This window comes from Paenibacillus ginsengarvi, assembly GCF_003626695.1.
Classification (GTDB): Bacteria; Bacillota; Bacilli; order Paenibacillales; family NBRC-103111; genus Paenibacillus_AB; species Paenibacillus_AB ginsengarvi.
Genome location: NZ_RBAH01000040.1, coordinates 1 through 56,813, shown reverse-complemented (window position 1 = coordinate 56,813; position 56,813 = coordinate 1). Strand labels below are relative to the sequence as shown.

At 55.6% G+C, this 56,813-nt stretch carries 50 protein-coding genes and 1 riboswitch; of the genes, 38 read left to right on the top strand and 12 right to left on the bottom strand.

Annotation, left to right across the window (positions count from 1 at the left end; all coding sequences use genetic code 11):
• Positions 1-251: 251 nt before the first annotated feature.
• Positions 252-2,069: an ABC transporter ATP-binding protein gene (locus D7M11_RS33520; RefSeq protein ID WP_120751636.1), complete on the bottom strand. Its 1,818-nt coding sequence runs from the start codon at positions 2,067-2,069 to the stop codon at positions 252-254.
• Positions 2,066-3,811, bottom strand: a complete 1,746-nt coding sequence (locus D7M11_RS33515; protein WP_120751635.1) for an ABC transporter ATP-binding protein — start codon at positions 3,809-3,811, stop codon at positions 2,066-2,068. Before D7M11_RS33515 ends, D7M11_RS33520 begins: the two co-directional genes overlap by 4 nt.
• 416 nt (positions 3,812-4,227) lie before the next feature.
• Here D7M11_RS33515 and D7M11_RS33510 point away from each other — a divergent pair, with 416 nt between their 5' ends.
• From D7M11_RS33510 to D7M11_RS33475, 8 genes are all read left to right on the top strand, one after another.
• The gene (locus tag D7M11_RS33510; RefSeq protein WP_240041426.1) at positions 4,228-5,949 is read left to right on the top strand and encodes an ABC transporter ATP-binding protein; all 1,722 of its coding nucleotides are present in this window, start codon (positions 4,228-4,230) and stop codon (positions 5,947-5,949) included.
• Positions 5,950-5,961: 12 nt separating this feature from the next.
• Positions 5,962-7,749 (top strand): ABC transporter ATP-binding protein, encoded by a 1,788-nt coding sequence (locus D7M11_RS33505; protein WP_120751633.1) that lies wholly within the window; start codon positions 5,962-5,964, stop codon positions 7,747-7,749.
• A 249-nt stretch (positions 7,750-7,998) separates the two neighbouring features.
• Positions 7,999-8,277, top strand: a complete 279-nt coding sequence (locus tag D7M11_RS33500; protein WP_120751632.1) for a DUF2277 domain-containing protein — start codon at positions 7,999-8,001, stop codon at positions 8,275-8,277.
• A gap of 155 nt (positions 8,278-8,432) precedes the next feature.
• On the top strand, positions 8,433-8,750 hold the full coding sequence (locus D7M11_RS33495; RefSeq protein ID WP_120751631.1) for an antibiotic biosynthesis monooxygenase: 318 nt from the start codon (positions 8,433-8,435) through the stop codon (positions 8,748-8,750).
• Between the two features lie 322 nt (positions 8,751-9,072).
• The gene (locus D7M11_RS33490; RefSeq protein WP_158606974.1) at positions 9,073-10,452 is read left to right on the top strand and encodes an extracellular solute-binding protein; all 1,380 of its coding nucleotides are present in this window, start codon (positions 9,073-9,075) and stop codon (positions 10,450-10,452) included.
• Between the two features lie 26 nt (positions 10,453-10,478).
• Positions 10,479-11,804 carry an ABC transporter substrate-binding protein gene (locus D7M11_RS33485; protein ID WP_120751629.1) on the top strand — a complete coding sequence of 442 codons (1,326 nt, stop codon included), beginning with the start codon at positions 10,479-10,481 and terminating at the stop codon, positions 11,802-11,804.
• A 193-nt stretch (positions 11,805-11,997) separates the two neighbouring features.
• The gene (locus tag D7M11_RS33480) at positions 11,998-12,978 is read left to right on the top strand and encodes a Gfo/Idh/MocA family protein (protein WP_120751628.1); all 981 of its coding nucleotides are present in this window, start codon (positions 11,998-12,000) and stop codon (positions 12,976-12,978) included.
• A 161-nt stretch (positions 12,979-13,139) separates the two neighbouring features.
• A complete protein-coding gene (locus D7M11_RS33475) occupies positions 13,140-14,753 on the top strand; it encodes a DUF5050 domain-containing protein (RefSeq protein ID WP_147433540.1) in 1,614 nt (537 codons plus the stop codon).
• Between the two features lie 124 nt (positions 14,754-14,877).
• Here D7M11_RS33475 and D7M11_RS33470 read toward each other — a convergent pair whose 3' ends face one another.
• Complete coding sequence (locus D7M11_RS33470; RefSeq protein ID WP_120751626.1) at positions 14,878-15,654, bottom strand: alkaline phosphatase family protein; 777 nt, start codon at positions 15,652-15,654, stop codon at positions 14,878-14,880.
• 267 nt (positions 15,655-15,921) lie between these two features.
• On the opposite strand from D7M11_RS33470, the gene D7M11_RS33465 reads away from it, so the two are divergent.
• The 10 genes from D7M11_RS33465 to D7M11_RS33420 all read left to right on the top strand — a co-directional run bounded on the left by D7M11_RS33465 (position 15,922) and on the right by D7M11_RS33420 (position 24,942).
• Complete coding sequence (locus D7M11_RS33465; RefSeq protein WP_120751625.1) at positions 15,922-16,368, top strand: hypothetical protein; 447 nt, start codon at positions 15,922-15,924, stop codon at positions 16,366-16,368.
• A 12-nt stretch (positions 16,369-16,380) separates the two neighbouring features.
• The gene (locus D7M11_RS33460) at positions 16,381-16,782 is read left to right on the top strand and encodes an HIT family protein (RefSeq protein WP_120751624.1); all 402 of its coding nucleotides are present in this window, start codon (positions 16,381-16,383) and stop codon (positions 16,780-16,782) included.
• Positions 16,783-16,788: 6 nt separating this feature from the next.
• Positions 16,789-17,919 carry a DUF4303 domain-containing protein gene (locus tag D7M11_RS33455; RefSeq protein WP_120751623.1) on the top strand — a complete coding sequence of 377 codons (1,131 nt, stop codon included), beginning with the start codon at positions 16,789-16,791 and terminating at the stop codon, positions 17,917-17,919.
• Between the two features lie 46 nt (positions 17,920-17,965).
• Positions 17,966-18,922 carry a GNAT family N-acetyltransferase gene (locus D7M11_RS33450; RefSeq protein ID WP_120751622.1) on the top strand — a complete coding sequence of 319 codons (957 nt, stop codon included), beginning with the start codon at positions 17,966-17,968 and terminating at the stop codon, positions 18,920-18,922.
• A 33-nt stretch (positions 18,923-18,955) separates the two neighbouring features.
• Positions 18,956-19,900 (top strand): 5,10-methylenetetrahydrofolate reductase, encoded by a 945-nt coding sequence (locus tag D7M11_RS33445; RefSeq protein ID WP_240041425.1) that lies wholly within the window; start codon positions 18,956-18,958, stop codon positions 19,898-19,900.
• Between the two features lie 162 nt (positions 19,901-20,062).
• Positions 20,063-20,491 carry a GNAT family N-acetyltransferase gene (locus tag D7M11_RS33440; protein ID WP_120751620.1) on the top strand — a complete coding sequence of 143 codons (429 nt, stop codon included), beginning with the start codon at positions 20,063-20,065 and terminating at the stop codon, positions 20,489-20,491.
• 96 nt (positions 20,492-20,587) lie between these two features.
• Positions 20,588-22,348, top strand: a complete 1,761-nt coding sequence (locus D7M11_RS33435; protein WP_158606973.1) for an extracellular solute-binding protein — start codon at positions 20,588-20,590, stop codon at positions 22,346-22,348.
• Between the two features lie 29 nt (positions 22,349-22,377).
• Entirely contained in the window at positions 22,378-23,352 is a 975-nt protein-coding gene (locus D7M11_RS33430; RefSeq protein WP_120751618.1) for a phosphotransferase enzyme family protein, read from the top strand.
• The gene (locus tag D7M11_RS33425) at positions 23,262-24,287 is read left to right on the top strand and encodes a GNAT family N-acetyltransferase (protein ID WP_120751617.1); all 1,026 of its coding nucleotides are present in this window, start codon (positions 23,262-23,264) and stop codon (positions 24,285-24,287) included. Before D7M11_RS33430 ends, D7M11_RS33425 begins: the two co-directional genes overlap by 91 nt.
• A 160-nt stretch (positions 24,288-24,447) precedes the next feature.
• Positions 24,448-24,942, top strand: coding sequence for a zinc ribbon domain-containing protein (locus tag D7M11_RS33420; RefSeq protein WP_158606972.1), 495 nt, complete (start codon positions 24,448-24,450; stop codon positions 24,940-24,942).
• A gap of 107 nt (positions 24,943-25,049) precedes the next feature.
• Here D7M11_RS33420 and D7M11_RS33415 read toward each other — a convergent pair whose 3' ends face one another.
• The gene (locus tag D7M11_RS33415; RefSeq protein WP_120751615.1) at positions 25,050-26,399 is read right to left on the bottom strand and encodes an ABC transporter substrate-binding protein; all 1,350 of its coding nucleotides are present in this window, start codon (positions 26,397-26,399) and stop codon (positions 25,050-25,052) included.
• Between the two features lie 236 nt (positions 26,400-26,635).
• Between D7M11_RS33415 and D7M11_RS33410 the strand changes: the two genes are divergently transcribed.
• From D7M11_RS33410 to D7M11_RS33400, 3 genes are all read left to right on the top strand, one after another.
• Positions 26,636-27,475 (top strand): AraC family transcriptional regulator, encoded by an 840-nt coding sequence (locus D7M11_RS33410; RefSeq protein ID WP_120751614.1) that lies wholly within the window; start codon positions 26,636-26,638, stop codon positions 27,473-27,475.
• 75 nt (positions 27,476-27,550) lie between these two features.
• Positions 27,551-28,405, top strand: a complete 855-nt coding sequence (locus D7M11_RS33405; RefSeq protein ID WP_158606971.1) for an FAD-dependent oxidoreductase — start codon at positions 27,551-27,553, stop codon at positions 28,403-28,405.
• Positions 28,386-30,254 (top strand): FAD-dependent oxidoreductase, encoded by a 1,869-nt coding sequence (locus D7M11_RS33400; RefSeq protein WP_158606970.1) that lies wholly within the window; start codon positions 28,386-28,388, stop codon positions 30,252-30,254. The genes D7M11_RS33405 and D7M11_RS33400 overlap by 20 nt, the downstream gene beginning before the upstream one ends.
• Before the next feature lie 367 nt (positions 30,255-30,621).
• On the opposite strand, the gene D7M11_RS33395 is transcribed toward D7M11_RS33400, so the two are convergent.
• Complete coding sequence (locus D7M11_RS33395) at positions 30,622-30,852, bottom strand: hypothetical protein (protein ID WP_120751611.1); 231 nt, start codon at positions 30,850-30,852, stop codon at positions 30,622-30,624.
• A 160-nt stretch (positions 30,853-31,012) separates the two neighbouring features.
• On the opposite strand from D7M11_RS33395, the gene lepB reads away from it, so the two are divergent.
• Positions 31,013-31,561: a signal peptidase I gene (lepB, locus tag D7M11_RS33390; RefSeq protein ID WP_120751610.1), complete on the top strand. Its 549-nt coding sequence runs from the start codon at positions 31,013-31,015 to the stop codon at positions 31,559-31,561.
• 76 nt (positions 31,562-31,637) lie between these two features.
• On the opposite strand, the gene D7M11_RS33385 is transcribed toward lepB, so the two are convergent.
• Positions 31,638-32,516 carry a helix-turn-helix domain-containing protein gene (locus D7M11_RS33385; protein WP_120751609.1) on the bottom strand — a complete coding sequence of 293 codons (879 nt, stop codon included), beginning with the start codon at positions 32,514-32,516 and terminating at the stop codon, positions 31,638-31,640.
• A 128-nt stretch (positions 32,517-32,644) separates the two neighbouring features.
• On the opposite strand from D7M11_RS33385, the gene D7M11_RS33380 reads away from it, so the two are divergent.
• From D7M11_RS33380 to D7M11_RS33350, 7 genes are all read left to right on the top strand, one after another.
• The gene (locus D7M11_RS33380; RefSeq protein ID WP_120751608.1) at positions 32,645-33,469 is read left to right on the top strand and encodes a phytanoyl-CoA dioxygenase family protein; all 825 of its coding nucleotides are present in this window, start codon (positions 32,645-32,647) and stop codon (positions 33,467-33,469) included.
• Positions 33,470-33,656: 187 nt separating this feature from the next.
• Positions 33,657-34,496 (top strand): alpha/beta hydrolase, encoded by an 840-nt coding sequence (locus D7M11_RS33375; protein WP_120751607.1) that lies wholly within the window; start codon positions 33,657-33,659, stop codon positions 34,494-34,496.
• 138 nt (positions 34,497-34,634) lie between these two features.
• A complete protein-coding gene (locus D7M11_RS33370) occupies positions 34,635-35,507 on the top strand; it encodes a 5'-3' exonuclease (protein WP_240041424.1) in 873 nt (290 codons plus the stop codon).
• A 102-nt stretch (positions 35,508-35,609) separates the two neighbouring features.
• Complete coding sequence (locus tag D7M11_RS33365; RefSeq protein ID WP_120751606.1) at positions 35,610-36,080, top strand: GNAT family N-acetyltransferase; 471 nt, start codon at positions 35,610-35,612, stop codon at positions 36,078-36,080.
• Between the two features lie 233 nt (positions 36,081-36,313).
• The gene (locus D7M11_RS33360) at positions 36,314-36,841 is read left to right on the top strand and encodes a phosphatase PAP2 family protein (protein WP_240041423.1); all 528 of its coding nucleotides are present in this window, start codon (positions 36,314-36,316) and stop codon (positions 36,839-36,841) included.
• 34 nt (positions 36,842-36,875) lie between these two features.
• Positions 36,876-38,042: an MGDG synthase family glycosyltransferase gene (locus D7M11_RS33355; protein WP_120751605.1), complete on the top strand. Its 1,167-nt coding sequence runs from the start codon at positions 36,876-36,878 to the stop codon at positions 38,040-38,042.
• A 2-nt stretch (positions 38,043-38,044) separates the two neighbouring features.
• A complete protein-coding gene (locus D7M11_RS33350) occupies positions 38,045-39,241 on the top strand; it encodes an MFS transporter (RefSeq protein WP_120751604.1) in 1,197 nt (398 codons plus the stop codon).
• Between the two features lie 175 nt (positions 39,242-39,416).
• Here D7M11_RS33350 and D7M11_RS33345 read toward each other — a convergent pair whose 3' ends face one another.
• Positions 39,417-39,728 (bottom strand): hypothetical protein, encoded by a 312-nt coding sequence (locus D7M11_RS33345; RefSeq protein WP_120751603.1) that lies wholly within the window; start codon positions 39,726-39,728, stop codon positions 39,417-39,419.
• A 236-nt stretch (positions 39,729-39,964) separates the two neighbouring features.
• On the opposite strand from D7M11_RS33345, the gene D7M11_RS33340 reads away from it, so the two are divergent.
• A complete protein-coding gene (locus D7M11_RS33340) occupies positions 39,965-40,414 on the top strand; it encodes a MarR family winged helix-turn-helix transcriptional regulator (RefSeq protein ID WP_240041422.1) in 450 nt (149 codons plus the stop codon).
• 109 nt (positions 40,415-40,523) lie between these two features.
• On the opposite strand, the gene D7M11_RS33335 is transcribed toward D7M11_RS33340, so the two are convergent.
• On the bottom strand, positions 40,524-40,823 hold the full coding sequence (locus D7M11_RS33335; RefSeq protein WP_120751602.1) for a DUF3055 domain-containing protein: 300 nt from the start codon (positions 40,821-40,823) through the stop codon (positions 40,524-40,526).
• A 299-nt stretch (positions 40,824-41,122) separates the two neighbouring features.
• Between D7M11_RS33335 and D7M11_RS33330 the strand changes: the two genes are divergently transcribed.
• Complete coding sequence (locus D7M11_RS33330; RefSeq protein ID WP_120751601.1) at positions 41,123-42,178, top strand: HRDC domain-containing protein; 1,056 nt, start codon at positions 41,123-41,125, stop codon at positions 42,176-42,178.
• A 99-nt stretch (positions 42,179-42,277) separates the two neighbouring features.
• On the opposite strand, the gene corA is transcribed toward D7M11_RS33330, so the two are convergent.
• The gene (corA, locus tag D7M11_RS33325) at positions 42,278-43,213 is read right to left on the bottom strand and encodes a magnesium/cobalt transporter CorA (RefSeq protein WP_120751600.1); all 936 of its coding nucleotides are present in this window, start codon (positions 43,211-43,213) and stop codon (positions 42,278-42,280) included.
• Positions 43,214-43,366: 153 nt separating this feature from the next.
• On the opposite strand from corA, the gene D7M11_RS33320 reads away from it, so the two are divergent.
• A complete protein-coding gene (locus D7M11_RS33320) occupies positions 43,367-43,561 on the top strand; it encodes a hypothetical protein (RefSeq protein WP_120751599.1) in 195 nt (64 codons plus the stop codon).
• A 326-nt stretch (positions 43,562-43,887) separates the two neighbouring features.
• Here the strand turns inward: D7M11_RS33320 and D7M11_RS33315 are convergent, their stop codons facing one another.
• Genes D7M11_RS33315 through D7M11_RS33305 form a run of 3 tightly spaced genes read right to left on the bottom strand, consistent with a single transcriptional unit; the run spans position 43,888 to position 47,672 of the window.
• Positions 43,888-45,000, bottom strand: coding sequence for a Ger(x)C family spore germination protein (locus tag D7M11_RS33315; protein WP_120751598.1), 1,113 nt, complete (start codon positions 44,998-45,000; stop codon positions 43,888-43,890).
• Positions 44,997-46,100, bottom strand: coding sequence for a GerAB/ArcD/ProY family transporter (locus tag D7M11_RS33310; protein ID WP_120751597.1), 1,104 nt, complete (start codon positions 46,098-46,100; stop codon positions 44,997-44,999). The genes D7M11_RS33315 and D7M11_RS33310 overlap by 4 nt, the downstream gene beginning before the upstream one ends.
• Positions 46,101-46,103: 3 nt before the next feature.
• Positions 46,104-47,672, bottom strand: coding sequence for a spore germination protein (locus tag D7M11_RS33305; RefSeq protein ID WP_120751596.1), 1,569 nt, complete (start codon positions 47,670-47,672; stop codon positions 46,104-46,106).
• 355 nt (positions 47,673-48,027) lie between these two features.
• Positions 48,028-48,153, top strand: a riboswitch (SAM riboswitch).
• 107 nt (positions 48,154-48,260) lie between these two features.
• Between D7M11_RS33305 and metA the strand changes: the two genes are divergently transcribed.
• The 6 genes from metA to mqnC all read left to right on the top strand — a co-directional run bounded on the left by metA (position 48,261) and on the right by mqnC (position 56,635).
• Entirely contained in the window at positions 48,261-49,229 is a 969-nt protein-coding gene (gene metA, locus D7M11_RS33300; protein WP_120751595.1) for a homoserine O-acetyltransferase MetA, read from the top strand.
• Between the two features lie 102 nt (positions 49,230-49,331).
• Entirely contained in the window at positions 49,332-50,492 is a 1,161-nt protein-coding gene (locus D7M11_RS33295) for an aminotransferase class I/II-fold pyridoxal phosphate-dependent enzyme (RefSeq protein ID WP_120751594.1), read from the top strand.
• A 303-nt stretch (positions 50,493-50,795) separates the two neighbouring features.
• The gene (locus tag D7M11_RS33290) at positions 50,796-52,184 is read left to right on the top strand and encodes an extracellular solute-binding protein (RefSeq protein ID WP_120751593.1); all 1,389 of its coding nucleotides are present in this window, start codon (positions 50,796-50,798) and stop codon (positions 52,182-52,184) included.
• A gap of 238 nt (positions 52,185-52,422) precedes the next feature.
• A complete protein-coding gene (locus D7M11_RS33285; RefSeq protein ID WP_120751592.1) occupies positions 52,423-53,415 on the top strand; it encodes a hydroxyacid dehydrogenase in 993 nt (330 codons plus the stop codon).
• A 241-nt stretch (positions 53,416-53,656) separates the two neighbouring features.
• Positions 53,657-55,270, top strand: coding sequence for a type 2 periplasmic-binding domain-containing protein (locus tag D7M11_RS33280; protein WP_120751591.1), 1,614 nt, complete (start codon positions 53,657-53,659; stop codon positions 55,268-55,270).
• A gap of 225 nt (positions 55,271-55,495) precedes the next feature.
• Entirely contained in the window at positions 55,496-56,635 is a 1,140-nt protein-coding gene (gene mqnC / locus D7M11_RS33275; protein ID WP_120751590.1) for a cyclic dehypoxanthinyl futalosine synthase, read from the top strand.
• The last annotated feature ends 178 nt before the right edge of the window (positions 56,636-56,813 follow it).

Sequence of the window (56,813 nt, the reverse complement as noted above, 5' to 3'; positions counted from 1 at the left end):
ATGTTGGAGTTGTCCTTTTTGGCGGATTCCCGGAAAAAGTTAATGTAAAATAAAGTAATGAAATGAATTTTTCCTCAATTCAGCACGACCTGACATAGTGTGATAGAGTCTTTGCAACGCTAGTGGCTTAAACATACTTTATTTTACCAAATCCGCTATTTTAAAGGGGGATAGCAGGCCCTAAAGACTGCTACTTGTAAATATCCGCACGTGGCAACATACGAATCACGCCATCGTAACTCTGCTCCGCCTTAGACGTGCAGGCGGCTTTCCGCTGCGGGCTCTCCCGCCTTAGCTTCCGTTTCCTCATCGCCGGAGGTCGCTTCCCCTTGCCACAGCAGCTGCATTTCCGTGCAGGTCGCGAGCAGCTCGTTCAGCGTTCCCTCGGCTTCGATCCGGCCGTCCTTCAGCACGATGATGTGATCGGCCCGCGCAAGCGCAGCGCGGCGGTGGGAGACGGCGATACAGGTGACATCCCGCTCGGTGAACAGCCGCTCCCAGACGAGCTTCTCCGTATGCACATCGAGCGCGCTGGATAAATCGTCGAACAACAGCAGATCGGCCTCCGTTTTCATCATGCGGGCGGTGGCGGCGCGTTGGATTTGGCCGCCGGACAGCATGACGCCCCTCGGGCCGACGAACGTATCGAGCCCTTTTTCCAGATCGTGCAGATCCTTCTCCATCACTGACAGCCGAACCGCGCGTTCGAGCGATGCCGGCGTTTCCCGGCTGCCGAGCACGATGTTGTCCCGCAGCGGGTCGCTGAACAGCCGCGGTACCTGGGGCGTATAAGCCGCTTTGGGCGGTATGAGGAAGGTCGCCGGATCGTCTACCGTCCTGCCGTTCCAGCAAATCGTTCCGCCCGACTTCGGCAGCAGTCCGAGCAGCGTCCGCACGAGCGTCGACTTCCCGGAACCGATTCGTCCGGTAATGACGAGAAATTTGCCCCGCTCGATGGAGAAGCTGATGTCCGCGATGCCGTTCTCCGAATCCGGGTACGTATACGAGAGGCGTTTCACCTCCAGACGGTGCAGCCGCTCTTCGTCCGTCTTCACGGGGATCGGCACTTCCGGCGGATCGTCGTACAGATGAATGTCGCGGTGCTCGATCACGCGGTCCTCCTCGCCTGGACGGAACAAGACGCGCATCCTGTCAAGCGCGACGCGCAGCCGTTTATGCTGGAACACCATGTAGCCGAACAGGGCGATGCTGTTCGCGAACATGCTCAGGTATGATGTGAACAGCGCGAAGTCCCCGACCGTGAATCGGCCGGCGCGCATCTCCGAAGCGCACATAAGCAGAATAAGTCCGGTGCAAATGTTCAGCACGTGCTGATTGAGCGACCGCATCCATTGCTTGAACAAATTGTCCTGAAGCGCGGCTTTTCTGCGGTCCTCGTTCAGCTTGACGAACCGTTTCAACACGTGATCCTCCGCCTGTCCGAGCTTGACCGCCTGAACGGCGCCGAACGTTTCGGCGATGAAGCCGGTAATGCGACCCGTCGCTTCGCGGTTGAGCCGGCTGTACAGCCTGGCCCGGTTGCCCGACAAATTGTTGAGCAGCGTCACGGCGATCAGCGGGACGATCGCGACCGCGGTCACCTGCCAGTTGACCGAGGCCATAATCGCCACGGCGACGACGGCGAATATAAGCCGCCCCCAGAAGTCGACCCACGATTCGACGTACTCGACCACTTCGTCCACGTCTTCGCGGAAGCGGGTCATCGCCTCTCCGGGCGATGCCGGCGTGTTGCGGCCGGGCCAGCGCATGATGCCCGCCAGCATGTTCGTGCGCAGTATCGCCTGCATGTGGTAAATGTACGTTACCCATTCGAAGAAGGCGACGAAAAAGACACCGACGCGCGTCAGTCGGACGAGCGCCACGAACGCCAGCGGGGCGGCGAGCCATAAGTAATTTTGCGAGCCGCCCGTCGCACGGTCGAAAAACCACTGCATCCCAAGGCCGATAAGAAGCGGAATCGAGTGGAACACACCCCACAGCAGGCCGTTGACAATAAATAACGTAGGACGGAAACGCACCATTTCCCTTATAAAACGGCCGACGGTCATGCGAGTTCCTCCTGTCTGTTCGTGCGAAGCAATTGGGCGTAACGGGAAGACGGGTCGCGCGCGAGCCGCTCTCTTTCCCCGAATTCGGCAATGCGCCCGTCATCCAGCACCATAATTTTGTCCACCCTCTCGAGCGTCGCCAGGCGATGGGCGATGATGATGCCCGTGCAGCGCTCCATCAGCTGATCGACGGCGGCATGAAGCGTGGATTCCGTAGCCGCATCGAGCCGGGACGACGGCTCGTCGAGAATGACCAGACTTGGCTTGGTCAGAAAGACGCGGGTCAGCGCAAACAGCTGCGCCTCTCCTGCGGAGAGCGAGGCGCCTCCGGCGGCGAGATGCGTATCCAGTCCTTGCGGCAGGCCGTCAACCCAAGGCTTCAGCCCGAGCCGTCCGATCGTCTCGGTTATGTCGCGGTCGGTCACGCCGGGATCGAACAGCGTCAGATTGTCCCGCAGCGTTCCGTCGAACAGCTGCACGTCCTGCGTCACCATGCCGACCCGGCGGTACAGCGCCTCGAGCCGCAGCTCGCGGATGTCGACGCCGCCGACCCGGATGACGCCGCCGCTCAAGTTGTACAGGCGCAGCAGCAGCCGGCTGATGCTCGATTTGCCGCTGCCGGTACGGCCGACGATGCCGAGCTGCTCGCCGGGCGCAAGCGCGAAATGAATATCGTGCAGCACTTGTTTATCCGGATTGTAGCTGAAGTGCACATGCTCGAACTGGACTCCGAGCGCCCCGTCCGGCAGTGTATCGCCGGCTCCCTCGGCAATTTCGCTCTCCCTGGACAAAATCTCCCGGCAGCGGCGCATGCCGGACTTGGCTTTCTGGAACTCCTGCATCTGGTTGCCGAGCTGCTCGATGGGATCGTTCAGCATTTGCGTATATTGAAAGATGAGGAACAGCGCCCCGAGCGTTACTTCGCCGCTCAAATAGTTGTAAACGCCGAGCATCAGCACGGCCGTCATTCCGAAGGTGAACAGGACGACCGTCGTGTTCCACGGAACGACGCGCATCATCCACGCCCTGCGCCCTCTTTGGAAGACGGTTCGCATCGCCCGTTGAAACCGGTTCATGACGTAAGGCACGGCACCGCTCGTCTGCACGTCCTCGATGCCCGCAATCCGCTCCTCGATAAGACCGTACATGCGGGCGCTCGCTTCCCGTTCCTTCTGCGAAGAGGAGACGCCCATATTGCGGATAACCGTCATCGCGCCGATGGAGAACAGCGTAAACACCGCCATGACTAGGGCGATCGGCCAGTTATAGGCGAACATGAAGCCGAGAATGCCGGTCAGCAAAATGAAGCTGCCGACGATCTGCACGATAAACATAGCGAAAAAGTTAGACATGCCGGTGACGTCGCCGTCGATCCGCTCGATCATTTCGCCCGGCGTCTTCAAATTGTGGAAGCGCATGTCGAGACGGAGGCAGTGCCCCATCAGGTCGGCGCGAAGCCGGTTCGTAGCCCGCCATGCCACGTCGTTGCCGAGATAGCTGAGCGCTACCGCAATCAGCTGGTTCAGGACGGAGACGACGAGGAACACTCCCGCCAGCCCAAGCAGACCGGAGACGGCTCCTTGCTCCGCCGCCGTATCGATGAACCGTTTCACGATTTGCGGATTAAGCAGCTGAAGCACGGTCGTGACGAGCAGCAGCAGCAGAAGCAGCAGCATCCGCCCTTTGACGGGCGCGATGTAGCGGAATAGCCAGGTGATCGATATCGATTTGTTTTGTTCCATAAGTTTCCCCTTTTCCAAACAAAAGCTTTGCCACAGGCGAAAAACTCCAGGCCGAAACGCCCGGAGTGTAAGTGCCGGATACAACCATCCCTGCGAGCAGCCGCGGCTCCCCGTTCTAGAGAGCGCTTCGCGCCAGGAAACCACTTTCGCCCGGTGGCGGCCCGGCGAACAGGTCGGACTCGGCTACCTATGCCGTACTTGTATCCCCATCATACACGAAAAGGCGTGCAAATGGAGGGAGAGATTGACTAAAACCAAACTTTGGAGAAGCCAAGAAGCGAACGTATGTGCTATAATGGAAAGGCGATTCCTGATTCTGGAATCGGGAACTGTTCGGCGAGGATTTATCCATGTGAAAATGTAACGGTTATACCTACGGGGAGAGGTGAACGTTTTTGGCTTTTGTAAGACGGTTAATGTGGTTTTTTCGAAGCCGGCGGGCCCATTACGGGCTTGCGATCGGCCTCATGACGGCCGTCAGTCTGCTCACGACGGTGCCGCCGAAGCTGATCGGCAATACGGTGGACCATATACGCAGCGGGGACCTGAGCGCTGCGGAATTAAGCTCGACCGTACTGCTGCTTGTCGGACTGGCGCTCCTCATGTACGTGATGGTGTATGTATGGATCACGACGCTGTTCGGCAATTCCGTGCTCGTCGAGAAGCTGCTGCGCGGCAAATTGCTCGCCCATTTGACGAAAATGACGTCCGCGTTTTTTCAGCGGAACAGCACCGGGCAATTGATGGCGCTTGCGACGAACGACATACTGGCTATCGGGAATACGGCCGGTTATGGCGTTATGACCCTTGTCAACACGCTCGTGGGGGCGTCCGTCGTGATCGTTACGATGATTGCATCGATCAGCTTCAAATTAATGCTGGCGGCGCTCGTGCCGCTGCCGTTTCTAGCCGTCGTCATCAGCAAGCTGGGCAAGAAGGTGCGGTCGCGGTTTATGGAGGCGCAGGCGTCGTTCGGCAAAATGAACGATCACGCGCTCGAAGCGATTTCCGGTATCCGCGTCATCCGCTCCTATGTGCAGGAGGAGCACGATTTGACCGCCTTCCGCGGCGTTACGACAGACGTGATGCATAAAAACAGGCGGGTAGCGCTCGTTAACGCGCTGTTCCAGCCGCTTATCTCGCTGATCGTCGGCGTCAGCTATTCGATCGGCATGGGCTACGGCTCCTATCTCGTATTTCAGCATGAAATTACGCTCGGGCAGCTCATTTCGTTCAACATATATCTCGGCATGCTCATCTGGCCGATGATTTCGTTCGGCGAGTTCATCAATGTGCTCCAGCGCGGGAGCGCTTCCTCGGATCGGCTAGATACCGCCCTCAGCGAGAAGGAGGACGTGCCGGATACGGATTCCCCCGTACAGGTGGACGTCCCGACCCGCATCGAAATGCGCAAGCTGAGCTTCTCCTATCCGGCCGCGACGCAGCCGAGCCTGAACGACATTTCGTTTACGCTGGAGCGTGGAGAGACGCTCGGCATCGTCGGACGCACGGGCAGCGGCAAAAGCACGCTGCTGAAACAGCTGCTCAGGCAGTATCCGGTGCAGCCGGATCGGCTTCTCATCGCGGATACGGGCGTAGAGCATATCACGCTGGAGCAGATGAAGCGGTGGGTCGCTTACGTGCCGCAGGAGCATCTGCTGCTGTCCAAATCGATCCGCGACAATATCGCCCTCGGCAAGCCGGATGCGACGGATGAGGAGATCGCCGCGGCGGTGGAGATGGCGTTTTTCACGGACGATATCGCCCAAATGCCGGAAGGGTTCGGCACGATTATCGGCGAGAAGGGCGTCATGCTGTCCGGCGGACAGAAGCAGCGTCTTGCGATCGCCCGGGCGCTGCTGGTTGACTCGGAAATCTTGCTGCTCGACGACTGCTTATCCGCCGTCGACGCCAGGACGGAAAGCCGGATTTTGCACCATATTCGCCGCCAGCGCGCAGGCAGGACGACGCTGATCGCCACGCACCGCCTGTCCGCCGTTAGCCATGCGAACTGGATCATCGTGCTGGACGAGGGGCGGATCGTGGAGGAAGGCACGCATGACGAGCTGATGCTGCACGGCGGCTGGTACAAGGAGCAGTGGGAGCGCCAGCAGATGGAAGCGAGCCTGGAACAATGAAAGGAGCCTGTTATGTCCAAGCCATCAACGACGAGAAGACTTCTCGCGTATGCGCTAGCGTATAAATTCAAAATCATCGGCGCGCTGCTAATTCTGGTCTGCGCGGTCGTCGCCGAGCTGGGCGGGCCGTACATTACGAAAACGATCATCGACCGGCATCTGTCCGCGGATGCGGGCGATCTGGGCGCCGTGCTCGGGCTTATCGCGCTTTACATGGCGCTGCTTGCGGTCGCCGGGCTCGGCAACTTCACGCAGTCGTACATGCTGCAATCGACGGCGCTGCGGATTATTCAGAACATCCGGATGGACCTCATGCGGCATATTCACCGCATTCCGCTGCGCTACTTCGACAATACGCCGATCGGGCAGGTCGTGTCCCGGATCGCCAACGATACGGAAGCGGTGCGAGACTTGTTCATGAGCTTTATGGCGACCTTTGTCGTCAGCTTCGTACAGCTTACGGGCATCTTCGTCGCCTTGTTCATTCTTGACGTCCGGCTTGCGCTGTTCTGCCTGCTGCTGCCGCCGCTGTTCGCGCTCATCATGGTCGTTCATCTGAAATATTCGAAGGGCTATATCTCCATCATGCGCGCCCGCCTCAGCGACATGAACGCGATGATTAACGAGTCGATCGCCGTCATGCCGATCATTCAGGCGTTCCGCCGGGAGAAGAAGACGATCCAGGAGTTCGAGGTGCTGAACGAGGATCGGTATGTGAATCAGGTCAAGCAGTTTCGCGTGTTTTCGCTCTCCTCCCGCAACATTGTCGGAACGATCGGCAGTCTTGTGACGGCGGCGGTCGTCTGGTATTTCGGCCGCGAGTCGCTGCAATCGGCGATTTCGTTCGGCGTTTTTTACGCCTTCATCGATTATTTGGGCCGTATTTTCCAGCCGATCATCGGCATTTTCGATCAGCTTACGAATGCGCAGCGCGCTTTCGTATCCGCCGATAAGGTGTTCGCGATTATGGATATCGACGGCGCGGAAGTAGAGAAGGTGGACGGGGCGCGCCGGCCGGAAGGAAAGGTGAAGTTCGATAACGTCACGTTCGCGTACAAGGAAGGGGAGCCGGTGCTGAAGCGGATTTCGTTCGAAGCCCGCAAAGGGGAGACGGTGGCGCTTGTCGGGCATACCGGATCGGGCAAAAGCTCGATCATGAACCTGCTGCTCGGCTTTTACGAGCCGCACGAGGGCGCTATCACCATCGACGGCCGCGATATTTCGGCGATGTCCAAGCAGGCGCTACGTAAGCATATGGGCATCGTGCTGCAGGACCCTTATCTGTTTGCAGGCGACATCAAATTCAATGTGAGTCTGTATAACCCGAACATCTCGCTGGAGCAGGTGAAGCAGGCGCTGAAGGACGTCGGGGCGGCGCCGTTCGTCGAGCAATTGCCGGGCGGCTATGACGAGCCGGTGATCGAACGGGGGAGCACACTGTCATCCGGTCAGCGGCAGCTCATTTCCTTCGCCAGGGCGCTTGCGTTTGATCCATCGATTCTGATTTTGGACGAGGCGACGGCGAACATCGACAGCGAGACGGAAGGACTCATCCAGCGAGCGCTCAAGGTTGTCAGTGAAGGGCGGACAACGCTGGTCATCGCGCACAGGCTGTCCACGATTCGTGGGGCCGATCAGATACTCGTGCTGCATCGCGGCGAGATCGTCGAACGGGGCAATCACGAGGAGCTGATGGCGCTCGAAGGTCGGTATTACAAAATGTACCGGCTGCAAACGGGAGAGCGGGCTTCCTCCGATACGCAAGTGGGCGGCGCGGCATTCGGCGCCGTACAACCGTAAAGCAGGTTGCGTTAAGGTAGCATGATTTGGGGGTGGAGGGTAGCGGAACTTTTTGTTCCGCTATGGGCCGGTCCGGCAGTGGGATGCACCGCTTAGCGGAAGTTTCGGTTCCGTTAAGCTCGGTCCTCAGTGTTCGCCACCCCGCATACAAAAGCTACCGCTAAAACACGAATGCACTTCGTCGAAAGACTTCGATCCGAAGCTTTTGGTATAATATAAACCAAGAAAGCAAGGAAAGGAGAATCGCGAATGTGCCGAAACATTAAAACGCTGTTCAACTTCGATCCGCCCGTGACGGATGACGAAATTCAAGCGGCAGCGCTCCAGTTCGTACGCAAGCTGTCGGGCTTCAATACACCGTCCAAGGCGAACGAGGCGGTATTTCACCAGGCGGTTCGGGACGTGACCGAGGTAGCCCGGACGATGCTCGGATCTCTCGTAACGAATGCGGAGCCCCGCAGCCGGGAAGTAGAGATCGAGCGTGCCCGTGCCCGTAATTTGAAGCGGTTCGGCGGAACGACGAAATAAACCGGAGCCCGTTCGAACCGTTGCACCCGCCTTAACAGGGCGGGTATTTTGCATTCCTTCTTTAATTCTGCTTAACCGGTTTATTTGACAATGATAATCATTATCATTATCATATATAATGGAGGTTGATAGGATTTGGAGAGGAGCTGTGCGTATTGTTCGTTCAGATGAGGAAAACGATCGTTACCGAAGGAAACGCCGAGCAGGTCGTCAACCGTTTTAGCGGAGAAGGCATTATCGAGAAGCAGGAAGGCTTTGTCGATCTGACCGTTATGGTGAAAAAGGGACGGAGCGGCGATGAAGAAGTAATCGTACTGATCCGCTGGGAATCGGAAGAGCATTGGAAAAACTGGGAGAAAAGCGAGGCGCATATTGCCGGTCATCGGGCGAGCCGCGGCAAGCCGAAGCCAGAGTATGTCGTCAGCTCGGAAGGCGGACTGTACGATGTGAAAGCGGTCAAGAAGAAAGCCTGATTCATCGAAAAGCGCGTAGCGGAGGGAGCTTCGAAGGCATTTAGACATGCCTGAGGTGCTCTCTTTTTTGTTGTCATTTAACTGGTTCATAAAATTATTGATAATATGACAATTGACTCATTAAAATAAAGTTGACGATCCGGTTTTGGTCCATTAATATGAGGATTATAGGAATGGTTTGGCGTTGTTTTCGATACTGATTCATAATATTATTTAATTTTAAAAATCAGTAATGGAAAGAGCGCCGAAGGGAGGGCGAATCGCCATACACTCATGGTAAGATGGAAAGAAACCGCCTAAGCGGAGCATGGAGAAAAAAACGATGAGAAGAAGACCAACGAAAGAGCAATTTCATCGCCAATTGGAGCAAATGGTCAGCACGTTGCGAAATGAAATTATAGAGGGCGGCTTTAAGCCGGGCGATAATCTGCCTTCGGAGAAGGCTTTGGTGACAAGATTCGGCATGAGCAACAATTCCATTCGCGCCGGACTGGAGCAGCTTGTAGAGGAAGGCTGGATCGAGAAGGTTGCGCGAGTGGGCAACCGCGTCGCGGCTACCCGCCCTCCTGTGAAACTGAGGCTGGTTTGTCATCAGCTGGCGTTCCGCAATTTGGAGCTGGCCCGGCTGCTTGAAGGTTTTCATCGCAAGTACCCCTGGATTTCGGTGCAAACGGTGTTGCAAGAAGGGACTGCGTCGATCGACCCGGCATACGGAGGATTCGCCGGCGATGTACTGATGCTCGAAAATTATCAGCTGCAAAGTTTATCCGAAAATGCTTCGTTTGATCTGCTGGAGCCACTGGCGGAGAAGCCCGACTTGTACCCGCATATTTCCCGGCTGTTCACCATTCGCGGACATTTGCTTATGCAGCCGCTCATCTTTTCGCCGATCATGCTCTGCTACAACAAGGATCATTTTCGCGAGAACGGCATGTTGGAGCCTGACGGCAGTTGGACGTGGGACGATCTGATGACCGCAGCCGAGAAGCTGTCGGACGGCAAAGGCCGGTACGGCTTCTGCTTCCACGTGCCGTCGCAAAACCGCTGGCCCGTCTTTTTGCTGCAAAGCGGGGAACGGTTCGAATGGGAAGGCGGACAGCTGCGAGATCTTCGCGGCACGAAGCTGCTCCGCAGCATGGAGATCAGCAAGCGCATCATTCATAACCGCAAGGCGTTTCCCTTGTTTTTGTCGGAAAGTCATGAGGACATCGACCGGATGTTCCTCGAAGGCAAAGTTTCCATGACGCTCAGCAGCTATATGGGCATGAACGGCTGGAGACAGTCGGACATCGAGTTCGATATTTCGCCCGTTCCCACAATTGAAGAAATGCGAACGCTCGTCATTTCGCTCGGTATCGGGATTGGCCGTCACAGCGTGCACAAAGAGGAGGCGCTGCTGTTCATCGACTATTTGACGTCAGGCGATGCGCAAAGCGTCATTCGCGATCGTACGTTCAGCCTTCCGAGCCTGGGCACGGCGTACATGGACGCTAGCCTCGCAAGCAGCAGCTCGGGGCATCGTCCGTCCAGATATTTGATGTTCCGCGAAATTATGTCCTCCTTGCGGTCTCACGGCGATTTGAACATTTCGTACAATTCGCTTCGGAAGCTCGAGAAGGAGCTGAAAGCATACTGGGCCGATTTGCTGGATGAAGAGGAACTGTGTGAAAGACTCGGCAAACAGTTAACGGTTATAACCTAAATATATGGATTCGGGGGTTGATCGGAATGAAGAACAAGATCAAGCTGATAACCGCAGCCACGGCGATGGTGCTGGCGGCGACGGCGTGTTCCGGAGGAACGAAAGACGCGGGAACGCAAACGGCCGGCGATGCAGGAAGCAAGGCGCCTGAGAAGAAGGAGCCGGTGGAGCTCGTATTTTACTCGCAAGTGGCCGACTACGACGCAACCTTTATGGATACGTTCGGCAATATGATTCAGAAAAAATTCCCCCACATCACGGTCAAACATCTCCCGGCGGGCGCGAACAAGGTAGCGGACGTCGTCGCCTCCGGGCAAACGATCGACGTCCTGTTTATGTCGATCGGGCAGGCGGACACGCTGACGACATACGGCTACCAATACGACATCTCCGACATGATCAAGACGAAGAAGTACGATTTGAGCAAGCTGGAGCCGTCCACCGTAGAGCTGCAAAAAGGGTTTGCCAGCGGCGGCATGTATGGCCTTCCGGTATTTACGAACACGCTTGGCCTGTTCTACAACAAAAACTTGTTCGACAAGTTCGGCGTCGAATATCCGAAAGACGGGCTGACCTGGGATCAGCTGAAGGATATGGCGAAGCGTCTGTCGCGGTCCGAGGGCGGCATCGACTACAAAGGGCTCGTGATGTCGTCGTCCGCCAATATCGTGCTGAACCAATACTCGGCGGCGTATCTCGACGCGGCTACGAAAAAGTCGGTATTTACGTCCGAGCAGTTCGGCAAGGCGTTTAATCTTCTGACGAGCGTGGCGCAGATTCCGGGCAACGGTCTGAACGCGCAGACGTGGAGTCTTGCCGCCCAGCAAAAAATGTTTTTCCAGGACCAGTCGGCCGCGATGCTGCTTCACTTTGTCGTTCTCGCGCTCTCGACGCTCAAGGATCAGTTTAATTGGGATATCGCTACATTCCCGCAGCTGGCCGATAAGCCCGGCGTCGGTCCGCAATCGTATCCGACCTATTTCTACGTTACGAAGACGAGCAAGCACAAAGAAGACGCTTTTGATGTAATCGCTTACATGACATCGGAGGAATTCCAAAACAATCTGGCCCGCAAAGGCATGCTGCCGATCCTGAAAGACCGGGTGGCGGGTATGAGCCAGTTCGGCCAGGAAGTGCCTCTGCTCAAAAACAAAAACGTCAAGGCGCTGCTCCCGGAAAAGTTCGCCCCGTCCGCGCTGACGAAGGTGGAAATCGTAAGAGGACAAAGCCCGGGACATACTGCGTTTTTCGATGCTTACCAGAACGTCGTGCTCGGTACGAAGGATACGAATACGGCGCTTCGCGAGGCGGGCGAGAAGCTCGATAAAAGTCTGGCCGATTTGCTGAAATAACCCGTCCGGCTTGCATATGATTCGGCTTGTTGCCGTGTGGGACAAAAACGAAGCTGCCACCCGCCTATTCCGTTTCGTTCGACGAGCTGCAGGTAACCGCGGCGCAGGAAAGATGGGTTAGGTACCAATGCGTGAGCGCCGGCCCGAAAAGTCCGGCGTTCGTTTTTTTGGCTAAAGAGAGAGGGAGAGAAGCATGCAAACATACAAAGCGGCTGTCATCGGTGCCGGTATCATTGCCAAAATTCATATGAGGACGCTTCACGAAAACGAGTATACGAAGCTGGCTGCGGTCGCGGATATCGACGAAGAGCGGGCGCGAGAGCTCGGGGAGGCGTACGGAGCGAAGCCTTACGAGGATTACCGCCGCATGGTCAGCGAGGAGCGCCCGGATATCGTCGTCATTACGCTGCCGCATTTTCTGCACAAGGAGGCGGCGATCTGGTGCGCCGAACAGGGCTGTCACGTGCTGCTGGAAAAGCCGATGGCGATGGACGCGGCGGAATGCGCCGACATTAATGCGGCGGGAGAACGCTGCGGCGTCGTTATTTTCGTCGGGCATATGCAGCATTATTTCCCGGCGGTTGTGAAGGCGAAGCAGATCGTCGAATCGGGGAGCCTCGGCAAGCTTGTTATGATTAACGACCGGAGGCATCATTTTTACTATCCTGAGGAACGTCCGGCCTGGTTTCTGGATCGGGCCCGATCCGGCGGAGGCGTCGTCCGCAATCTCGGCAGCCATTCGATCGATAAAATCCAGTGGCTTACGGGCAGCCCGGTGACGAAAGTAAAGGCGGATGTCTCCTACTACGGCGATCGCGGAGACGTTGAGGGCAGCGGCCTGCTGTACCTCCAGACCGCCTCCGGCGTACCGGCCGTCGTCTCGTTATGCGGCTACCGGAATGTGTCGGTCAACGAGACGGAGCTGCTGTTTACCGGCGGCCAGCTCAAGCTGGACGGGCAGCAATCGCTGTGGATCGGCGGAGCCGGGCGCGGCTACGAGCCGGTGGAGCTCGGCGAGCTGCCCGAGCCGTTCGCCGCTCAGTGGAGCGACATGCTGCTCGCCGTTTGCGGCGGCAGCGGCCGGCTCGCCTCCGGAGTTTACGGGCAATCCGTCGCCGCCGCCGTGGATGCGGCGTACCGTTCGCATGAGACGGGCTGCGAGCAGCTTGTTTGACCGATGGGACCCTTGCAGGGTCCCATTTTTCGTTTGCCAAAAAACGGCTTACAGGAATACCGAACAAGCCCGCCCCATAAAATGTTGGGATCATTTTGAACTTTCGCCAAAAATAAGCGTCTATAAGAGAAGTGTTACCTAAGGAGAGGGGACGTTAGTTGGTGAGAAGAAAATGGGCGGGCTGCGCGGCCGCACTTGCTGTAATCTTCAGTTTGCTTGCTCCGGCTGTGGAGGGCAGGGCTGCCTCGACGGGAGTTCGGGTGAGCTTACCGGATTTTCAAGTATCGCTGAACGGGCATGCGGTGGATCAAACGTATCGCGAATATCCGCTGCTCGTTTACAAGGATATTACTTATTTCCCGATGACGTGGAGCGACTCGCGGCTGCTCGGGCTGGAGGCTGCATGGACGCCGGAGAGCGGTCTTCGCATCGCTCAGGGCCCGGTAAGCTCTCCGTACGTATCCTACCAAGCCGATCGTCGCAATGCGGCTTCGTACAACGCGGAAATCTCGGGTTCAGCGATTACGATTAACGGCAAGTCGATCGATAATTCGAAGGAACCGTATCCGCTGTTGAGCTTCCGGGATGTCACTTACTTTCCGCTAACCTGGCGGTTTGCGCATGACGAATTCGACTGGGAATACCGCTATGATGACGCCAGGGGATTGGACATTCGCTCCCGCAACCCGCAAATTCTGATTCCGGACCTGCCTACATACGCAAGCGACAACGAGGTTGCCTTGTATAAAGGGTATTATTACTTTGCCGAAACGGCGGCGAGTACGAATCAGGTGTACCGGACACCCCTTAAGAATCCGTCCGAAAAAGAACTTGTTTATTCGTACGAGTTTCTTGCCGGAAACGATTTTCCGAGGAAAACGATCCATTTCCGAATTCTCGATAACGAGCTTTGGTTTTCCTATTTTTTAGGCTCCAATCTAATGGGGTCGAATACGTATGTAAAAGTGAACGAGGACGGGAAAGGCGAGAAGAAATTCAAATTTCACGGCTATACCGATTTCAAAAAAACGCCTTACGGCACCTTGATCATCGCGCTCGGTCCCAATTCTCCCGGAGGCAATAACTTGTCACTTGCAGCGCCGGGGCAAAACGATGAGCGCGGGAAAACCGTAGGAGATTCGCATATGTATTACAGCCGGTATGTAAGTACCGGCAATTCCGGCTACATCGTTGACGGCATCGGCACCGGCGATTCCGCTGAGGTAGTCGGAGACGATATTTATATAAGGGCAACCAAAGTCGCGCCGGATGGCTACAGTGACTTGAACCAAATTTACAAAATCGATTTGCAGACGAACGAAACGGAGAAAATCGTCAACGCGGGAGTGAGCCGCTTCCGGATTTTGGGCGAGAAGCTGTATTACGTCAAGGATACGGACAATGCCTTATACTCGTCTGCTCTGAACGGAACAGGGGAGCGCAAGCTATCCGAAAACGCGGTATCCTGGTTCGACGGAATAGACGATAAGGTGTATTACACAACAAGCGCTGGCGACGGGAAATACCGGCTGTACCGGATAAATCCGGACGGGGATGATACGCTGGTATTGCAGAGTAGTCTTGACGGCGTTCAGGTTTTGAATGGGAAAATGGTGTGCCGGCTCGATGAGAAAGAGGAGTACAGAACAATGGTGCTGGACGGCTCCGGCCGCCTGGTGCTGGCGATGGCAGACCCGATCTCGCGCCTGCTTGCGTCCGACGATGCGATTGTATTCACGACTTCGGGTGACCCCGACGTCAAAGTGATCCGCTAACGACTCCTCCCCCGGTCGTCACGGCTGGTCCTGACGGTCGGTTTTGGATAAGAGTTGATGTGTGTAAGCAATAGGACCCTTGCGGGTCCTATTTTGCTTCAGTCTTCGGGGTATGCTTATCCATTCACACGAGGCTGCGCCCTTCCCAATCCGAATTGCTCTGCACGCCAAGAAGCTTCGCGATCGTCGGAGCGATGTCGATAATATTGGCGGCTGGAATAACCTTGCCTGCCTCCAGCGACGGACCCTGCATAAGCAGCGGAATCGTCATATCCTCCGGCATATTCGTGCCGTGGCTGCGGTTATGTCCGCCATGGTCGGATGTGACGATGACCGTATACGACTCCGGAATATGCCGCGCCGCCTTCTCGATGCAAGCCCAGGAATCGTACACGGACCGGATATACGGCTCCGACATCCAGCCGTGCTTATGGCCCACTTCATCGACTAGACCCAGATACAGGAAAGTGAAGTCGGGAAGCTTGTCGTTGATGTATTCGATCGCCCGATCGGTCAGCACGCGGTTCGTTTCCTCGTACGTGTAAGCGCCGCCGGAAATAAAGCAGCTGTGAGCGAGCGAACCGGGGCGGGATAAGTCCCGAAGCTCCTCCCAGTTGTAAAAGAAGCCGCTTACTTTGCCGCCCGCCTTAAGCTGCTCGAAGAGCCCTGCGATCGGACGCACCTGCGGAGCGTATAGGTTTTGCAGGATGCCGTGGCGTTCCGGCGGGACGCTGTGAAACAGCGACATGTGGCATGGCAGCGTAACGCTGGGCATCACCGTTTGCGCGTCCAGCGTGTAGCTTCCCTTCGCTTTCATTTCCTCGATGAAAGAATGCCCGGATATCTCCAGACTATCGGGACGCATCCCGTCGACGAGAATCAATAGTACCTTTTCGCTCACTGGAATCACTCCTGTTTTTGAATGCACTATTAAAATACAATCAAACGCAAAAATTCACATATAAATACAAACTCAATATAAGGTTTGACCTTTGCGGCTGTCAACTATATTTTTCACGCGTTTTTTTCTTTGGTATCGATAAACGTTTTTCTTATCGAAAATTTCCGGTCCGGTCTTTTACCTACATATGGTAAAATGTATAAAACATTGATGACACCGGACGAGGTGGAACGACATTCAATCACAGCCTATAAGGAGAAATGAAGGATGCAGCCTATTTCGCCGGAAGAAGCACGGTCTTACGGTATGGAAACGAAGCACGACCGGATGGATAACGGGGAGCTAAGGTTCAGGCTCGGTTGCTCGGCGGACGGAAGCTCCTACTGCCGCACTGTCGCCTCGGAAAGCGGCGCCTGGCAAAACAGCCATTACCATAAAGGCGTGTCGGAGCTGTACGTCGTGCAATCGGGCTGGATCGCCTACGCCGAGCTGAATGAAGGCGAGTTCAAGCTGGAGCTGCTGCGGCCCGGGGAGAGCGTAACGTTTCGTCCGCTCGTTCACCATAATCTGTATTTGTCGCCAGGCTCGGTCATTCATACGATTAAATACGGCACCGCGTACGAGAACGATTGGTTTCCTTCGCCCGAGCTTAACGAGAGGACGAAGCATTTGGCGCCGGAGGCTCTTTTTGCGATTGGGTCGGCGGCGCGATAGGGGGTAGCCTCGATGAACGAATGTCCTTTTTGCCATATAAAAGAAGCGGACGGGCAGCGTATTGTTTTCGAGAACGAATATTGCCTGTTTCTCCAGAAAGAGAGCGAGCAGCTCGTTCTGGAAGGATGCGGACTTATCGTGCCGAAGGCGCATAAGGAAAATGTGTTCGAGCTGTCCCGTGAGGAATGGAACGCCACCTATGACGTTCTACAGCAGGTCAAGGAGCTTCTGGACAACGGCCATTCGCCCGACGGTTATACGCTTGGCTGGAATGTGGGCCGCGTATCGAATCAAGAAATAAGCCACGCGCATTTCCATGTTATCCCGCGTTTCCGGGACGAGCCTTATGCAGGCAAAGGACTCAGGTATTGGATCAAGCAGAAGGAAAATATGCGGCCGGGCAGGAAGGAATGAACAAGAATGTACACGTATTACTCCAAGCTGGGACGAATGATCGAGGGAAAAACGCCGCTGAGTCAAGAGGGATATTATGTCCTTAGCGAAGAAAACTGCGTTACCTATAGCTCGGTAAAGCCGGAGTCGGCGGAACTGATAACGGTGGATCGATTCACGGAGGCGCTGGTTCAGGGATGCAAATCCATTATACATTCATTTGCAAACGGCCCTGATAACAAAGAAGTATACGTGTTTAACTTGAATGCGGACGAACATAGTAGCATTTTCATCTACATGAACACAATCCCGCGATTCGAGGAAACACTGGCCGGATACCGGAGCCGGTATGGAGAAAAGTATAACGACTTTGGTGAAATAAACAGTCTGAAATACAACCAAGGCGACTTCGACTTTCAATTTTGGCCGGAGGGGGAGCCGGGGCGAATCGTCGAAGCTTTCGAGACCATTGCTTATGGCGCCGATGACGCCGATGACGCCGAACAAGCGGACTTCGATGAGGAGGAGGATAAGCCGGTTTTCGCATTCGAGGCTGGCGTTATCCGAGACGGCTACTATGCGATCGCGCTGAAGGCGGTGCGTCTTCTGATCGAGGAGAATGCCTTTGCCCCTCTGAATAAAACGGAAAATTTCATCGTATTTGCATCTACGGGGAACGATTATTTGGATTATGGTACGGTCATGCGCAAAACGATTGCACCCGAGTTATTATACGGTGTGTTTCCCGATCTTAGGGAAAAAGACAGGCAATTTGAGCAAGAGTTGGATCAAATCCGCCATCTGCCCATCAGCGACTATTTGAACCATTGGATTCCAGCGGTCCATAGCTCATACACCTCGGTTTCGCCTTACCTGTACGACAAGTCCGAATACGATATATTCCTCCAGTTGGAGCGCTTCGGGAATGAACTGGCCCAGGAATGTTTGAATCGACTGGAGCAATTGGATTACGGGCGGGAGTTATCGCGGGAGGAATCGGACCTTCTGTACTACTATGCGGAGGCGCTGCATTTTTCGGGAGAGCTTACGAGAGAACAAAAGGAGCAATGTCTCGAATTGGCTCGGATGATGGGGCAAGCCGAGGATGATTTGGCGGACATCAGTAAGGAGATGGCGGAGATCGCGAGTAAGTCGTAATACTGTCATATTCAGCTTTTCTAAAGTGAAATGAGGTGCATGCTTTGTGCCGTTCATCATACGCAGCTACACCGACGGGGATCGGGAACGAGTGATCCAGCTATCCCAGTCCGTATATGCGGGTAAAACCGGCTCGTTCTCGCTAGTCGAACAGATCGACGGGAAGCGGATACTGGCGAAGGTTGTGGCGGCCGATGCCGAAACGGGCCATATCGCCGGATATGCGCTGTTGTCCGAACAGGTTGCGCCGATGATCCGTTTGCGGCTGGAGCTTAATATGGAAGAGCCATACACGGAAGCCGCTTTGGCTCACGAGTTGTACGACAACATCGAGCAAGAGGTTGGCAGATTAGCTCCTTACGCGGTCGAAGCGAGAGTATTTGCTTCCGATCCGATAGCGATTCGATTTTTCGAGCAAAAAGGCTTTGTTTGCAATCATCGGATGGAACAGCAGAAGCTGTATGTTCCCGAGGCCAATATCGAACCGTTCGCCCACACCGAGAAGGAACTGCAGCGCGATGGAATCTGGATCGGGACATTGTCGGAAGAGCGGGCGTTGAGACCGGATTGCACGGAGGAGCTGGAGAGGCTCGTACTGGAGACGTATCCGGATTTTCCGAACGAGCTGCCGACCCGTTTCCGAACGCCGAATACGGACGCCTCCTGGCTGCACCGAACGGATTTGTTAGCGGAAGCTTTTTTTATCGCGAGGCACGGAACGCGTTATGTCGGCTACTCGCAGCTTGAGCCGGGTCCGGAAGGCTCTTCGCTAGCCCAGGGGTACACGGCGGTGAGCCAGGCGTATACCAAGCGCGGCATCGCGACAGCATTGAAAATTCGCGGTATCCAATTTGCCGCACGGCAAGGCTGCGATACCATCTACACATCAAACCGTTCGAATAACGGACCGATGGGCCGGGTGAACGCCAAGCTCGGCTGGAGGGTGTTCGAAAGCGAGATGCGGATGCAGCGAATCGTGAGTTCCGGCTGCGACTCGGAATAAGCATGCAATCATTTCATGAGGAGGACGAGGACTTTGCACACACTCCATCAAAAAATAACCGACAGGCAGCCGGGCATCGTCACGTATGGAATGACGCCGCCGAAAATAACGAATACGCCGGACAAGCTTGCGGAAATCGCGCAAAAGCAAGTCGAAAGATTGAAAGGGCTGCCCCTAGACGCCCTGCTGTTATACGACATCCAGGAAGAAGCCGATCGGGTGGAGCAGGAGCGGCCTTTTCCGTTTTTGTCCGCGGTCGATCCGAACTTGTATGGCAACACGTATTTGAAGCAGTTGGACGTGCCGAAGATCATTTACCGGTGTGCGGGCAAATATTCGGAGGCGGAGCTTTCCGCTTGGATCAAGGATGGCCCGGGCGAGGAGAAGTATGCGGTATACGTTGGCGCGTCGTCCGGCAAGCAGGCGGTCCGGCTGAGATTGTCCGAAGCTTACGAGTTAAGCAGGCGACTGAACAAGCTTTTGACGTATGGGGGCGTCGTGATCCCGGAGAGACATGCGAAGCATGGGGACGAGCATTTGCGCATTGTGAGCAAGAAAAACGACGGCTGCGCCTTTTTCGTTTCGCAGGCTACCTACCACCTGGAAGCGACCAAAAATTTGTTATCCGACTATTACTACTACTGCCGGGACAAACAGCTCGAAATGGTTCCGATCTTGTTTAACTTCGCTCCTTGCGGCTCGGTGAAAACGCTGGAGTTTATGAAATGGCTCGGGATCAGCGTCCCGAAATGGCTGGAAAACGAATTGGTACATTCCCACGACATTTTGGACAAATCGGTCCAGCTGTCCCGCGCGATTTATGAGGAACTGCTCGATTTCGGGCTGGACAAAGGCATTCCGGTCGGATGCAGCGTCGAAAGCGTCTCTACCCGTAAGGTCGAGATCGAGGCGTCCGTCGAACTGCTGAAACAATTGAAGGCGGCTACGGAAGTCCGGTTGAAGGCCGCTGGTGAATAGTACAGGAGCTGCCGGTCGGCGGCTCTTTGTCGTTGTAAATAACGAAACGGATGTTTCGCTAGTTCAATTAAAACGGAACTTGCAATGGAAGCGCACATGCGAGGAATGGTAAGGTTAAGAGAGGAACTGCGGAAAGCTACTACCGCGTTGGAGGCGATTGCGATGACACATATTCAGATGGGGAACCGGGAAGAACGAGAGTACGTGCGGAGAAAGCTTATTGAATTTAACGCCCGGCATGTGCCTGACGATCTGAGGTCGGTGTACGAGGAAATCGACCTGATGATCAAGGATGACGAAGGCAACGTGATCGGCGGGCTGTTGGGCGAGCTATGCTGGAATTGGATCGAGGTGCACATTCTTTGGGTTGATCAGGCTTACAGAGGCTCCAGGCACGGGAGTAAGCTCTTGAAGCGGATCGAGGAAATTGCCCGAGACAAGCATTGTACGTTTATTAAGCTGAATACGTTCAGCTTCCAGGCTCCCGAATTTTATTTGAAGCACGGCTACCGGGAAGTGGCTGTATTCGAAGACGCCCCGCGAGGGTTTAAGCATTACTATTTTCGCAAAGACTTGAGCGCGGGCAAATAAAAATCGAGCAACGTTAGTGCGACGAATTTGCGAAACGGCCTTCGTCTTTATAGATGAAGTCGATAAGGATGGGGTGGATCGCAGGTGGACGAACAAGTGGTAAAAAGGGCCGCGGATGGCGATACCGAGGCGTTTCGGCAAGTCGTAGAGCATTATAGCAACGCGGTGTACGGAGCAGCCTACGGGATGATCGGCGATTTTCACACGGCGCAGGATTTGACGCAGGAAGTGTTTTGGCGTTCGTTCAAGTCGCTTCCCCAATTGAAGGAGACAGCGGCTGTTGGCGGCTGGTTGTATCAAATCACCCGCAACGTATGCCTGGATCATCTTCGCAAGCTTCGGCGGCAGCCAGTGCCGCTTCAGGAAACAGCGGCGATTGCGGACAGCCGCTATGAGGAAGCCTATCGCAGCCAGCAGATCCACTCCGACGTGCGCGATGCGTTACAGACGCTGGAGGAAGAGAATCGTACGGCCATTGTGCTTCAAATGTACGGTTACAGCATGGAGGAAATCGGGTCTTTTCTAGGGCTTTCCATAAAAGCTGTAGATAGCCGCTTGAGAAGAATCAGAGTCCGCTTAAAGCGCGAGCTAATGGACGCAATGGATAAGGCTGTAAGCCGAAATCGTCTCGATGCGCCTGTTTTTGCGAAAAAGGTGGTTGGCGCCTTCCTGTTTCCCAAAATGCTGCGTTTCCCGAACCCGCAAATATCCGACGAATTGATGGAACAAGTGAAACGGCGGTTTGAAGCGGGCCATCCTGGCATGACGCTCCATATTCACACCGTACGCAATTACCATGACAAGCTGAGAAAGTATATGGCGGACGGCGAAGCGCCCGATCTGATCCTGATGAACAGCGCCCGCGGCATCGAGTACGACCGGCTGGGCTATTTGGCGGATTTACGGCCTTATATGCAGCGGGATGGAGTTGCTGCCGAGCATTTTGTAAAGCCGTTTGCGGATTTGTTGACCGTGGATAACAAAGTAATCGGTGTTCCGCTCGCCGGGGCAACGATGGCCGTTTTTTTCAACAAAGCGTGGTTTGATCGGGCCGCTCTGCCATACCCGGAGGCGGAATGGACTTGGGAGACGTTCGCGGAAACGGCGCAGACGCTTATGGCGTCGCAAGGTGACCCGAAGATGTGGAAATATGGAGCGTCCATTTATTATCACACGAACATATTGGAACCGATTGTTCTTAGCAAGGGAGGAAGGTTCATATCCCCGGACGGGACGAGGTTGAAAGGGTATTTGGATAGCCCGCAAACGATAGCTGCCTTACAGTGGGTCGCCGAGCTCATTCATATCAAGAAGGCGGCGGCCCCGATGGCGGACTACGGCTTCCGGCGGCTGTTCCGGGAAGGAAAAATCGGGATGATTGTCGACTACATCGATGCGCTGCACGGCATTGCGAACATGGAGGAGCCTTTCGGCTGCGCGCCGATGCCGAAGTTTGCGGAAGGAATCCGCGTTAACGTCGCTGGCGCCGGAGGGATCGGCATCTCTTCACGGGCTGCTTTTCCGGAGTACGCCTGGTCCTTCTTGAAGCAAATGCTGCTCGAGCGCAGCGAACTGTCCGAGCAACATGCCGCCGCCGAAATCGCCGGAACCCGCGCGTTGATCCAACAATTGGGACAAACGGACGATCCGATCCGCAAAGTATTCGTAAACGAATTACAGTATGCGGTCCCGAGTGCCGGGGCGACGAACGTATTCTGGAACAGTTATTTTTCGGGTGCGGTCAATGAACGGCTTCTCGCTATCGTGAAGAACAATGAGGATGTTGAAGAAACCTTACAATGGGCGGCCGAGACAATCGACAGCAATCTCGATAGCCTAAGCCGGCTTCGTGCCTAATTTGAAGCGAAGGGCGTGAGCACATCCACATGTTCCCGGTAACACATTCCGTTTTGTCGCAGCGCGCGCTTGCAGCCGATGTAGTCCCTTCTTATGTGAGCGCTCCGGCCGAATGCAGGCTACTCGTCAAAGGGATGAACGATACGTATCTCGTCCTGGCTGAAAGAAAGCGGTTCATCCTGCGGGTGTATCGTCACGGTCATCGCACACTCGCTGATATTCGGCATGAAATCGACTTGCTGCAGCATGTATATGAAGGCGGAGGCAAGGTTGCGGTCCCCATTGTGCGTCGAGACGGTGATTACTTGACGGAGCTATCGGCGCCGGAAGGCACCCGTTACGCGGCAATGTTTACGTATGCCCCCGGCGCTTCCCGACCTCTTACGCAAGAAATGGCTGCGTTGTACGGCAAGGCCGCAGCTGAACTTCATCGGGCGATGGAGATGTTCCGCTCTGAGCACGAGCGGTACCGGATCGATACGCGGTACTTGTTAGACGATGGGACGCCCTCGATCATTCCTCTGCTCACCCATCGCGACGAAGATCGGGCATTTGTCCAACGGCTGTGGCGCTTTCTGCGCGAGAGACTGGATACGATGTCGCCTTCCTTGAAGCAGGGGCTGTGCCACGGCGATCTGAACGGAGGCAACTGTCATATCGATGACGAAGGCCAAGTCACCTTTTTCGACTTCGATTGCGAGGGGCTTGGCTGGCAAGCTTACGATCTGGCCGTGTTCAACTGGTCCGTGAGGGATAGGCCGGACAGAGAACTCGCATTGAAGCTGTGGCAAACCTATTTGGACGCCTACGGACGCGAAATGCACATAGGCGAAGCTGACTATGCCGCCATCCCTTATTTTGTAGCCGCCCGGCAGTTGTGGCTGGTAGGGCTTCATTGCCGGCATGCCGACGAATGGACATACGGCTATTTGACCGACGCCTATTTCGACCGAAGGCTGAAACTGCTGCGGGATTTGGTTCGGGAACAAGGCTGGCCGGTATAAAAAGGAGAGAACGAACTATTACCTATACGATTCGCAATTATATCCAGGAAGACGCCGAACAAATCGGCGCTTTCGCCAAGCTGCTTGAACTGGCGTACCGCTACAATCGCGATTTCGAGCCCGCCAACATCTTTTGCGCGGTTAACGGAGAGGGCCGGATCGGCGCCGTCGGCCATCTGGAGCCGTCCGAATCGTTCGCTTTCATTGCGTCGGACGCGAAGCCCGCCGATTACGTGTACAGGCTGAGCCTTGACACGGCTTTTAACGACGAAGTTCCTGTCCCCGCAGATGTCGAAAGCCGTCTGATCGATCGGCTGCTCGAGCGGGCCCGCGAGATGAAAGCGCCGTATCCCGGCAAGCGGCTTCGCGTGTGCCGCTATTTTCGGGCGGATGATGTGGAGGATATCGATCTGTACTTGTCCAAAGGGTTCCTACACTATGACAGCCACCATATTATGCGGCGCGATCTGAACGAGCCGATCCCGGAGTACGCGCTTCCGGAAGGCGTCCGAGTTCGGCACTGGACGATGGATACGCCCGAGGAGCAGCTCCAGTACCAGCGAGCGGAGTCCCTGGCCGGAGAGGGCGATCCCCGCCATGAGGCATGGACGCTCAACCGGCTGAGATGGTACAAGGCGGGCCCGGAGTGGGATACGTTCACCGCCTTTGCGGACGGGCAGCCGATCGGAAGCGTCATGACATGGGGAATCTCGCCAAGCAGAAGCGCGACCGAAAATATATTCGTCGTACCGGCCTGGAGACGGCAGCGGATCGCCAGCCATTTGATCGCCCATGCGATGCGCTTTGTGCAAGCGCGCGGGAAGTCGGAGGTAACGCTTGGCGTATACGGGGACAACAAGCGGGCGATTGCTTTGTACAAAAGCATGGGCTACAAACTGATCTACATCAACATGGGCTACGGGTTCGACGTGTGACGAAAATACAACAACCGGCAAGGCTGTCCATGGCAGTCTTGTTTCTCTTTTTCCCCGTAGTCAATCAATTCTATTTCTGGTAGACTTGTAGTTACAGTATTCGATAAGGTACGACGTGAATATACATATTCCATTACCGATCAAGATGGAGGGAAAGACAATGAGTTTTTTTGGGAAAATGAAAGAAGGGGCAGCCAAAGCGGCGGAGAAGGCAAAAGAAACGGTCGAAGTCACCCGGCTTAACGCCCAGATCAGCTCGAAGCGGAAAGAAATCGAGAAATTGCAGATCAGCATCGGGGAATCGGTGTACCAGGCTTTTTTGGCGAGCGATCTTTCCGGCTCGGAAGAGACGGTCGTCGCACTGTGCGCGCAAATTACCGAACGGCACCAGGAGATTGCGGTCATCGAGCTGAAAATTCGGGAAATCAAAAACGAGAAAACGTGCGTATGCGGCGCCGAGCTGGCGGCCGATACGAAGTTCTGCCCGTCATGCGGCCATAAATTCGAAATTCCAGCTCCGAAGGCTGAGCTGGCGGAAGGGGACGAGGCGCCGGCTCTCGAAGAGGCGGCAGAAACGAAGCTTTGCTCCAAATGCGAAGCGAAGCTTGAGCCGGGAGACCGCTTCTGCGGATCGTGCGGCACGTCTGTTGCTTAACCGAAATGAAGGGAATGGAAAGTGAAGTCTCGCCCGGTTTTGGCGAAGGCTTCGGCATAACAACGTTTAACGCCCGCAGGCCGATCGGCTCGCGGGCGTTTTTTGCGTTATTTGCTTTTCGCTTCGGATATAGCTTTGTTGATTTTTTCTTCCGCCTGCCTTAGCATCGTGTTCACATCGGTTCCACTGCCGATCATGGCGCCGAATTCTTTGTCGAGGATCGACCCGGCGTTGACTAGCGGAGCCATTTTGACGTTTAACGCAGGGGCCGTTGCGAACTTGTTGTGGAACAGCGCTTTGAAGTTTTTGCCCTTCGCCTTGCTTTCTTCTCCCAGCGTAGCGCTTATTTTCTCATTCGTCAGGATCGTCGGGCGGCCTTCCTTGCTGGCGGCGAGTTGAACCTCGTCGGTGAGCAGCCCGGTGACGGCGAGAAACGCCTGCTCGGCTTTTTTGTTCACATTGCTCACGAAATAATAAATCGTGTTCGCCTGGAACCCGATTCCCGGCTTGTCGGAGAACGTCGGGGCGGAGACGATGTCCCAGTTGAAGTCTTTCTCGTTCTCGAACCGCCCGTACCCGGACATCGGCGCGATCACCATGGCGATGTTTTTGTCTTTATAGAAGGAGTTCAGCTCGTTGTCGCCGTTGAACGTTCCGGCCGGCTTGTTGTCCACGATATCGTAGAAGCTTTTGTACAGTTGGAACAGCTTCTGGTACTCCGGGCTGTTCACCGACGCTTTATCGCTTTTCGCGTCGATCAGGGACAACGACAGCTGATTTTCCACAATCATATTGCTGGTGAACAGCCCCATGCCGCGATAACTGATACCATCGACCTTCCGGGTCATTTGCGTGGCCAGCTTGGCTGTTTCGTCCCATGTCATTCCGTCCTTCGGATAGGCGACCCCGAATTTATCGAATATATCCTTGTTGTAGAACAGGACGACCGAATTCGTATATTTCGGAAGCCCGTAGAGCGCGCCGTTTTCCGAAGCGTTTCGGAGCGACTCGATCGTCGAGCTGTCGATGCGGGACAGATCGTATTTATGTTTTTTGACGAGGTCCGTCAGATCGTATTGGAGCTGGAACGGAATGACGTTGCTGTTCATGCCGGCGATCGAGGTAATCACGATGTCCGGCGCGTTTCCGCTCATCACCATATTGTCCAGCTTCGCCTGCGTTCCCGAGATCATATAGTTCAGCTTGTAGTTCGGATACTTCGCCTTGATCGGTGCTTCCATCGTGCGCTGGAATTCTTCTTGGGTAATGGAGGCGACAATGGAGTAGATGGTCAGCTCCGCGGCCTCGTTTTGCATTTTTGACTGAACCGGCTGTTCGTTCGGTGCCGGTTTGGCGGTGCCGGAAGAGCCGCCGGCGCATGCCGGCAGGAGCGATAAACATAAGGCTGCGGCGATCCACGGCACCCGTCCGGCCGATTTACTTTTTGTCCGATTCATCCGTTCATTCCCCCTGTATATGGATGCTGGTATACTGAAAAGGTAACCCCTTACCCCTCGGCACCTCTAATTATTGTGAAAGCGGTACCATAAGTAAATAGAGAAAAAAAAGAAAACATGGAATTTTGTTTGCCCCGATACGGATCGAACATAAATCCATATACGCCGTTTTATTTTCCATTCTAACGGTATCGCGGGGCATCTATAATAACGTTACGGAACAGGAGAGATCGATCATGGACAATGCCTTTTTCTCTCGATTTCATCCGCGGGTTATCGGCGTGCTGCGGCGTGACCGCGAGTTTTGGCTGTCCCAGTCGAAGGATGGGCGCACGGCGTCGTACGAGTCGACATCGCTTAGAAATTTCATGTTCGTCACCTGCGGTGCCGGAACGGTAACCGTAAACGGCGCCCTTCATCCGTTATCCGTCGGTTCCGTGTTTTATTTTCCATATCGCAGCAAATGTCAGGTCGCTTACACGTCGGAGCAGCCGATGCAGTTTTATTCCGTGCATTACGATTACAAGCTGATCGAATGGGACGGCAGCTCCGTCACTTGTCTCGATCCTCAGGAAAACAGCCTTCCGCTGCCGATCGTCACGCAGGTAAGCGAGATCGAGAGCTTTGCTGTGCAGATGAAACGGCTTTACGATCTATGGCAGCAAAAGGACGCGGACTACGAGTGGCAGGCGAGGCTGTTATTTCTCGGCATCGTCGACGAGGTGCGCAAGCTGTACGCGCAAAAAAACGAAGGCGATCTCGTTCGCCGGGCGATCGTCAAAACGATGGATTACATCAAGCATCACTACGCCGAGCCGCTGGAGCGGGAAGAGCTGGCGGAGGTCGCCGCGCTGTCGATGAGCTATTTTTCCGTTATGTTCAAAAAAGTAGCCGGCTGCACCCCGACGCAGTACATTACGAAAATCCGGCTCGACAAGGCGCGGCAGCTTCTGCAAACGAGCAGTCTGACCGTGTCGGAAGTGGCCCGGGAAGTAGGCTTTCAAGATCCGCTTTATTTCGCCAGAGTATTCGCAAGCCATACGGGTATGCCGCCGCGGGAGTATCGCAAAGCGTAACGGCCGCAGGCGCGGTACGGCTTTGGAACGGGCCGGCTATCCGAGCGTGCGGATCGGCATAAGGAGGTTATACCGTTGCAGTTGAATCGCACGGAATGTTCTATACTCATAGTCGGCGCTACATTTGCCGGTCTCGGGGCGGCGCTCGCCGCACTGGAGGAAAACCGCGATGTCGTTGTCGTCGAACGGACCGCTCTGGTCGGGCGGGAATTTATCGAGGCGTTTCGTCCCGGCTCGGAGTGGACGCCGCCGGTTACGAAGCTTGGGCAGTTGTTTCGGGAAGCGCTGATGCAGCGGGGGCTGATGGAGGAAGCCGGGCCGGCCCATCTTCCGGCGCTCCATCCGCTGCTCTGCTCGCTTGTGAAGGAGAACGGGCTGAAAGTCCGGTTTTTGACGGAAATCGTGGATGTGACAAGGCGCGGCGACCAGTACGAGGTAACGCTTCATGACGCTTCCGGCTGCGGCACGCTGGCCGCTGACACGATCGTGGATACGACGTCGCAGCGGCTCACATCGCCGGGGCAACCGGCCGTACCCGGGCGGAAATGGATTCGTGCATACCTGTACAATACCGATATCCGGGATGCGGTGTTGCCGGAGCAGATCGACGAGATGATGACGGTATGCAGGGGCCGTTACCGCTCCGAGGTCATCCTGCGAGTGGAGGCCGCCCCGGAGGACGGTTGGACCGAAGTGCGGCGGCGGTTGTTCGCCTATTGGCAGGCGCGGCCGGAGCGCTGGAAGCCTTGGACGATCGCCGCCGTGGCGGGAGAGTTCGAGTCGGATGTTCCTCCAGGGCCCCACGTACAAAACGACGGTCTGATCTGGCTTCCCTCGGAAGCGTATGCGAATCCGCTGAATGCGCTCGATCAGGGCTACGACTATTATAAGAAGGCGGTGGGACAACGCGATGCTGCCACTATCGAGTAAACAGGTTCCTCATAGTGTTTCGTCCGGGGCGGCGGACCGCTATGATGTTATCGTCGTCGGCCTCGGCACGGCAGGCGCCATAGCTGCGATCGCGGCGGCCAGGAAAGGGCTGAGCGTGCTCGGCATCGACCGGCATACGAGCATGGGCGGAGCCGGTACGGCCGGAGGCGTAGTCGGTTATTATTTCGGCACGCGGGGCGGACTGTACGAGGAGATCGACGCGAAGGTCCCGGCGACGGAGAAGGACGTATTCACCCCTGCGTTCGGCGTTAATGTCGAAGGCAAGCAATACGTATTCGAGCGGGAGGCGGCGCTGGCCGGAGTCGATATTCGCTACGAAACGACGGTGCTCGGCGTGAAGCTGGAAGGCCGGACGGTCACCGGTCTGGAAGTCTTCTCGGCCCGGCGGGGGCGGTACGCCGTCGCAAGCGGCGTCGTGATCGACTGCACGGGCAATGCGGACATTTGCCGGCTCGCCGGCTGCGAGCTGCGCGGCGGCCGCGAGTTCGACGGCCAGCCCCAGCCGTTCTCGAACGCTTTGTTCGGATTCGATAAAGACCGGGTCCGCGCCTTCTATACCGATTCGGGATACGTATTCCCGGAAAATCCGGACAGCATGTCGGCGGCGATCGTCAATTCCGCGCTGCTCTCCACGCATTTGAAGGAACAATATAACGAGGAGAATCGGTTCATGCGGATCGCACCGCAGCTCGGGGTGCGCGAGAGCCAGTTCATCGTCGGCGAGGACAACGTGACGCTTGACCGGTTTTTACAAGAGGGTTATTCCCGCGAACCGCTCTTCATGGCGTATTCCAATCTCGATAACCACAGCAAGGACGTCGCCTTCGAAAGCGGGCTGCAGCGGGACTGGACGGTGGCGGCAAGCTTGTGGGGGCTGAAGTTCACTGTGCCGATTCCGCTCGGGGCGCTCATCCCGCGGGGCTATGACGGACTTCTAGCTGCGGGGCGCTGTCTCGCGGTCGATCACGATATGGCCTCGTGCGTACGGATGAAACGGGATATGCAAAAATGCGGGGAGGCCGCGGCCTATGCCGCTTACCTCGCCGTAACGAAGAAGGTCCGGCTGAAGGAGGTGCCGTATGCGGAGCTATCGCAACTGCTTCGCGAATCCGGCTGCCTGTCGGAGCGGGACGAGGTGTATTTCGAGCACAGAGTGGCCCACGGGGAGCAGCAGAGCGGACCGATTCGCTGGATGAGCGATATCCGCGAAATCCGCGAAGCACTGTCCGGCACGAAGCCGGGCGTGGCGATCTGGTCCGCGAAGTTGCTGGGCGAAGCGATCCGTCCGAAGCTGCTCGGGTGGATGGACCGAAGCGAGCCGGAGCATTTGCGCAAGCACAGCGCGATGGCGCTGGCGCTGATGGGGGCTGCGGAAGCCGCGCCCGTGCTGAGGGAAATGGCGCGGGAGCGGGACCCGTTCGTGCCGCTCACGAGCCTCAAGTATAATCAGGCGCGCGGCTATGCGGCGGTTTATTTGCTCGGCAGGCTGGCGGACCGGGAGGCGATTCCCGAGCTGATCGCGCTGCTGCGGACGCGGGAAGGCTTTTCGTTTATCGACGCCAATCGAGAATTTTTGTCCGACGAGACCGATCTGCGCTTCCAGTACGTCTCTTATGCGCTTATGGCGTTAGCCGCGATCGGCGACCGCCACGAGGATGCGCGGCCCGTGATCGCCGAGGCATTCGAGCAGTATAGGCAACAGCTAGACGGCTCTCTGGTCATTTCGTTCAAAGGCAGCTCGGAAATCCGCAACGTGATGGACGATAAAATCCGGCTGCTTATCGGCAAGACGCTTCAGCGTTGGGGGACTCCCGTTTTGAAGTCCTGATGGGCACGGCTCTGCGTTAGCGATGGGAGTTTATCCGTCGCCTGCGCAGAGTTTTTTTCTGCTGTGGTACCGGCTGTGCTTGGAGTATGATTGCTGGCGGGCGCCGGAAAGTAAGAGTCTTTCGAGCGCGTTATATCGGCCGGAATAGGGAGTGGCTTGGAGATAGCAGCTTGTAGGGGCTTTTATTTGGTGCCGAAATCCTGCTGCGAGGTTATTGTGCCGGGAATAAGAGTCTCCAGAACACTCTATTTCTTCAGAAAGACTGCTTTTGACAAAATAGAAGTCCCGAAAGACCGCTATCGCTATGACTCTGTAGCCCTTCGCGTGCAGCAGCATGCCCAAACCCGCCCAAGCTGACGCAGCAGCTTCAGCGTTTTCTGGGCCTAAGCGTGATGATGCCCTCAGCATCGTTATCGTCACCGGTTGGCCGGATCAGGCGGCCTACGTCCGGCGGATGCTGGATTTCGGCGTAGTTGCGTTCAATATCGGCGCGGATCGATTCGAGCAGATGCAGGGCATAGCTTCTATCGTCGTCGCCGGGAATCCGGCGGAGCAGCTCTTCAAGCCGCTTCATTCGCGTTTCCGTAACGAATCTCATAGTCTCGGTCTCCTTACTTGGCAGCTGATCCTATACCATTCGGGGGGCCCCGGCCATTTGGCGCCGCTGCACCCGAGCATTTCCAGCAGTTCGTAGATTTGAACTGAAGCCGGAAATTAGGTACGATAGCTAAAAAGGCGGTAGCGGAGGGATCAAACGCATGAAAATAGGAAGAGAGATTTGGAGCTGGGTCCGGTCGATCGGCATTGCCTTCGTTTTTTCACTATTGATCGGCGTCTTCGTGTTTCAACCTTTTAAGGTGGAAGGGCATTCGATGGACCCGACGCTGCACGACCGGCAGCGGATGTATGTGTCCAAGCTGTCTCATACGCTTTCCTATTTACCGTCGTACGGAGATATCGTCGTCATCGACAGCCGCGTCGGCCGCGCGCGGTCGGTTGTGGACGACCTGCTGGATAACCCGCTCGTCAGCCTGTTCTCGGGCGATCAAGGCCGCATTTTTTATGTGAAAAGAGTGATCGGCAAGCCTGGCGACCTGATCGAAATCAAGGACGGCCAGCTGTACCGGAACGGGGAACAGCTAAACGAGCCGTACATCAAGGAAGAGATGAATATGACGGCAGCCCGCGGCTGGAACGTGCCGGACGGCCATCTATTCGTCATGGGAGACAACCGGAACAACAGCAGAGACAGCCGGGATATCGGATTTGTTCCGCTCGATCACGTGCTCGGAGAGAAGCTGTTCTAAATGCGTTTGGCTGAAAAAAGGATGCGAAAACGTACAAGCTACCTCAAAATGCCGCTATATGCGGCATTTTGCCGTTCTACGGCTCGTCCGCGTTTGCGCCGTGCTGGCGGAACTGCCCCGGCGTCAGCCCGGTTTCTTTTTTGAACTGATGGCTCAAGTAGTGGACGCTCGTATACCCGAGCTTCTCGGCAAGCGACTCGGGCTTCTCCCCCCGCAGCAGCCCTTGCTTCGTTTGCCGGATTCGCTCCGCGATTAAATACGCCTTCGGATTTTTGCCGAGCTCCCGGCGAAAAACGTCGGTGAAGTAGCTCGGGTTGTAGCCGCACAGACGGGCAAGCTCCGATACGGTCCAGCTTCGGCCCGGCTGCTCGCGCATGGCGTCGAGCGCGGGCGCGATCCGGCTTTTTTCCGCCTCCTGCGGACTTTGGTCCGTGAGCTGCCGGATGATCGAGCCGAGCAGCTCCATGAGCAGCGCCCGGAGCATAACCGGGAAGCCGGGACGCTCCTGGCGGTACTCGTTCACGATCCGCATCAGCAAAGGCTCTTGGCCGTGCGCCGTAAAGCGGTGCGGAACGGATACCTCGCCATACCCGGGCAAGCTGATCGCGTATGCGGCGGCTGGCAGGGAAACGTCCAGGACCCGGTAATCGCGAATACGGGGAGCGGGATGGATCGGAACCGGGGAACCCGCATTCCACGAGAAATGCAAGCTGAAGTAGTCGGTCCCGGCCTCTGCGGACAGCAGATGGGGACAGTCCGGGCCATAAAACAGAAAATCGCCCGCGGCAGCCTCGAATCGTTCGGAGCCGAGCAGCAGCGCCGCATGGCCGGAGGCGACATAATACATCTGATAGTCCGGTATAAGCCGCGGTCCCCACTGGGCTTTGTAATCCGTCGCCGCCCTGCTCGCAAAATTGACGGTTGGAGTCATCTCGTGCCAATCCCCGATCAACAAATAGCCAGCCTCCCGCCCGATCTGGAAAAAATGCAATAAAGTCGTGGAACAAATGCAAATACTCGCCGCTTCCGATGCCTTAAGCTTAAAGCGTAAACGATTCCATGTAAAGAAGGGGCGGGAAGCCGATGCTTAGCGAGGGGCAGATCAAGGAGTTCGATACGAACGGTTTTTTAAAGGGCGGGGTTGTGCTCGGAGAAGACGAGGTGGAGACGCTCCGCGAAGAGCTGGAGAAGGTGATGGACGGCAGGTCGGTGAAGCGGCCGGTGCTGAATCGCAATATGCGCGAGTCGGAGTCGAAGCTGTACGACAATATGAAGATGAGCGTGGACGAGAAGGTCGTACAGGTCGTCAACATATGGATGGCGAGCGACGCATTTTACCGTCATGCTTGCCACTCGGTCATAACCGAGGAGATCGCCCAACTGTGCCGGACCGATACGCTGCGGATTTGGCATGATCAGGTGCAGTACAAACCCCCGCTGTCCGGAGGGCCGACCGGCTGGCATCAGGATCATCCGCTCTGGCCGATCATTCAACCCGCCGAGCTTGTGAGCGCGTGGGTAGCGCTCGACGACGCGGTAATCGAGAACGGCTGCATGTGGATGGTGCCCGGCAGTCACAAATGGGGCAATCAGATGAAAAATATGGCGACCACGCCGGAGTTCAAGCCGTATGCGAAAGATCCCGGACAGCTTCCGGAAGGCGCGGCCGTAGAAGCCGTTCCGTTCGAGATCAAGAAAGGGCAGGTCGGCTATCATCACTGTTTGACGTGGCACGGCAGTCCGCACAACCGCTCGACGATGAAGCGCAGGGCGATCGCCGTCCACTACATGCCGGGTTATACGCGGTATGAGCCTGCCGGCGGCCATGTCATGAACGACTATGTAGAAGTCGGCCCCGGCGATATTTTGGCGGGCGAGCATTTTCCCGTCGTTTATCGCAAAGTTTGATTGTTACCGGTCACGAAAGACGAAGCGCTGCCTCAGAGGGGGAGAACTTCGTCTTTTTTTCGGCGGATGCAAACATTTTCCGTCAAAATCGCGCCTCGAAACGCTTGCATACGAACAAATATTCCGTTAAGTTGGTAGTAGTGGTTCAAATCTATTATTTGGCAATCCGGGAAGGTGAGAGAGAGTCATGCAGCAAGTGGTAACGGAATACAAGGACGTGGCGTACGGTCCGCACGAGCGTAATGTACTGGACGCTTACTTAGTCGGAAGCGAGGAAGCGCCCGCTCCGGCCGTAATCTTTTTTCACGGGGGCGGTTACGTAGGCGGAGACAAAGGCGGGGTTGTCAGCACGAAGCTGATGCAGGAATGCCTAGCAGCGGGTATCTCCGTCCTGTCGGCCAATTACCGGTTCATACAGAAACATCCGTTCCCGGCCCCGATGGAGGACGGTACCCGGGCGATCCAGTTCGTCCGGCACATGGCGGCGCAGTGGCATATCGATCCGGCGCGGATCGCGTCGAGCGGATCGTCCGCAGGCGGGCATATAGCCTTGTGGAACGCCCTGCAAGGCAGTTTGGCTAAGCTTGACAGCCAAGACCCTGTGGAGCGCGAGTCGAGCGAGGTGACCGCTTTTGTCGGCTTCGGCACCCAGGTGTCCAAAGACCAGCGGTTTTACGAGGGGATCTACGAAGGGCCGCATATTCAGCCGAATCTGGCTATGTTCTACGGCGTCGATTCCGTCGAGGAGCTGTACCGGCCAGAGGGACTGAAGCTGATGGAGCGGGCATCGGCGATTACGTACATGTCGGACAAAGCGCCGCCGCTGCTTATGCAGTACGAATTCGAGCTCGATCTGCCGCGTATTCCGGCGGAAGCGCCGGTCAGCGAAGTGATCCATCATCCGATGCATGCTTATGTGCTCAAGCAAAGGTATGATGCGCTAGGCAAAACGTTCGTCTTGCGGCATAAAGCCGATCCGCTTCGCCCGGGCGAGCTGGCGCGTTTCGTGCTGGACAGCTTCAAGTAGCGCATAGCTTATCCGGTCTTGTAAAGGAATTATATTTCATACATACGTGCAAGCTGTGGAATGTTTATCCGCAGCTTGCGCAACTATGTTATAATGTCAAAGCGATACTATGCTGGAAGACAGAAGGAGATTTGCGAGATGAGCGACCGCCGCACCGTTCTGCTAGTAGACGGCATGGCGCTATTATTCCGCGCCTATTATGCCAGCGCCTATAGCGGATATATCAAAAGAACAAGCGCCGGCCTGCCTACAAATGCAGTGCACGGCTTCGTCAAATATTTGCTCGATGCCGTCAACCGGTTTAAGCCAACGCACGTCGTATGCTGTTGGGATATGGGGAGCACGACGTTCCGCACTGAGATGTACGGGGACTACAAAGGGAACCGCGAGGCCCCTCCGGAAGATTTGATCCCCCAGTTCGACCTGGTCAAGGTAGTTGTCGACAGCTTCGGGGTGCCGAACGTTGGACTACGAGGTTACGAGGCGGATGATTGCATGGGCACGCTGGCCGAGCGTTATGCGTCCGAACAGGCACATGTATTCGTGCTGACCGGCGATCACGACCTGCTCCAGATCGTTGCTCAGCGGGTTCATGTCGTCATTATGAAGAAGGGCGCCTCCAATTACGCCGTCTACGACGAAGCGGGATTGCTTGAGGAGCGGGGGCTGACGCCGCGGCAGGTGATTGAACTGAAAGGGCTGACCGGCGATACGAGCGACAACTATCCCGGCGTCAAAGGGATCGGGGAGAAAACGGCGATGAAGCTGCTGAGCGAATTCGGCGACATCGACGGCATTTTGGCCGCGCTGGACTCGGTATCCGCAAGCGTGCGCAAGAAGATCGAGGCTTCGCTCGATATGCTGCACCTGTCCCGCGATCTGGCTACGATCCGCTGCGACGTTCCGATCGAATGCCCGCTGGACGGCTGTGTCTGGTCGCCGGATTTCCACCGGCTGCGCGAGAAGTTCGAGGAGCTGGAGTTCAAGGGACTGGCGCAGCAGATCGGCTGATGCTCCCGCGGCCCACAATCGCCGGCTCCGGCTGCAAGCCGCGGGGCGCGCTGCACAACTTTTTTACCGAAAACTACATAACCAGATGCTGGAGGGTTAACTATGCCGGATATGCTCGTGAAACTGTATGAATTGCCTGAAAAAACGACGATTATCAACAAGCTGGCCGAGGAAGGAATCGTCATCCGCCGCGGACTGGCGCCGGAGAAGCATATTGTGAAGGAATGGGTAAGCGGCACGTTCAGTAAGCACTGGGAGAGCGAAGTAGACGTGGCGTTTTCCCGTTCCCCGGTTTCGTGTTTTATCGCAACCCAGGACGGCAAAATCGTCGGCTTCGGCTGTTATGAAGCTACTTGCAAAAACTATTTCGGCCCGACCGGCGTCGATCCAGCCATGCGGGGCAAGGGGGTTGGCAAAGCGCTGCTGCTTGCCTGCATGCACGGCTTGTACGACGAAGGCTACGCCTATGCGATTATCGGCGGCGCGGGTCCGACGGAATTTTACAACAAAACGGTCGGCGCGATTCCGATCGAGGGCTCGGTGCCGGGCGTATACAAGGGCATGCTGAAATAGGACTAGCGAAAGCAGCGCCTTTGCTGCCAAACGGCCTGTGACAAGAAGGGGAAAATGCCCCTTCTTTTTTTGCGTACAGATGTCCTTCTGTCCGGGGGAACGTTCATGCCCGACTTAGGACGTGGAACAAAACCGACTAATAGACTGGTTTCCATCCCTACCGGTTTCCGCTATGATAAAGATATAGATACAGACACAGACAGAGCAGTTATTTGCAGGAAGGAGGCCTAGTAGTGGCCAAACGATTGTATCCGTACTTGCGGGAATGGGACAGCCGGTTGTTTCGCTGGTGCAACCGCTCGATCCGTCATGCCGCGTTGGACCGCATGTTCGGATGGCTGACGCATCTGGGGGGAGCCCTATTCACGATCTCCTTCGTACTGGCGACCGTCCTGTTCGCCTCGGAGCCGTGGAGAAGCGTCGGCTGGAAAAGCCTTGTTTCGCTGGCCGTCAGCCATGCCGCTGTAGCCATTATCAAAAGAAAAGTGGACCGGACCCGGCCGTATATGGCGCTAAGCGAGGTGATCACCGGCCCGAAGCCGCTAAAAGATCCTTCCTTTCCGTCCGGTCATACGACCGCTGTTTTTTCGATTTTCGTACCGTTTGCCCTTGCCTCGGTTTGGCTGTCTCTGCTCGTCATTCCGATGGCGGCTACGGTAGGCATGTCGCGCATGTACCTCGGGCTTCATTATCCTTCGGATTGCTTGGCCGGCTGCCTGATCGGCACCGGCGTATCGATAGTAGCCGCCGCCGTCCTATGAGGGGAATGGCGATAACGGCGAGGAGGAGCGGACGATGCGGCAACGAAACGGAGCGATTGTCATCTTGTGCGCCGGTTACGGCGACGGGCATGTGCAAGTATCGAGAACGCTGAAGCGCAAGTTCGGCGAGCTTGGCTTCGGCAATGTGCGGATCGTCGATCTGTTCCGCGAGGCGCATCCGGCGATGGACGCATTCTCGAAGTTTTTGTACGCCCGGAGCCCGGCTTGGTCGGAGCTTGGTCTCGATTACTACGGCTGGAGCTATTACCTCACCCGCGATATGAAGACGGGCGGCATGATGTCCAAATGGCTCGGCACGTTCGGCCTGCATAAATTGACGGAGGTGCTGGACGGGGACCGCCCGCTTGCGCTCATCAGCACGTTTCCGTTCAGCGGCGTGTTCGAGCATGTCCGCCGGAGCGGCATTGCGGTTCCGACGTTTACCGTCATAACCGACTTTACACTGCATAACCGGTGGCTGAGCTCGACCCCGGACCACTTCTTCGCCGCAACCGAGGATTTGAAGCGGGCGATGATGGAGCGGGGCGTTCCCGGGAGGCGCATTACGGTGACCGGCATCCCGATTCGCGATGCGTTCTATGAGACTGGAGAGGCGGCCGAGAAACCGACGAGCAGCGGCGGCAATGTGCTGATTATGGCCGGCGCGTTCGGGGTGCTGCGCGATATCCGTTCGATGGCGGCGCGGGTGCTCGAGCTTGGCGAAGCGAGCGTTACGATTGTTTGCGGCCGCAACGAGCCGCTAAAACGCGAGTTGGAAGCATGGTTCGGCGCTGAACGGCGAGTCGCCGTTTACGGGTATGTCGAGCGGGTCGACGAGCTGATGCGATACGCCTCGTGCATGATTACGAAGGCGGGGGGCGTTACATTGGCCGAGGCGATTCAGATCGGTATTCCCACGCTCATCTACAAGCCGTTTTCCGGGCAGGAGAAGGAGAATGCCATCTATCTCGAGCAGCAAGGCTTTGCCCGCATAACGTACAATATGAATCAGCTCGCGGACCAGGTCAACCTTATGCTGGAGCGCGGCCGGATGGGGTGGCCGCGGACGAACATCCGGCCGCCGGGAAAAGCTGCGGGCGACATTGCCGACCGCGTCATACGCTCGATCGGCGCATCGATTGCCGAGCCCGTTCCCGCCGGCGCTTCATTCGATCCCCATTCAGGCTGGAGGCCCAAGTAAACATGACATCATCCGCCCGCTCTATATGGACGCCTCATTTCAAACGTCTGTCGGTCATGCTGTTTGCGATCGAATTTGTCCGCAGCGCTCTTCTGATTTCGTTTTTGCCCGCTTATGCGGCCGGTCATCTCGGCATCTCGCTTGCGGCTGTCGGCTTGGCCGTGTCGATTCATTATTTGGCCGATACAGGCGTCAAGGTGGCGGCCGGTTATTTGTTGGACCGGTTTTCGTCCCGTCTCATGCTTCATCTGGCGTTTGCCGCCTCGCTAGCCGGGCTGTGGGCCGTCTTCTTCGCCGGGACGCCCTGGCTGCTTGTTGCCGGCGCGGTGCTGCTCGGTATCGGAGCTTCCCCGGTATGGCTCATCTGCCTCAGCTCGATTCGGGAGCAGCAGCGCGGCTCGCAGATGGGCGTCATTTATACCATATGGCTGACCAGTCTCGGGGCCGGGCCGATCGCGCTGGGCTTTGTGCTGGACCGGGGGTACACCATATCGTTTATACTGCTGCTGGCGCTGCTGGCGATCGGCTGGGGGATTGCGTTCCTTACCCGCTTCGAGACGGGCCAGCCGCTCGCTTCGATGCCGCTGAAGCAGCAGCTGGCGCAGCTAAAGGGCAGGCTTGTGTTAATGAAACCCCTCGTTCCCGGCATGATCGTGCAAACGGCGGCCGCCGGTTTGCTCGTGCCCGTGCTGCCGACGTTTGCGACGAACCGGCTCGGTCTGGACTATTCCGGTTATTCGCTCGTTCTGATCGTAGGCGGTATCGTCACAGCAGCCGGACTGATCCCGATGGGGCGGCTATCCGACCGATGGGGGCACAGACGGTTTCTCGTCGCCGGATTTTTCGGTCTCGCCGCCGCGCTCGTGATGCTGCTCTCCTCCTCGGGTTTGCCGTCCGCGATGCTGCTGGCGTCGATGCTTGGCTTGTCGTACGCGGTCGTGCTGCCGTCGTGGAACGCCGTCTTGTCCTCCTTCGTGCCCAGCGAGCAGAAAGGTACTGGCTGGGGCGTTCTGTCCAGCATCGAAGGAATCGGCGTTATGGTCGGCCCTGCGGTCGGCGGCTGGGTCGCCGGACAGTTCAACGAAACGGTGACGGTTGGGGTAAGCGCCGGCTTGCTCGCTATCATCGCCATCTTTTATTTGCTCGTTCCGAAGCGCAGGCTGCTGCCCGGCCAGGCGGACGAAAGCGGAGCCGCCTGAGTCGGCCATAGGGTCGGAAAGATCGGCTTAGCGAGGCGATCGCGCCTGCTGGTACTAGCCGCATCTATAGATAGCGGAACGATTTTTCCGCTATTGCGGGGGCTGTTCACCAAAAGGACCGTCAGGCTACTCCCTGGCGGTCTTGTTTTGTTGCGGATGGGACGCGAGCCGCTTATCAGTCGACCGGATACTCGTCGCCGGCTTCGTCGTGCGTATCATGCTCGCCCGGATAGCCGCCGCGGTCGAGCCCCTCGTGCAGGTCGCGGTTTTCGTAGGCGAAGGCGCTCGTCGATCGCTGATCGGCGCGCCACGGCGAGCTTTTGCCCAGTGTTTCGCGTTCCAGGTCGGCGCCGTACGGGCCTTCCGGAAATTCCTCGGCTGTCAGATCGTTGCGCTGCGACTCCACGGTTGCGAGATCGGTATACTCGCTCCGCTCCTCCTGCAAAAAGCCTTCCTTCGTTTCAAGTTCATTCTCGTGTCCGGACATGCGTTCATCCTCCTTGGAAGCCTATCTTAATTCCATTGTTCCTCGGGGACGGCTTTTTTATTAGTAAGCTCGTATCGCAATACGCCTAGGATAGGGTATACTATTAATAGTTAATAATTATTTACAGTTCAAATATTTTAATTATGTGAGTTCTTTGTTCAAAAGCGTTTGCTTTTTTTCGGGCGGAATGATTAAATGTAAAAGATTAATGGGCGTGAACGATAGAGGTGTATGCGATGCTGAACGAGAAGAAGAAACAATTGTCCGAGCTGTATGCGACCCACATTACCCGGTTCGTGAGCGGCTTTACGAAAATACTCGCTACTTACGATTTGACCGACTCGCAATATTGGCTGCTGCAAATTGTCGAGAAGGAAGGACGCAAAACCTGCTCGAGCTTAGCGGAAACGATGGACATTACGCTGTCGGCCGTAACGAATCTGTCCAACAAGCTGGTCAAAAAAGGGCTGATCGAGCGGATCGTGCCGGAGCATGACCGGAGGACGACGTTTCTGCAAATTACGGAGCAAGGAGAGCGTATCATTCAGCAAATGATAGACCGGTACACGGTCGTATCGGAAGGCATGTGGACGAGCTTTACCGAGGAGGAGCTTGATCTGCTCATCTCCTCGTATCGCAAAATGGTGACTAACCTGGAGCAGGCGGCGAACAAGCGGGACGTATAACAAGGCAACGGCCGGGAGCCTTTGCAAGCGACGCCGTCATAAGCGGATAACGACCGAACAGCCCCGATGCGGGCGCACCGGAGCGTCGATAGACGGTTTCTTAAGCAAGCTAAATATCGGTAAAATTAATCATGCCGACCACTTCGGTCAAAAAGTTGCGCAAGTCTTCCGCGTCCTCCTCGGACAGCTTGAAGACGTATTCCAAGTAGCCGGCCTCCTCCAGATCGTCGGGGCCGATAATTGCCGTTTTGCCGGATTGGATGTCGGTAATAAGCTGTTTGCCGTAAAACCGGCTTGTCGTCGTGAGCGCGAGATCGAACCGCTGCAAGGACGGGGATATGAAGCAAACGAAACGCGTTCTCGTATCCTCCGTATGGTCGTACAAAAAATCGAATGAATTCGCGGACATGCTCCAGCCTCCGTGTCGTACGTTTGGTACCTCGATTATACATGAGACGCCGCTCCCTGGCAAAAAGCAAATGTCCCGGTGATGCGTGCATTCGGCGGTCTTGTGAGGCGGTCGTTTCACTTTAACGGATACAACTGCTCCTAGATTCATGGTTTTAGCCGAAGGAATATATTGTAATGTTGCTGCCGTTATGGTACGATCAAAAGGAATTATTTATACGTACGGCATGAGGAAGCACCTCTTCTACTTTTGTAGGAGGGGTGTTTTTTTGTTGCCGCTAAACGAAGGAGGAGTGCAGGATGAACTTGGTTTTTCTGAACAGCTTCGAGAAGGAAGTAGAGGAAGGGGGAACGGCTGAAGCCGCTCAAGTATCGATCGCCGAGGAGCTCGGGGAATGGCATGTATGGTGGTACGAGCCCAGCCCTGCAGGGATTCCGTCGCAGGAAAGCTGGTACAAGGGACCGTCGTGGGATCGAATGCTCACAGAGTTTCGGGCGCGACTTGCCGAGAAGCGCGAAGCCGGCTTCAAGCCGCTCGTACAGCTTGCAGCACAGCGGGAATCGGCGGCCGGGGGAAAGGCGGCGCTGGCCCGAAAGCTGGAATATTATGCCGAGCGCCATGCGGACGAAGCGCTGTTCGAGGCGCTGCGGCGCTGGCGCAACGCCCAGGCGGCAAACGAAGGCAAGGCCGCGTTCATTTTGGCGTCGAATCGGCTGCTTCGCCTGCTTAGCGCCTTCAAGCCGCACACGCCGGAGGAACTGCTGCAAATCCCCGGCTTCGGCGAGCATAAGGTATCGCTGTACGGGCAGGACCTATTGGCGCTGACGGCCCAGTCGGACAGGCAGACGTCGTTTCCGCTCGCCTGGGTCGATCAGGCCGTCGGCGATGCCGAAGCGGAAGAGTGGGCGAAGAAGCGGCAGGAACAGCGCCGCAGAGGCGAGGCGTCCCGGGGACAGACGAAGCGGAAGCTGCTGGAGGCAATACATGCGGGGAATACGCTTACGCAGACAGAGCCGCTTTTTTCGCTCAGCCGGAGGGAGCTGGTCACCGTAATCGAGGAGCTGGACAAGGAGGGTTATGAGCTGGATGCATTCATCGACAGGGAACTGGAGACCATTCCGGAGGAGCTCGTCGAGCAGGCGTGGAGCGAGTTCAAACGGTCGGGGGACCGGTATCTGCGACCTGTACTGCAAAAGCTATACGACGAGAAGTCGCTGGAAGAAGCGGCGATCAGCCGCGTTTACGAATGGCTAAGGCTGCTGCGTATCCGCTACCGCAAATCGGTGATCGATATTACAGAGAGCCCCGGGGCCGACTCGGCGTCCGGGACGAGCGAAGAGCCGGAATCGGCCTAAGCCGTAAGCGCCTTCACGAGCCTAAGTTGAACAAAAAAAGGCTGTCGCCTCGCCATCGCGCGAGGGCAGCCTTTCGCCTTGAATCCTGCCGGAGCCGGATCAGAACCAATTCTTTTTTTTGAAAAACAGAAACATCGACAACCCTACTCCGAATATGATCGCCAGCACCGCGTAATAGCCGTGAGCCGTATGCAGCTCCGGCATATTGTCGAAGTTCATGCCGTATATGCCGGTAATGATCGTCATCGGCATGAATATCGTCGTAAGCGCCGTAAAGATGCGCATAATTTCGTTCGTCCGGTTCGACAGGCTGGACTGGTACGCCTCGCGCAAGTTGCCCATCAGATCTCGGAACGTTTCAAATTCCTCGGTTATTTTGACGGCGTTCTCGTAAATGTCGCCGAAATATTTTTGCAGCTGGTCGTCGATGAGCCGAAGCTCTCTTTTGTTAAGCGCCCAGATCAAGTCCCGCTGCGGCACGAGCATTTTTTTGAGCCACAAAATTTCGCTGCGGAGACCGATAATTTCGTTCAAATGCGATTTTTTCGTATGCACGAGGATGTCTTCCTCGAGCGTTTCGATTTTCGCTTCGATCCGGTCGCCGACCGTAAAGTAATTATCCACGACCAGGTCGACGAGGTGATAGAGGAAGCGGTCGGGCGAGTTCACTTCCTCTTCCCAGAGGACCGGCTTGATCGAGCGGATTTCGTTAATTTTTTGGCGGGTGACCGTAATGATCGTATGCCGGAATAAAAAGATATTAAGTGCGCGTAAAAAGATTTCTTCGTCGTCAAAGCGAATACTGTTAATGACGATAAAATAATGCGAATCGTACAGCTCCAGCTTCGGCCTCTGCTCTTCGTCGTTCAAGCAGTCCTCGACGGCCAGATCGTGCAGCTGAAACAACGGCTGCAGCATTTCCAAGTCTTCCAGATTGGCGTCGACCCAATAAAAACCGTTCGCTGGAGGCACAAGCGCATCCGCGATATCATCGATTTGCGTAAACAATCCGTTTTGTACCAGACGTACCTTCATCTGTCTCACCCCTTAGCAGTGTTCCCCGAAATAAAGGTTGTCACCATGCGATTTTCGCAGAAAGCGCCAAATAGACATCGCACGCGGCCGGGCGAAAAAAGGCGGGGCGCAAGTTTTGCGCGGTCCTCGCTTTCCGCTCGGCGGCATGGCGCCATGCCAAAAGGCTCTTTGCTTGCCAGCAGCAGGCCAGACAACATAACAATGGCCAACATAGACACTGCAAACGATCCGCTTAAGCTGCTCGGGAACGACAGAAGGCTAACCGGTAACGCCTGGATCTTATACGAGAGGCACGAAACACAGGCGAAGACCGGACTGCCGTTTCCGGCTATTCAGTTGATTCGTTGACGGTCCGGGTCGGTCCCCATCCATGCATCGTTCACCCCTTTGTTCGTTTGTTCGTTATGATCTTGTTTTCGACACGCCGAAACCCGGGCCAACATGGCGCGGGCGGCTGTATCCATGCCCCGCAAGAGGGCGGAATACTTGTCTAGTATAACGCGCCCCCGGAGCATCGCACAAGATGCTTCGCGGCGGAGCGCGAAAAGAAGCTGCTATAACGTATGTGCGAACGGTCGCCAAGGTGATGAGGCGAACGACAAGCCCGGGCGAGTCCGGTGACTTAGGCTCCACTTTGAGGGGCTATGTAAGTTTCGGTGCTCCGATTTGCGGCATTATTTGATCGTGCCCATTCCGGCGATTCGCGTCTTCACCTTAACGCGGATCTCGGCCTCGGACAAGACGTCGCCCCAGCGGTTCTGCACCTTCTTCCATTCGGGATAGGCGTAGGCTCGCGCGTACAAGCCGAGTCCGATCGGATCGATCCGCGCCTTCTGAATTTTGCCGACAAGTTTGGCGAAGCGCGCTTCGAGCTGCTTGTTCATCTCTTTTTCCAGCGCGGCCGCATTGCTTCGAACGTTGGCGGGGAAGAGCCGCTCCGAGATGATGACGGACATTTTAACATCAATGTCGAAGATGAACTTGTCCTCGTGCTTCACTTTCGTTTTAGTCTTAATCCGATGACCGGTTACGCTTAATTTATCCATTTTGCCTTTTTTGGCCGCGGCTTCCGGCATTGAAAGGGTGAATGAATAATCGCCGTCTTTGTGATTTTGCAAAATGCGCAGCAGTCGGTTTTCGCGCTCGTCAAGCGACAGCTTGTACCGGCCTTGCTCGTCGAGCAAAGCCGTCCCGGTTATTTTTATTTTACCGTCTTTTTTAAGCTCGGCTACATAGGGGGTCAAGCCGGGTTCCAGCATTTGTCTGTGGAAATCGCGCAGGGTCGTATTGACGGTCAAATTTCTCATGGAGGCCGTACGGATTAACTTGACCAAATACAAAGGGAGGCGGGGCTTATCCTTCGGGCTAAAGAAAACGATGTCCGAAACGGACCCGTCGACGGCGATCAGGTAAGAGGTTACCGTATTTTTGGCATCGCGCATATAAAGGTCCAAATAGTTGCTCCAGTCCGGCTGCTCCATTACCTTTTTGCTGACTAGAATGGCACGCGTTTTGCTCCCGGTTGCAAGGCCCATGGCCATCAAGTCGAACTTGTCCCGGGAACGGCGGAGCGTGATCGCATGAACTCCATACTTTTCTTCTTTATCTTTCGCTTCCTTGTGAAAGACGGGGGACGATTCGTAAACGACAGTGCGGTTCTTGTCGTCCACGTCTATACCGACGATGAGGGCGAGCGTAACATCCTCGATTTTGGTTTGATCGAAGCATCCGGCAAGTATAGCGGCCGCAGCGATCATGAAGCACCATAGGACGACTATCCGTTTCAACGCGCTTCCCTCCGTTTACTGATCTTTTTGAACACCTTGACGTATGCCAGCAGGCACAAGGGGAGCAAGTACGCAAGTACAATTCCCGCTTTTGCAGCCAGCTTCGAAAATTGCTCGGACTGATTCCAGGTAGGGTGAACCGCGTAAGTAAGACCTACGCACAAGACGAACACGGCGACTACGATCGGCGCATGTTTCCGAGTGCCGATCAATGCCGCGAATCCGCGGGAAGCGAAATGCCATACCGGCAGCCAAGCGGTGGAGGTGACAAGAATGTATGCAGCATAAAAAATCATATCGAACCGTTCGACGAAGCGGAATTCGATAACCTTCAGCAAATTAAGCACGGGCTGATTGTATTCGACCACCTCGGCTGGACTGAAATAGATGAAGCAGGTCAGCGTAACGAGTAAATAAGTAAGCATCGTCAGCGTATTCGCGGCAAGCATCCCGTGAACGGCGTATTTTTTGTTTTGGAGATACGGGTACAGAAAAGCGCTTATTTCAAACCCGGACATCGAGTAAACGGTAACCTCTACTGCATCTATAACTGGCTTGACGCCTTCCTTGAAGACTGGCAATAGATTGAGAATGGTCCCTTCTTTAATCGGGATCAGTACAACGAGCAGCATCCATGTCGTCATATAAAAGACGAGCTCGCAAAATCTCCCCACGTCCCGAATCCCGGAGCGGGCAATCAGGAGGATCGGAAAAGCAATCAGCCCGACGATCAAATAATCCGGCGTTTTCGGCAGCAGCCATGTTTTAATATACAGCATCGTTTTGGTCATAATTAGCCAAGTGAAGAAACCGTAGTACAACACAAAGGCCGAAATCGCTAGCTTGCCGATCGTTTTACCGAATAGGTGCTCGAACAGCTGAAACGGGGTCAGGCTTGGAAAGGTCTCCATCGTTTTAATCCAGGCAATGCCGCAAACCGACCCGATTGCCCAGCTAATTAACAATGCCACCCATCCGTCCGTCCCCGCCTTTTCGGCCAGCTCCCGCGGAAGTGACAGTACGCCGACGCCGATTTGATAGCCGTTAATAATAAACACATACTGAAGAAGAGTAATGCGATCGACCGTTATTGGTTTCAAAAGCTACCACCTATTGCCTCGTTTTTTCCCTTGACGGACCGATTGCCTTGTCGGTATGCTCTTGGGTCGGGTTTTCATCGTCCATAACGGAAAGCGTATAAACAAATCTTTAATATCCGCAAACCGGAAGGGCGCAAGCGGGCTGGCGTACGGAACGCCGAGCGAGGTAAGCCGGACCAGATGGGCGATGAGCAGCATCCAGCCGACGACCAGCCCGACGATGCCGAACGTGGCAGCCAGCAGCATCATTAAAAACCGGAGTAGCCGGATGGCGGCCCCCATATCGTAGCTTGGAATGATAAACGACGCGATGGCGGTTGCGGCTACGATAATGACCATTATATTGCTTACAATTCCGGCTTGAACTGCCGCCTGGCCGATGACGATCCCCCCGACGATGCCAACCGTTTGACCGACCGGAGAAGGAAGACGAATGCCCGCTTCTCGCATCATCTCCAGTGTAATTTCCATCAGGAGCGCTTCTACAACGGGCGTGAACGGAACACGCTCCCGCGTCTCGGCGATGGAGAAGAACAGCTCCATCGGAATAACCTCGTAATTGAAAGAAATCAGGGCGACATACAGCGCAGGCAAAAAAAGGGCGACGAAGAAAGCGGCATATCGAAGAAGACGGATAAAGGAAGCGACGATCCATCTCGTGCTGTAATCGTCCACACTCTGAAAAAAAGCGATAAAGCTGGCCGGCGCGACCAGCACAGACGGAGAGCGGTCGACAACGACGGCGATGCGGCCCTGTAAAATTTGCGAGGCGACCGAATCCGGGCGTTCCGTTAAAATAAACTGCGGAAACGGGGAATACACATGGTCCTCGATCAGCTCGGCCAGCTCGCCGGTATTGATGACGGCATCGACCGACACGGCTTTCATTCTCGATTCCAGCTCGGCGATCACCTCCTCGCTGGCTACATCGCGCAAATAGATCAGGTAGACGAGCGCTTTGCCCCGTTCCCCGATCGTCGCCTGCTTGACGATCAGCTCCCGGTTTGCGATGTATCTGCGGATCAGCGCCACGTTCTGGCCGGCTGTTTCGACGAAGCCCTGATGCGCGCCCTTTAGCGACGCTTCCAGCTGCGGATCGGAAATTTCCCGCTGCGGCCAGCCTTTCGTATCGATCAAATAAGCCCGGGTATCCCCCTGAATAAATAGAACGCTTTGGCCGGAAAGAATCGAATATTCGATGTCCTGCCAAAACGATGCGATCGCGGCTCCGCCGACCGTAGCCGGAATATCTGCTCCGGAATCGCGCCGCTCGTACATCAAATTGTGCAGCACCGTATTTTGCACCGAATTTTTATCGGTCAGTCCGTCGAGATAGGCAAGGAAGGCATCGGTCCCGTCCGGAGCAACCTTCAGCCTGCGTATTTGCAGGTCTGCGGCTCCCTGCAGCAGTTGCCCGAGCCGGATCAGGTTGTGATCCAGCTCGGCGGAGACAGAGTCCCCGGTCGTTTGCGCCGATGCGGGCTTCGGTATGGGCGGCGCTGGGGGCCGTTTACTGCTTTTGTAGCGTTTCGGTCGGAATAGCAGTTTGAAGAAGCTCACTATCGCTCTCATCCGTTCGCGGTAAGTTAGGTTCTTAGTATGACCGTGCAGCGTTCGGGTCATTCCCGGAATATGGAATGTCGAGCCGCAGACGCCCGGACAGGGCCATCGCATAGGTTTGGTGTTAGCGTAAACGGCCGCTGCGGGATCATTTCATCTTCCACTCGCTCTTGCAATCGGATTGCTTGATGGAAAATTGTCAGGTAGCAATCCGATTGCAAAGGCGACCGCTTTGCTGTTCCAGATGCAAATGCTCCACTCCGCTCCTTCGGTTTCCCTAATGCTGCCCTGGCGGCCCATCAGGGTATCTTGACGAAATCGCCCGGATCGGATACAGTAGAAGTATCAATTGAATATTGCTTTGTAACTCTTATCAAGAGTAGGTGGAGGGACCAGCCCTATGAAGCCCGGCAACCGACAAAGTCGTCCAATGGCGATGATGCACGGTGCTAATTCTTGCGGAGACGGATCGTACGTTTCTGAGAGATGAGAGAGGACATGCGAGCTTTTTTGCGTAAGCGATGGCCTTTTCTCTTTCTCGGAGAAAGGTCTTTTTTGTTTTCACAATCGGATCCATACTACCTAAAGGGAGTGAATATGATGCCTATCAAAGTGCCGGACCATTTGCCTGCCAAAGAAGTGCTCATCGAGGAAAATATTTTCGTCATGGACGAGACGGTCGCCTTCCACCAGGATATCCGTCCGCTTAAAATAGCCATACTGAATCTAATGCCGACGAAGGAAACGACAGAATCGCAAATTTTGCGGCTGATCGGCAACACGCCGCTGCAAGTCGAGTTCGTCCTGCTTCATCCGGGCACGCATACGTCGAAAAATACGAGTCCCGAGCATTTGAAGCAGTTTTACCAAACGTTCGAGGATATCAAAAACGATTATTTCGACGGCATGATCATTACGGGCGCTCCGGTCGAGCAGATGGAGTTCGAGGAAGTGAACTACTGGACTGAGCTTCAGCAAATCATGGATTGGACGAAGACGAACGTAACGTCGACGATGTATATATGTTGGGCTTCGCAAGCCGGTCTGTACCACCATTTCGGAGTACCGAAATATGCGGTCGGCGAGAAAATATTCGGCGTTTTCCCGCATACGACGACGGCGAAACATGTGAAGCTGCTGCGCGGCTTCGACGAGCTGTTTTATGTGCCGCAATCCCGGCATACCGAAGTGCGCAGGGAAGATATCGAGAAGGTGCCGGAGCTGGACATTTTGTCGGAATCGGAAGAGGCGGGCATTTATTTGGTCGCGACGAAGGACGGCAAACATATTTTTGTAACCGGGCATTCCGAATACGATCCTTGTACGCTAAAATGGGAATATGACCGCGACGTGGCCAAAGGACTCGAGATCGACGTGCCGAAAAACTATTTCCCGAAGGACGATCCGTCCCGGGAGCCGCTCGTGACGTGGAGAGCGCATGCCAACCTGCTGTTCTCCAACTGGCTGAACTATTACGTTTACCAGGAAACTCCATTCGATCTGAGCGCGTTGAAGCCAAAACAAACGCTCGAAGAAGCAGGCTGGCTTACGTACGGCGCCGGTCTCTGATCGATCGCCAATTCGAAGGCAAGTAAGCGGCGGAGCTGCCGAGTGTGCAGTTCCGCCCCCTTTTCCACTAAATTCCCATTATGCCTAGGAGGATAATCGAATATGAAAATAGAAAGCCGCCTGGCGCAGATCGGCTCGCAATCCGAGCCGGTTACGGGCGCCGTCAGTTTCCCGATCTACCAAGCTACCGCGTTCCGTCACCCGCGGCTCGGACAAAGCACGGGCTTCGACTATTCGCGCACGAAAAATCCGACCCGCTCGGTGCTCGAGCAAGCGGTCGCCGAGCTGGAATCGGGAGACGCCGGCTTCGCCTGCAGCTCCGGGATGGCTGCACTGCAGACGATCTTTGCCATGTTCGGCCAGGGCGATCATCTGCTCGTCTCGCTGGATCTGTACGGCGGCACGTACCGGCTGATCGAGAAAGTGATGAGACGTTTCGGCGTGACCGCCACTTATGTCGATACGAACGATCTCGACGCGCTCGAGGCGGCGTCCCGACCGAATACGAAGGCGATCGTCATCGAAACGCCGACAAACCCGCTGATGATGATTACCGACCTGGAGCGCATATGTACATGGGCGAAGGCGAAGGGCTACATCTCGATCGTGGACAATACGCTGCTTACCCCGTTTTTTCAGCGTCCGATCGAGCTTGGCGCCGATATCGTCGTCCACAGCGCAACGAAATATTTGGGCGGCCACAACGACGTTCTCGCCGGGCTGATCGTCACGAAAGGCAGCGAGCTGTCGGCGGAGATCGCGTTCCTGCACAACTCGATCGGCGCGGTGCTGAATCCGCAGGATTCGTGGCTGCTTATGCGCGGCATGAAAACGCTGGCGCTGCGCATGGAGCGGCATCAATATAACGCGACGAAGATCGCGGAATTTTTACTGGCGCATCCGATGGTGGAGGACGTGTATTATCCGGCGCTGCCGTCCCATCCGGGACATGAGGTCCAGAGCAGACAGTCGTCGGGCAACACCGGCATTTTCTCGTTCCGGATGAAGGACGCCCGGACGATCGAGCCGATTCTTCGCCATATCAAGCTTATCGCGTTCGCGGAAAGCCTCGGCGGGGTGGAATCGCTGATGACGTATCCGGCCGTGCAGACGCATGCCGACATTCCGGAGGAGATCCGCAAACAGGTGGGCGTAGACGATCGTTTGCTGCGCTTCTCGGTCGGCATCGAACATGTCGACGATCTGATCGCCGACTTGTCGAACGCGTTCGAGGCGGCGAAGCGGGAGATCGAGCTTAAGTAACGCCCGGAGCCAAGGCTTGGCCCTCCGGACTTCCTATAAACGAACCAAAAGCTGCAGCTTAGAGTTGTTTCTGACCCACGAATGCGTCAAGTCATGTCGCCGGGCGGAGACAGCTCTTTTTTGTTTGTGCGGATTCGTTTGGAACAGATCGTTCGGCGAAATGTGGGAACGTTTACAAGCCACTATGTTTCAATCGCCGATTGTGATACTATAGCTGTAATCGATTTTCATAAGTCAGATGTGCGTCAGAACGAATCGGACATCCCATGTCGGTGACGAGAATGAGGGAAAGGTAGGGTTGGCATGGCAAACAGACCAAGCCGGGAGACGCTGACCAAACGAATGGACGAGATGATCCGTTCGATCCGCGACGAGATCGTTTCCGGCAAACGCAATGTGGGCGACTTTCTGCCTTCCGAACGAGAGCTCGGCAAGCTGTACTGCATCAGCAACAAGTCGGTCCGGCATTGTCTCGATGCGCTGGTGTCGGAGGGCTTGATCGAGAAAATTCCGAAGGTCGGCAACCGCATTGCGGACGTCCCCCAAGACGACTCGATTACGATTCGTTTCGGCTGTCACCGGACAACGGTGGAGGAAACGGATCTAGGCACGCTCATCTCCAATTTTCATAAACAGTATCCCCGCATTCGCGTGCAAACGATGATGCTCGATCATTTCGTCAGTATCCGCGAGTCGCTCGAATCCGGTATTATGGACGTCGTGACGGTGAACGTGCCGAATTTCCGGGAAATGGTGGACGCGGCCAGTCTCGATACACTCGAGCCGCAGCAGCCGAATCACGACATTTATCCGTATTTGAACAAACTGTTCGTGCATGAAGGGCTGCAGTGGGTGCAGCCGCTCACGTTTTCGCCGGTGGTGCTCTGCTATAACCGTCAGCATTTCCGCGAGAAAAACGTGCTCGAGCCGGACAGCAGCTGGACTTGGGACGATCTGAAGCACGCGGCCGACCGGTTGGCCGTTCCGAACGAAAGGTACGGGTTTTATTTTTATTTGCTATCGAACAACCGCTGGCCGGTCTTTTTGCTGCAAAGCGGCGACAAGCTGCCTCCGGAGGGGGAGCCGGTGCGGCTGTGCGACGGCACGTGGATGAAAATGCTGCAGCTGTGCCGGGATGTCGTCATGCAGCAGTCGCTAATGCCGCTGTTTTATGACGAGGCCGACGCGGAGAAGCTGTTTCTTCAGCAGAAGGCATCGATGATCATGACGACCTATTTCGGACTGAACGAGCTGAAGAAGGCCGACTTCGAATACGATATCGCGCCGCTCCCTTATGTGAACAATCCGCGTACGCTGCTTATTGCGATCGGGCTCGGCGTAAGCGCAAAGTCGGAGCAGAAGGAAGCGGCGCAGACGTTCGTCGATTTCTTGACGTCGCACTCGTCGCAGCTGAACATTCGCAAGCATACGCTCAGCATTCCGGCGCTGAAGCCGGCCGCCGAATGGATCGGCCAGGAGTCGATGTTCCGGCCGCTTCGTTATCCGATGCACCGAGATATCGTGCCGACTTACCGGCTGCACGCCGACCTGAACGTAACGACCGAGATGCTGCACGCGATTATCGGCGAGGTGAGACTGTATTGGTCGGGACTAGCCTCGGAGCAGGCGGTATGCGAAAAAATCGAAAAAGCGCTTAACGAGCTGCGGCAAAAGCGGCTTCAGGAAGCGTAAGGCGAGGCTCCGCGGATGCGGGGCTTTTTTTTGCGGCGTGCCAAGGCGGCTGCGTGTCCGGCGGTTGTCCGCGCTGATTGCTGATCGGATTTTTGTGAGTCAGATATAGACTATGAAAATGAAATGAAAACGATTTTATATTGACATTATGTGAATGGTTGGTTAGAATGAAGTCATTCAGAGTTAGTTGTGAGTTAAATGAATACAAAACCATTACAATTCGGAAAGCGGGAGCATCATGAATCGAATCGCTTTATTGCCCGGTGCAAACGTCTGGGGAGAAATTTTTACCGAGAAGCATTTGAACCGGCTGCGTCAAATGGGCGAGCTCGTAATTAACACGAATCCCGGCAATCCTAGCAAGGAGGGTATCGCCGAACTGATCCGCGACGCGGACATTGCGATTACATCATGGGGCTGCACTTCGTTCGATGCAAACGTTCTTCGCGATGCAAAACGGCTCAAGTTCGTTACCCACGCCGCCGGAACGGTCAAAGGCATCGTAACGCCGGAGCTGATCGAACGCGGTATCCGGGTAAGCAGCGCCAATGACGCTCTTGGCGTAGGCGTGGCCGAGACCGCGCTGGGACTAACCATTACGGCGATCAAGCGCATGTGGGAGTTAGCCGCAGGTACGCGCGACGGGAAATGGGGCGAAGGCTGGGGACGCGTTCGCGAACTGTTCGACGTCACCGTCGGCGTCGTAGGCGCCGGCAAAGCGGGACGCCATTATATACGGCTGCTGAAGCAGTTCGAAGTAGATGTTCTGCTGTATGACCCGATCGTATCGCCTGAAGAAGCGGCATCGTTAGGCTGCCGGAAGGTAGAACTGGAGGAGCTGCTGAAGGAATCGGAAGTGATCTCGATCCACGCCCCTTCGATTCCGGAAACGGACGACATGTTTAACGCGAGTACGTTCGCTCTGATGAGAGACGACGCGATCCTGATCAATACGGCGAGAGGCAGCCTCATTAACGAGGAGCATCTGGCCGCCGAGCTTGCGAAAGGCCGGTTTATCGCCTGCATCGATGTTACGAAGCAGGAGCCGCCGACGCTAAACCACCCGTTCCGAAGCTTGCCGAACGTCATATTGATCCCGCATATCGCCGGAGCGGTCAATAACGGCAAACAGCGTCTGGGCCGGTATTCCATCGAAGAAATTCGCCGCTTTTTGGCAAACGAAACGCTGGACGGCGAAGTGAATTTGCAAAATCTGCATGTTATCGCGTAACTTTCGGTTTTTATTGGAGCTTTGGCAGGAAGGCGAGCTTTTCTCCTGCCGACGTCTCTTATCTATAATGGAAGCGTTTGCCGATAGGCATGTCAGGTAGCGTATTCTATACTGGAGGTGTCCGCGAGGCAGGTTTGCAAATGTCGATTCAGCAACCGGACGTTTTTGACGTGGAATTAGGCAGAGGGGTTCAAGATCACACTAAAACCGGAGCATCTTAGGTAAACACAAGGAGGATTCCATGAAAAGTTTAAAAGTGTTGGGCGCGGTTATGCTCGTAAGCACGATGGTGCTGAGCGCTTGCGGCACCAAGGATGACAAGGCGCCGGCCGCATCGGGCGACGGCGGCTCCAAGACGGCCACCAAAGAAAAGCTTGACCTCAAATGGTTCATTTTTGCGCCGGCTACCGCTTCGCTTCCGTCGGGCGACAAAGATTTCGTGAAAAAGGCGATTGAGGAAAAATTCAACGTATCGCTCAAGATAGACTACTTGCCGTTCGGTACCGACTACGATAACAAAATCAACGTCATCATGACGGGCGGCGACCATCCGGACATGTTCCTTGCGAACGGCGCAGCCAGCCAGAAGTTTGCGGTTGACGGTCTGCTCGCGGACCAAACGCCTTTCGTGACAAAAGAAACGATGCCGAACTACTTCAAATGGATCAAGGAAGACGAAATTAAAAACTACCAGCTGAAGGGCATCAAATATTCCCGTTCGCCGATGCCGTTCCAGCGCAACACCTACGGTTCGTTCTATGTGCGTAAGGACTGGCTCGACAAGCTCGGCTTGCAAATGCCGAAGTCGTATGACGAGCTGATGAACGTCATGAAGAAGTTTACGAACGACGATCCGGACGGAAACGGCAAAAAAGATACGTACGGCTTTAGCGCTGCCGCTGCCGGCGGCAAGTTGCCACTTGACTTCCCGGCCTGGGTCAACAACGGTCTTGTCGCCGACTTCATGATCGACGACAAAAACCTGGAGTTCGTAGAAACGCAAAGCAGCCTGAAGCTGCAAAACGTACTGCAAGACGTGAAAAACATGATCAAGGATGGCGTAGTCGATCCGGACTGGTTCGTCAACAAAGCGCCGCAGCATTTCGACAAAGGCGCTCAAGGCAAAGTCGGCGTCCTCTGGTCGACCGACAAGAGCTTCGCGATGGAGTCGTCGCCGAACAGCGTTCAATCCCGCACGAAGCAGCTCGATCCGAAAGCCGACTGGCAGCCAATCTTCCCGTTCCAAAACCAGCCGTACGGCTGGAAGCAAGGCACTACTGGCGGCGCAAGCCCGTTCCTGTTCTCCAAAACGGTTGCGGAAAAATCGCCGGCCAAGATCAAACGCTCCGTCGAAATTCTCGACTGGCTCGCCAGCGAAGAAGGCTATCTGATGACCCACTACGGTCTCGAAGGCAAGCACTATAAGAAAGAAGGCAAGAAAATTACGCTTGACCCGGCGGCGTATGAAGCGGATGTTACGAAAAACGGAAGCTTCCTCGACATCTGGAAGTTCTTCACGAACCTTGACGAGCCGTCCGTGCTTGGCCTTGAAGTGATCGACCCACGCGTTTCCGATCGCGACCGCGCGATTCTGAAATTCGTCGAAGCGATTCCGAAACATGCAGGCGAACCGGTAGCTTTGGCACCGCCGGAAGGCATGAACATCGGCGACTTCCGCAAGGAAATGGCCCGTCTGCAAAACGTAGTTATTTTCGACGACAAAGACGCATCGAACTGGCCTAAATACCGCGACGAGCTGATGACCAAGTACAAAGGCCAGCAAATTTTCCAAGCTTATGTCGATCAAGTCAATGCGGTTCGACCGGCGGATAAGCAACTGAAGCCGTTCAAATAAAAAAAGCAAGCTGTTGAAACGGCGCGACTGCCGCCCCCCATACGGTATTTCGCGAGAGCAACATTCAAGACTACCCAAACCCATGCAAAGAAGCCGTCCTCCCCAGGGCGGCTTTTTTGCGTTCATTTCGCTATAGCGCCGCTCGTCCAAAACGTCACGGTTTCTTCCTGTTTTTCCGGGTTCCGATATGGTACGATAGAAGGAACATGTGAAGGAGTGATAGGGATGAGCCGGATCGACCGCATATTGGACAAAGCGCTGGCGGGTGGACGACTGGACTTGGAAGACGGCCTCACGCTGTACGACTCCGACGAGATCGAGAAGATGGGCGCGGCCGCGAATCAGATCATGCTGAAGTTTCATCCGGAGCCGATTACGACATTCGTCATCGGGCGGAATGTTAATTATACGAATATTTGTGACGTGTACTGCCGGTTTTGCGCCTTTTACCGGGCTCCCGGATCGAAGGAAGGTTATGTGCTGCCGGACGAGACGATCTACCAGAAAATTCAGGAGACGATCGACGTCGGCGGCACCGAAATTTTGATGCAGGGCGGAACGAACCCGAACTTGCCTTTCAGCTATTATACGAATATACTTCGCGGCATCAAGCAGCGGTTTCCGGATATTACGATGCACTCGTTTTCTCCGGCGGAAATCTGGAAGATGAAGGAAGTGTCGGAAGGGCTGTCGCTGGAGGAAGTGGTGCGCCAAATTCATGAAGCGGGTCTCGACTCCTTGCCGGGCGGAGGCGCGGAAATACTGGACGACCGGACGCGCCGCAAAATCAGCCGGCTGAAAGGAAGCTGGACCGAATGGATGGATGTGATGCGGACCGCGCATCGCATTGGCATGAACACGACCGCGACCATGGTGATCGGTTTCGGGGAATCGATGGAGGAACGCGTGCTGCATATGCTTCGCGTTCGCGAGGCGCAGGACGAATGTATCGCGAATAAGTACCCGAGCCCCGGATTCCTAGCTTTCATCTCTTGGACGTTCCAGCCGGACAATACGAATTTGAAGGCGGAGAAGCTCGGACCCGACGCTTATTTGAAAAACGTCGCCATCAGCCGCCTGATGCTGGACAATATTGCAAACTTCCAATCGTCGTGGGTCACGATGGGACCGGAAGTCGGCAAGCTCTCGCTGCATTACGGCTGTAACGACTTCGGCAGCACGATGATCGAAGAGAACGTCGTCTCCGCCGCAGGTACGACGCACAAGGTCAACATCGGCTCGACGCTCGACCTCATTCGCCAAGCGGGCAAAATCCCGGCGCAGCGCAATACGAAGTACGAGATTTTGCGTATGTTTGACGATGTGAACGAGAAGATCGAGAACGATTTTGTGATGCAGAACTGAGCAAAATAACAAACTCCCCGTACGGTCATTGCGGCCAGAAGGGGAGTTTTATTTAACGTTACAGACAAACATGCTGCTTTGCGGCACCACTGATGAATGAAAATATTGTCCATACTGGTACTGGGCTGGCGAAGGTAGGTCGTACTTTCTTGGTGTCACGAACCCGTGTTACAGACGG

What these genes read in the sequence shown, in the direction of transcription:
- D7M11_RS33420 (WP_158606972.1), top strand. Translation starts at nt 24,448, where the DNA reads ATGAGTTTTTTTGGGAAAATGAAAGAAGGGGCAGCCAAAGCGGCGGAG.
- D7M11_RS33285 (WP_120751592.1), top strand. Translation starts at nt 52,423, where the DNA reads ATGAATCGAATCGCTTTATTGCCCGGTGCAAACGTCTGGGGAGAAATT.
- D7M11_RS33440 (WP_120751620.1), top strand. Translation starts at nt 20,063, where the DNA reads ATGACACATATTCAGATGGGGAACCGGGAAGAACGAGAGTACGTGCGG.
- D7M11_RS33415 (WP_120751615.1), bottom strand. Translation starts at nt 26,399, where the DNA reads ATGAATCGGACAAAAAGTAAATCGGCCGGACGGGTGCCGTGGATCGCC.
- D7M11_RS33500 (WP_120751632.1), top strand. Translation starts at nt 7,999, where the DNA reads ATGTGCCGAAACATTAAAACGCTGTTCAACTTCGATCCGCCCGTGACG.
- D7M11_RS33355 (WP_120751605.1), top strand. Translation starts at nt 36,876, where the DNA reads ATGCGGCAACGAAACGGAGCGATTGTCATCTTGTGCGCCGGTTACGGC.
- D7M11_RS33485 (WP_120751629.1), top strand. Translation starts at nt 10,479, where the DNA reads ATGAAGAACAAGATCAAGCTGATAACCGCAGCCACGGCGATGGTGCTG.
- D7M11_RS33380 (WP_120751608.1), top strand. Translation starts at nt 32,645, where the DNA reads ATGCTTAGCGAGGGGCAGATCAAGGAGTTCGATACGAACGGTTTTTTA.
- lepB (WP_120751610.1), top strand. Translation starts at nt 31,013, where the DNA reads ATGAAAATAGGAAGAGAGATTTGGAGCTGGGTCCGGTCGATCGGCATT.
- D7M11_RS33400 (WP_158606970.1), top strand. Translation starts at nt 28,386, where the DNA reads ATGCTGCCACTATCGAGTAAACAGGTTCCTCATAGTGTTTCGTCCGGG.
- D7M11_RS33510 (WP_240041426.1), top strand. Translation starts at nt 4,228, where the DNA reads ATGTGGTTTTTTCGAAGCCGGCGGGCCCATTACGGGCTTGCGATCGGC.
- D7M11_RS33460 (WP_120751624.1), top strand. Translation starts at nt 16,381, where the DNA reads ATGAACGAATGTCCTTTTTGCCATATAAAAGAAGCGGACGGGCAGCGT.
- D7M11_RS33320 (WP_120751599.1), top strand. Translation starts at nt 43,367, where the DNA reads ATGCCAAAAGGCTCTTTGCTTGCCAGCAGCAGGCCAGACAACATAACA.
- D7M11_RS33430 (WP_120751618.1), top strand. Translation starts at nt 22,378, where the DNA reads ATGTTCCCGGTAACACATTCCGTTTTGTCGCAGCGCGCGCTTGCAGCC.
- D7M11_RS33280 (WP_120751591.1), top strand. Translation starts at nt 53,657, where the DNA reads ATGAAAAGTTTAAAAGTGTTGGGCGCGGTTATGCTCGTAAGCACGATG.
- corA (WP_120751600.1), bottom strand. Translation starts at nt 43,213, where the DNA reads ATGAAGGTACGTCTGGTACAAAACGGATTGTTTACGCAAATCGATGAT.
- D7M11_RS33365 (WP_120751606.1), top strand. Translation starts at nt 35,610, where the DNA reads ATGCCGGATATGCTCGTGAAACTGTATGAATTGCCTGAAAAAACGACG.
- D7M11_RS33335 (WP_120751602.1), bottom strand. Translation starts at nt 40,823, where the DNA reads ATGTCCGCGAATTCATTCGATTTTTTGTACGACCATACGGAGGATACG.
- D7M11_RS33295 (WP_120751594.1), top strand. Translation starts at nt 49,332, where the DNA reads ATGAAAATAGAAAGCCGCCTGGCGCAGATCGGCTCGCAATCCGAGCCG.
- D7M11_RS33425 (WP_120751617.1), top strand. Translation starts at nt 23,262, where the DNA reads ATGGACATACGGCTATTTGACCGACGCCTATTTCGACCGAAGGCTGAA.
- D7M11_RS33350 (WP_120751604.1), top strand. Translation starts at nt 38,045, where the DNA reads ATGACATCATCCGCCCGCTCTATATGGACGCCTCATTTCAAACGTCTG.
- D7M11_RS33505 (WP_120751633.1), top strand. Translation starts at nt 5,962, where the DNA reads ATGTCCAAGCCATCAACGACGAGAAGACTTCTCGCGTATGCGCTAGCG.
- D7M11_RS33375 (WP_120751607.1), top strand. Translation starts at nt 33,657, where the DNA reads ATGCAGCAAGTGGTAACGGAATACAAGGACGTGGCGTACGGTCCGCAC.
- D7M11_RS33490 (WP_158606974.1), top strand. Translation starts at nt 9,073, where the DNA reads ATGAGAAGAAGACCAACGAAAGAGCAATTTCATCGCCAATTGGAGCAA.
- D7M11_RS33515 (WP_120751635.1), bottom strand. Translation starts at nt 3,811, where the DNA reads ATGGAACAAAACAAATCGATATCGATCACCTGGCTATTCCGCTACATC.
- D7M11_RS33345 (WP_120751603.1), bottom strand. Translation starts at nt 39,728, where the DNA reads ATGTCCGGACACGAGAATGAACTTGAAACGAAGGAAGGCTTTTTGCAG.
- D7M11_RS33370 (WP_240041424.1), top strand. Translation starts at nt 34,635, where the DNA reads ATGAGCGACCGCCGCACCGTTCTGCTAGTAGACGGCATGGCGCTATTA.
- D7M11_RS33455 (WP_120751623.1), top strand. Translation starts at nt 16,789, where the DNA reads ATGTACACGTATTACTCCAAGCTGGGACGAATGATCGAGGGAAAAACG.
- D7M11_RS33290 (WP_120751593.1), top strand. Translation starts at nt 50,796, where the DNA reads ATGGCAAACAGACCAAGCCGGGAGACGCTGACCAAACGAATGGACGAG.
- D7M11_RS33520 (WP_120751636.1), bottom strand. Translation starts at nt 2,069, where the DNA reads ATGACCGTCGGCCGTTTTATAAGGGAAATGGTGCGTTTCCGTCCTACG.
- mqnC (WP_120751590.1), top strand. Translation starts at nt 55,496, where the DNA reads ATGAGCCGGATCGACCGCATATTGGACAAAGCGCTGGCGGGTGGACGA.
- D7M11_RS33330 (WP_120751601.1), top strand. Translation starts at nt 41,123, where the DNA reads ATGAACTTGGTTTTTCTGAACAGCTTCGAGAAGGAAGTAGAGGAAGGG.
- D7M11_RS33340 (WP_240041422.1), top strand. Translation starts at nt 39,965, where the DNA reads ATGCTGAACGAGAAGAAGAAACAATTGTCCGAGCTGTATGCGACCCAC.
- D7M11_RS33395 (WP_120751611.1), bottom strand. Translation starts at nt 30,852, where the DNA reads ATGAGATTCGTTACGGAAACGCGAATGAAGCGGCTTGAAGAGCTGCTC.
- D7M11_RS33410 (WP_120751614.1), top strand. Translation starts at nt 26,636, where the DNA reads ATGGACAATGCCTTTTTCTCTCGATTTCATCCGCGGGTTATCGGCGTG.
- metA (WP_120751595.1), top strand. Translation starts at nt 48,261, where the DNA reads ATGCCTATCAAAGTGCCGGACCATTTGCCTGCCAAAGAAGTGCTCATC.
- D7M11_RS33480 (WP_120751628.1), top strand. Translation starts at nt 11,998, where the DNA reads ATGCAAACATACAAAGCGGCTGTCATCGGTGCCGGTATCATTGCCAAA.
- D7M11_RS33305 (WP_120751596.1), bottom strand. Translation starts at nt 47,672, where the DNA reads ATGAGAGCGATAGTGAGCTTCTTCAAACTGCTATTCCGACCGAAACGC.
- D7M11_RS33465 (WP_120751625.1), top strand. Translation starts at nt 15,922, where the DNA reads ATGCAGCCTATTTCGCCGGAAGAAGCACGGTCTTACGGTATGGAAACG.